Origin of the sequence: Bacillus sp. RC240 (assembly GCF_044907945.1) — a bacterium.
GTDB lineage: Bacteria > Bacillota > Bacilli > Bacillales > Bacillaceae_G > Bacillus_A > Bacillus_A mycoides.
Genome location: NZ_JBIYCT010000009.1, coordinates 57,672 through 115,342 on the forward strand (window position 1 = coordinate 57,672; position 57,671 = coordinate 115,342).

The window sequence follows — 57,671 nt, forward strand, 5'->3', positions numbered from 1 at the left end:
CATATGAATATCTTCAAGAAGTTCCTTCATATCAACGGTCCCCATATTTAGTTTAAACCCTTGTTGCTCGATCTTTGACAAGTCTAATAAATCTTCAATTAATCCTTGCATGCGTTCACTTTCTTTTAAAATAATATGTAAGAAATGTTCGCAGAATTTTTTATTATCCATAGCCCCATCCAAGAGCGTTTCTGAAAAACCTTTAATAGAAGTAATTGGCGTCTTTAGTTCATGAGAAACATTCGCTAAAAAGTCTTTTCTCATTTGTTCTAATTTCTTTAACTCTGTTATGTCATGGAACACAAGAACAATACCTTTCCATTCATGGTTCGTCCCGATAATCGGCGCTCCATATACTTCAAAATGCTTTCGCTCAATTCCAAGCGGCAATAACATTTGTTTACGCACTTTCACTTCTGTCATAAAGATTTCTTCCACAAGCTCAATAATTTCTGTATGGTGAAATGATTCATAATATAAGCGATCTAAATATTCTTCATCTGTTACGTGGAAAGTTTCCTTATAAGAACGGTTTACAAGGTTTATATAACCGCGGCTATCAATTAAAATCATTCCACTTCCCATATTTTCAATTAACGTATGCAGACGATCCTGTTGCATTTCCTGCTCAAGAGTCATCTCTTGTAAATTACGAGCTAAAATATTAATCGCTTTACTCAGCATCCCTGTTTCATCCGAATGACTTTCATAAGCGCGTGCTTTATAATTTCCCTTCGCTAATTCAATGGCAACTTTCGTAACCGATTCAATCGGCCTAATATATTGCCCCGTAATTTTCATACCTAAAAATACGACTACGAGACAAGCGATAACAAATCCTATAATTAATAATCCCCACGTTTTTTGATGTACGTCTTTCAATGGCTCAATTGTACTTTTCACCAAAATATATCCTTGTTTTCCTGCTAGATCTTGAACGAACACCGCATGATAAAATTCATTCTTTTGATCTGTTTCTTGCGTAATCACTTTACTTCGTTGTTTTGCTGCTTCAGAAGAAAGTTCTTTAATCATCTCTTGATTAAATGCAGATGGTTGCCCTCCGCTATATTGAACTTTCTTTTTTTCATCAACAAATATAATAGAAGCTGGTATTTTTTCTTCTAACTTTTCAAATACATAAGGCTTTTTTAAAACAGCATCAAACCCTTGCTCTTCTGCTAATACCGCAACATACTGTGTCTCTTTTATCATTCTCTCTTTAGCATGATCTATATAGTAGTTTTCAAATACAGTTTCTAATAATACACCTAGTCCAACTAAAATAAAAACGATAAGAGAAACAAATGTAAAAAGAAGCCTGGAACGAAACTTATTCATCCACTTTTGGCTCCTCTAATTTATAACCTAAACCACGTATCGTTTTAATGTACGTCGGTTTTTTCGTATTTTGTTCAATTTTATCGCGCAAATGGCTAATATGGACATCAACAATTCTTGTATCACCGGCAAAATCATAATTCCATACAGCACTTAATAATTGGTCACGAGTTAATACACGACTTTTATTTTTCGCAAGATAAACAAGTAACTCAAATTCTTTCGGTGTTAATTCCAGTTTCCTTCCTTGGAAGTACGCTTCATAAAACTCCGGTAAAATTTTAAGCTCTCCAATTTTGATGCTCTCTTCATCTGGCGATTCTGAAACTTGTTCTTCCTGCTGTAATTTCGTACGGCGCAAAATCGCCTTCACACGAGCAACAACTTCCCTTGGACTAAATGGCTTCGTCATATAATCATCAGCCCCAAGCTCAAGACCTAGCACCTTATCAAATTCATCATCTTTTGCTGTTAACATTAAAATCGGCGTCATAATACGCTGCAATCGTAATTCTTTACAAACTTCCATACCATCCATTTTTGGAAGCATTAAATCTAATATAATTAAATCTGGGCGTTCTGTAGTCGCTTTTTGAAGCGCCATTTCTCCATCCATTGCTGTAATAACTTCAAACCCAGCTTGTTGTAAATTAAATTCAATTAAAGTTAAGATAAATTCCTCATCATCAACTACTAAAATACGATTGTTCATTCTTTTCCTCCAAGTTATAGACTTGAAACCTTCTTCATCCTAGTATTTTCCCCGTTATTCTCATCATACTAGAAAACAAGGTCTCCCTCAATATAATTGTCTATTTATGGAGCTCGTTTGTACTAGAGTTTCGGAAAATAAAAGCAATCGTAACTTCATTCCCTCTATCCGGTCGCTATCCAAACTTTATAGATGCATCTATCTTTTTTAAACTCTTTTTCCGTATGAACTATAAACTCTCGATTTTGCGCTAGGAAAAACGAAAGAGCATACGCTATTTTATAATCTGGTGTTTCATATCCATCAAATACTTTCCCGTACATTTCATTCGCGATTGAATCGGCCCATACTTCAGCTTCTCTTATCGTTTCAAAAACAATGTCTTCCCTCTCCCATTTCACAGTTATATCACCCTTTCCAAACAAAAAGTAGCGCTAGCATACCCTTAATAAGAATATGACTAACGCTACTTTTATATCATTCTAACTTTCATTTTTTAAAAATTATCTAATGCTTTTTCCATAATGGAAACAGATTTAAAAGGTGGTGTTACTGTTAATGAACCTTTTACAACAGTTTCTCCTTTTTCATCATGAGCAAATACAAGCATATCAATTGTATGTTCCTCCTCTGAAACAGCCACAACTTCAAAGTGGATTTGTAACGTTTCATAATGGTGAACATGTTTCACGAACGTAAGGTCCTTCCTAGTAATATGACTGCCTGGACCTGGTAAATATTTCGTAACCGCCGTTGTAATCAGTCCCGTTAGCATAATGCTTGGGACAATCGGCTTTTCATACGGAGTTTGGGATGCGTAATCATGCTGAATATATAATGGATTGGCATCATTCGTTAACCCTAAGTACAATAACAAATCTTTATCCTCAATTTTTTCAGTGATAGATAATTTCTCTCCTACTGTAATTTCATCCATTCTACGACCAATTTGAACTTTTTTCTTTAACATGTTACAACCCCCTCCGATTTTTTCACCTTATTATCCTACTAAAAGCGATACCTTATCCGAAATTTACTGTGATGAGGGCAATGTATAGTATAAGTCTATAGTTTCATTATAGGATACACCAAATGATAGCGTTTTCATATTATTTCAAAAAAACATTTCAATATATAGTAGAAAAAGATTCGGGGCCCCGAATCTTTTTCCACTTATATTTAATTATTAAACAAGAACTTTCATAACGTTACGTACAGATTCTACAGAGCGATCTAACGCTTCTTTCTCATCTGCAAGAAGTTCTAATTCAATAATTTTTTCAATTCCGTTACCACCTAGAATTACTGGTACCCCTAAGTAAAGGTCACTATAACCATATTCACCTTCAAGGTACGCAATAGCTGGTAATACACGGCGTTGATCTTTCAAGATCGCTTCTGTCATTTCAACTAAAGAAGCTGCTGGTGCGTAATATGCACTACCGTTTCCTAATAAGCCTACAATCTCACCGCCACCTTTACGTGTACGTTCTACGATTGCTTCTAAACGCTCTTTTGGAATTAATGTTTCTAACGGAATGCCACCTGCATAGGAATAGCGTACAAGAGGTACCATATCGTCACCATGTCCACCAAGAACAAATCCTGTAATGTCTTTCACAGAAAGGTTTAACTCTTGTGAAATAAATGTACGGAAACGAGCTGTATCTAATACACCCGATTGACCGATAACACGCTCTTTCGGGAATCCTGCTTCTTTAAATACAGAATATGTCATTGCATCAACTGGATTTGTTAATACAAGAATAATCGCATTTGGTGAATGTTTTGCAATGTCGCGCGTAATACTTTTCATAATTTTAGAGTTTGTTGCTACTAAGTCATCACGGCTCATACCAGGCTTACGCGCAATACCTGCTGTAATAACGACAACGTCAGAATCAGCAGTATCTGCGTAATCAGATGTACCAATAATGTTAGCATCAAAACCTTGTACTGGGCTCGCTTCTAACATATCTAACGCTTTCCCTTTTGTTGGATTTTCCAGCTGTGGAATGTCCACTAATACAACATCTGCAAGTTCTTTTTGTCCTAATAAGAATGCTGTTGTTGCTCCTGTAAATCCTGCACCGATGACTGAAACTTTCTTGCGTTTGATTGTCATAATTTACCCCCCGCTTTAATTATGCGTTTTTGATTATCGCTACATCCATGTTTTTAATAAGTTCATTAGCGAACTCAGAACATTTCACTTCTGTTGCACCTTCCATTAAGCGTGCGAAATCATAAGTTACTACTTTTGATTCAATTGTTTTCTCAACTGAATCAGTTACTAAATTCGCAGCTTCGTTCCATCCTAAGTGCTCTAATAATAATACACCAGAAAGAAGAACTGAAGATGGGTTTACTTTATCTAAACCTGCATATTTTGGAGCTGTACCATGTGTAGCTTCAAAGATAGCATGTCCAGTCACATAGTTAATGTTTGCACCAGGTGCAATACCAATTCCACCTACTTGTGCAGCAAGTGCATCAGAGATGTAGTCTCCGTTTAAGTTCATTGTTGCAACAACATCAAACTCACGTGGACGAGTTAAAATTTGTTGTAAGAAGATATCTGCAATAGAATCTTTTACGATGATTTTCCCAGCCACTTCTGCGTCTGCCATCGCTTTATTCGCTGCATCTTTTCCATCTTTTTCAACAATGCGATCATATTCAGCCCAAGTAAATACTTTGTCGCCGAATTCTTGTTCCGCTACTTCGTAACCCCAGTTTTTGAAAGCACCTTCTGTAAATTTCATAATGTTTCCTTTATGAACTAATGTAACAGAAGAGCGTTTTTCGTTAATTGCATATTGAATTGCAGCGCGAACAAGACGCTTTGTCCCTTCCTCTGAAATTGGTTTAATACCAATCCCTGATGTTTCTGGGAAGCGGATTTTATTAACACCCATTGCTTCTTTTAAGAAAGCAAGAACTTTTTCTGCTTCTGGAGAACCTTGTGCATATTCAATTCCAGCGTAAATGTCTTCTGTATTTTCACGGAAAATAACCATATCAGTATCTTCCGGACGTTTTACAGGTGAAGGAACACCTTCAAAATAGCGAACTGGACGTAGACATACATATAAATCTAATTCTTGACGAAGCGCAACGTTTAGAGAACGAATACCACCACCAACTGGAGTTGTAAGTGGACCTTTAATTGCGATTAAATATTCACGAATTAAATTTAAAGTCTCTTCTGGTAACCACTCGCCTGTTTGGTTGAATGCTTTTTCCCCTGCAAGCACTTCTTTCCAAACGATTTTCTTCTCACCATCATAAGCTTTTTCAACTGCTGCTTCTATTACGCGAGATGCTGCAGCCCAAATATCAGGACCAATTCCATCTCCTTCGATAAATGGAATAATCGGATTGTTTGGTACATTCATAACACCATTAGTTACAGTAATTTTTTCACCTGTCGTCAATGTGATAACCCCCATGTTTGAAATTTCATATGTATGAAACTGAGGGAATAACCCCTCAGTTCAAACCGTTATTCAAATTTAAATATTCTAATCATTACATCTTCCCAAAAAAATCAGACTTTTGAAAGCGTATTTTCACTATCAAAATAGTGTTTTTCGCTTATCGTTGCGCTAGCGGAACGTACACTTGATGTGTCGGTCCATCATAATCAGCACGCGGACGGATTAAACGGTTGTTTTCATATTGTTCTAGAATATGAGCTAACCAGCCTGACATACGGCTAATTGCAAAGATAGGTGTAAATAAGTCATGGTCAATTCCTAAACAATGGTATACAGAAGCTGAATAGAAATCAACATTTGGTGGAAGACCTTTTTCTTTTGTTACAATGTCTTCAATTTTGATAGACATATTATACCATTTGTCTTCTCCTAAAAGCACGCATAATCTCTTAGACATTTCGCGTAAGTGTTTCGCGCGTGGATCACCATGCTCATATACGCGATGACCAAATCCCATAATTTTCACTTTATTTTGAAGAGCATTATGAATATATGATTCTACATTTTCTTCTTCGCCAATTTCAGTTAACATCTTCATTACATTTTCATTTGCCCCACCGTGAAGAGGACCTTTTAATGCACCGATTGCTGCTGTAATACCAGAATACACATCTGAAAGTGTAGCTACGCAAACACGTGCAGTAAATGTAGAAGCGTTTAACTCATGATCGGCATGAAGTACAAGTGCCTTATCAAAAGCCTCAATTTCAACTTCATTTGGCTCACGATCATTTAACATGTACAAGAAGTTTGCAGCTAATGATAGATCTTTTCTTGGCTCAACAACATCTAAACCTTTGCGAATTCTTGCATAAGCCGCAATTAAAGTTCCGACTTGAGCCTGTAATTTAACCGCTTTCAAATAATTAGACTTTCCATCCATTATTTCAGCGCTATCATCATATAATGATAGCATGGAAATCGCAGTTCGTAAAACCGACATCGGGTGCGCGATTTTTAAATCTACTTGTTTCAAATATGTTAAAATCTCACCTGGTACTTTATAGTATTCAGATACTGTTCCACTAAATTCCGCTAGTTCTTTTTCGTTAGGAAGCTTGCGGTGCCATAATAAGTACACTACTTCTTCGAACGTAGCATTCTCAGCTAAATCATCAATATTATACCCAACATAAGTTAATGTATCATCAATAATAGAGCTCACAGATGATGTTGTTGCTACTACCCCTTCTAAACCTCGAATAACAGTCATGACATTCTCTCCTTTTCCTGAAAATTCTCCCAACCTTGCTCCTTATATCTATTTGCTCCCCTTATAAATTATGAACGCTCGTTCACTCTTTAGGCAAGCAAAATGCACGTTCATGCAAATTTATTGCGATGTTCCCCTCTTATTGTCCATTGCTTAAATGGAAAGCATGAGCGTGAATGTCTCCCCGAATCCTCACGCTCAGAACAACAAGTTAGTGAGGAAAATGAATTCCGAAGAGTTTATGATAAAAACAACATAAAACAATATCATTATAAAATTGTTTTATGTTGTTTTTATTTTATCTGGTGTAAAGTCTCTGCTGTTATGTAACTTTTCAAAGTTTCTAATCCTATTATAAACAATTATCTGACTTTTGTGAACAGAAAGAATTCAAAAATTTTATATTACTATAAAATTCCTTATTTAAACATCTGTATAATACTCATAACTGCATAGGCAATTCCAGCCCCAATTAATGGACCTACAGCGACTCCATTAAATAAAGCTACAGCTATAATTGTCCCAAAAACAAGTGCGGTTGTAATATGTGGGTCCGTCGTCAATAATTGTACGCCGCCTTTCGCTAACAAAGCGACCGCCACACCTGAGGCTAAAGCAATCCATGCATAATACGATTTCGCTGCTTCTCCGAGTTGTTTAAAGCCTATTTCTCCTGTCGCAATTGGTACGAGCACTGCTATTGTAATGACTGTTACACCAAGGTTAATCCCTTTCGTTTGTAGATAAGGAAAGACTTTATCTCCTAAAAACGTAAATTTCAATAAGAATAACACTCCAATAGCTACAGTAAGCGATTGGTTTTTAGCAATAAGTCCTATAATAAGTAGTATGAATAAAAATAACGTTGACTGACTAATCATGTTTTCACTTCCTTTCTGAAAATAATGAACTCGCTTCCAAACAAAAATACCTTTAAACTTATCGTTATACATGCTATATCGATGTATATGCAACAATAACCACTTCATTTTTTTCATATTTTAAAATGACAAACTGAAACTCTAACCATCAAAAATTTAAGCATGTATACATTTTTAGAAACGGCCGTCTCTCCTTTCTTTTCTATTAAGAAACAGGTAAAATAAAAAGAAGAGAAAATGAAGTTTTTACCATATAGTAGAAGCATCAACACCAAGCTTTTCCGGTCACTCATATATTGAAAAAGCAGGAAAAATCCATCATTCCACTATAACATAAAGTGAAACTTTGATCAGTGAATCTCACTAGTTATAAGTTGAACGAATTAGGATAATCCAAATTGGAATGGGAGGTATACATCTTTGAACCGAAACTTACTATATATGATATTACGACTCATATTTGTCATTGTAGCAACGGTAGTTGGGTTCTATGCATTGCTGTACATGTCAGGTCTTATCTACCCTTTTATTATCGCTTTTGCATTCGCTTATTTGATTAATCCTGTCGTCAATTTCCTTAATCAAAAACTACAATTCCCTCGCGCATTAGCGGTACTCGTTAGCTTAATTCTCGTATTCGGAGCTATCGTTGGACTTGTTACATACCTTGTAACTGAAGCAATATCTGCCACAACGTACTTACTACAAATTGTTACAGTTAAGTTTCCAGATATCGTTGCATTCGCCCAACAATTTGCACTTAATCATATTATGCCTCTCTATGATGATTTAATCTCTAAATTTAATCATCTCGGAGAACCACAGCGATACACTATTACACAAAACATTCAAAACTTAGGCACCGAAGCAACGACACAAATGAAAGAACTTTTAACCGCCATTATAAGTGGGTTAACAAATTTCATTAGTGCATTACCAACAACTTTAACTGTCCTTGTCTTCGTCTTATTAGCCACCTTCTTCATTAGTTACGATTGGCACCGTCTTGCTCATAAAGTAAGAAAACTTCTACCTAATCGTTTGCATGGATACGGAAAAACTATTTTTGTCGATTTAAGAAAAGCTTTGTTTGGTTTTGTTAAAGCGCAACTTACACTCGTATCTATGACAACTATCATTGTACTAATCGGCCTTTTAATATTACGCGTGCCATACGCAATTACTATCGCGATTATTACAGGGGTTGTAGATTTACTCCCGTATTTAGGAACTGGAGCCGTATTCGTTCCTTGGGTTATATACGTATTTTTCACAGGCGATACTGCATTCGCCATCGGTCTTCTCATCCTATACATCGTCGTGATTGTCCAAAGACAAATCATGGAGCCAAAAGTACTTTCATCTAATATTGGACTAGATCCATTAGCGACACTCATCGCTCTATTTGTCGGCTTTAAGCTCTTTGGTTTTTTAGGATTAATCATCGGTCCAGTCATATTAGTACTACTTAATACATTACACAAAGCTCATGTATTCCACGACTTATGGAAATTCATTAAGGGTTCACCATCAAAATAATATTTCCTAATTCATACACAATAAAAAATCAACTGTAATCAGTGGGAAATTCCCACTGATTACTCACTGTACTTTTTTGTACTACCTACATCTATAAGAGAATTTCCTAAAAAAGGATAATCCTCTTATTTTTTTGCATAAAAACGCATATTTTAGGACGAAAATACATTTTTATTCTATATATTTTATAATTATTACTTACATTTATTACTTTTTATGTAAACGAATAAATATACAAAACGAGGCAGATGAACCCTTTAATCAGTAATTTTTCTTCTCCTGTCTAACTTCTGCTCACTAGTCGAATCTTACTACAAGCAAAAAACATCATCCTAATGTAACACTTTTCATTCACAAGAACCCTCTGCATCCTATCGTTTAATAACTAACAAAAATCCAACCCGAGCAGGAAGCTAACAATTGACTATAAATAGCAAATAAAAAAATAACGCGTAGATCGCTATAATCTACGCGTTATTTCTGAACAATAATAGTAGTTCTCTTTCTAAATTTCCAATCAATCCACTTCATAACAGCCGGCTTCAATAAAGCCCTCGTTATAGGAACAACAAAGATAAAACCTATTATATCCGTCACATATCCAGGCAGTACTAAAAGAATACCTCCTACGAATATAAAAATACCATCTAGAACCGCATCACCCGGCATTTCTCCTCTATTTAACCTAAATTGAATCTCTCTAAGTACTTTAAACCCTTGTCGTTTCGCCAAATATACACCTACAATACCCGTAAATACAATCATAGCGAACGTAGACCATAAACCTATTACATGACTCGATCCTATTAACACCGTAATCTCAATCGCCGGCACTAAAATAAGTAAGAACAGTAACCACTTCATAGCTCGCACTCCTTCATATTTCATTTAAAAGGTTTGAAATTATCACCCTTGCAAACCCCCTTATAAGCCCCTTAAAACGCTCATACAAGCTTCACAAAGGACAAATAACCCTCTTCCCGCTAAACATTATAATAAACGTTTTTCAAAGCGATTTCAGGTATTTAAAGCTATCTCTATCCTTTTTTGTGTAAAAAAAAGAGAAGGACTCCGATCCTTCTCTCCGTATTACTTCTTATAGCACTTCCGCATGTCCATTATAAACAATTCCGCGTGCTGCATCAACTGTTACTTCTTGGCCATTTTTTAAAGTTGTTGTTACGCCGTTTACACCAACGATAACAGGAATACCGATTGATACACCTACAACAGCTGCATGGCTTGTTAGACCGCCTTCTTCTACAACTAGAGCAGCAGCTTTTTCAATTGCAGGAATCATATCTTTATCAGTGCTTGTCGTAACAAGGATATCACCTTTGTTTACGTTCGCTACAGCTTCAGCAGCTGTTTTCGCTACAACTACTTTACCTTTTGCAGATTTACGACCGATTCCTTGCCCTTTAGCAACTTTTTCACCAACAACGTGGATTTTCATTAAGTTTGTTGTACCAGTTTCAGCAACTGGTACACCAGCAGTGATTACTACAGTATCTCCAAGTCCGATTAGACCCGCATCCATACCTGTTTGAATTGCTGTATCTAACATTTCGTCAGTAGAAGCTGCACGTTTCTCAGACATAAATGCTTGAACACCCCAAACAAGTGCAAGACGACGTCCTACTTGCTCGTCAGATGTCACAGCTACGATTGGAGATTTCGGACGGTATTTAGAGATCATTTTCGCAGTATGTCCACTTTCTGTTGGAGCTACGATTGCAGCTACATCAAGAGCAAGTGCTGTATGCGCAACAGATTGGCTAATTGCATCTGTAATTGTTGGAGTGAACTCTTTAATGCGTTTTTTGAACATATCTTCGTATTGTAATGATTTTTCAACACGTACTGCAATGTTCGCCATCATTGTTACTGATTCTACTGGGTATTGACCCGCTGCAGTTTCACCAGAAAGCATGATTGCATCTGTGCCATCGAAGATTGCGTTTGCTACGTCACTTGCTTCCGCACGAGTTGGACGTGGGTTACGTTGCATAGAATCTAACATTTGTGTTGCAGTAATAACTGGTTTGCCTAATACGTTACATTTTTTGATTAGACGTTTTTGTACTAATGGTACTTCTTCTGGTGGAATTTCTACACCCATATCACCACGAGCAACCATTAAACCGTCAGAAACTTCTAAGATTGAATCGATGTTGTCGATACCTTCTTGGTTTTCGATTTTTGGTATAATTTGGATGTATTGAGCGTTATGCCCTTCTAATAATTCACGAATTTCTAATACGTCAGATGCTTTACGTACGAAAGATGCTGCGATGAAATCAACTTTTTGCTCGATACCGAAAACGATATCTTGCACGTCTTTTTCAGTGATACCAGGAAGCTTAATGCTTACGTTTGGTACGTTAACACCTTTTTTATTTTTTACAGTTCCGCTGTTTAATACTTTTGTACGGATGTTTCCGTCAGCTTTCTCGATTACTTCTAGTTCGATAAGACCGTCATCGATTAGAATACGAGAACCTGGATCAACATCATCATAAAGACCAGCATAAGATACAGAGAACTTCTCTGCAGTTCCTAATACTTGTTCAGTAGAAAGAATTACTTCTGCACCTGTTACAAGCTCAGCTTGTCCGTCTACGAAGTCATGTGTACGGATTTCTGGACCTTTTGTATCAAGTAAGATACCAACTGTTTTACCAGTTTTCTTTGAAGCTTCACGAATATTTTTAATACGAGCTCCATGCTCTTCATGGCTACCATGAGAGAAGTTTAAACGAGCAACGTTCATACCCGCTTCCATTAATTGCTCTAATTTCTCAATACTTTCACTAGCAGGACCTATAGTACATACAATTTTAGTTTTACGCATATTGCACCTCCGAAAATTATGAAACCGTTCCCAAATACAAGGCATTAAGCCAATTAGATAGATAATTCTTTAGATAATTGATACATATCTTTATCGATTGTATGCTTTTGAGCTAACGCTTCGATAATGTCATGATCAACAAGTTTATTATTTTGAATACCAACACAACGTCCGCCATTACCAGCAATTAATAATTCAACTGCTCTTGCGCCAAGACGACTAGCTAATACACGGTCTTGTGCACTTGGTGATCCACCACGTTGTACGTGACCTAATACAGTTACACGAGTATCAAAGCTTGTTGCTTCTTCAATGTGCTTACCGATGTCAATTGCACTTCCAACACCTTCAGCTACAACGATAATACTGTGCTTTTTACCACGTTCACTACCGCGTTTCAGACGAGCGATAACATCTTCCATGTCATACTTTTCTTCTGGAATTAAGATAGTTTCTGCACCATCAGCTAAACCAGCCCATAATGCGATATCTCCAGCGTGACGTCCCATTACTTCGATAACATATGTACGTTCATGAGATGTAGCTGTATCACGGATTTTATCAATTGCATCAATAACAGTATTTAAAGCTGTATCAAAACCAATTGTGAAGTCTGTTCCAGGGATATCATTGTCGATTGTACCTGGTACACCTACACATGGGAATCCTTGCTCAGTTAATTTTTTTGCGCCTTGGTACGAACCATCTCCACCAATAACGACAAGTCCTTCAATACCATGTTTCTTTAATTGCTCGATTCCTTTTAGTCGTACTTCTGGGTCTTTAAACTCAGGACATCTTGCTGTATATAATTTTGTACCACCACGGTGGATAATATCGCCAACAGAACCAAGTTCTAATTTTTCAATATGACCAGAAATTAAACCAGCGTATCCATGGTAAATACCATATACTTCAATATCATGGAAAATCGCTTTACGAACAACTGCACGAATGGCAGCATTCATACCAGGTGAATCTCCACCACTTGTTAATACACCAATACGTTTCATTTGTACTCACCTCATAAAGATTATTTGCCTTATAATAAAATAACACGAAAAAATACAAAAACACAATGGAGAAGATGTGTCTTTTCATAATAAAAACGTGCATTCGCGAAGAGGAACGCACGCTTTTCTTATTTTATCCCAATGGAAGCGTTTGAAAACGAAACTTGCCCAATTTTCATATATTTTTCATAACGTTTTTCGATTAATTCATCTTTCGAAATTCCGCTTAATTGTTCAAAAGTTTTCTTAAGCATTAAATCTATATTTTCTGATTGTTTCAAAACATTACGATGTGCTCCGCCTTTTGCCTCTGGAATAATTTCGTCAATTACACCTAATTCTTTCAAATCTAATGCTGTAATTTTCATCGCTTCTGCAGCTTCTTTTGCTTTACCAGCATCTTTCCAAAGAATCGCCGCCGCACCCTCTGGTGTAATAACAGAATAAGTGGAATTTTCCAGCATATGAATGTAATCTCCTACTCCAAGACCTAACGCACCACCGCTACCACCTTCACCGATAACGATACAAATAACAGGTACAGTTAAACCCGCCATTTCAAATAAATTACGGGCAATTGCCTCACTTTGTCCACGTTCTTCAGCTGCTTTACCAGGATAAGCTCCCTTCGTATCGATGAAACAAATAATGGGACGATTAAACTTTTCCGCTTGTTTCATTAGACGCAGTGCTTTTCGATATCCTTCTGGATGAGGCATCCCAAAATTACGACGAATATTTTCTTTCGTATCTTTTCCGCGTTGGTGCCCAATTACAGTTACGGGCATCCCCTTATATTTCGCAATGCCGCCGACAATCGCTGCATCGTCGCCAAATAGGCGATCTCCATGACATTCAAAAAAATTAGTAAATAAGTGCTCAATATAATCGAGCGTTGTCGGTCGTTCTGCATGACGAGCAATTTGAACACGGTCCCATACTTTCATATTGCCGTATATATCTTCCTCTAGTTTTTCTAGCTTGTCTTCCAAAATACGAATCTCCTCACTGAAGTCCATCTGGCTGTTTTTCGTATAGTCTTTCAGTTCACGAATCTTATTTCTTAGCTCAACAACTGGTTTCTCAAATTCTAGCTCTGCCATACAGCCATTTCCCCCCCTTGATGAACTTCTAAAATCTTACGGAGTGATTCTCTCATATCATCACGATGCACCACCGCATCTAATTGACCGTGCTCTAGTAAAAATTCTGCCGTTTGGAAATCTTCCGGTAGTTTCTCACGCACTGTTTGTTCAATTACGCGTCTACCAGCAAATCCGATAAGTGCACCTGGCTCTGCAAGATTGTAATCACCAAGTGAAGCGAAACTCGCTGAAACCCCGCCCGTCGTTGGGTGAGTCATAACAGAAATAAATAACCCTCCTGCATTACTATGCTTTTTCAAAGCTACGCTTGTTTTTGCCATTTGCATTAAACTTAATATCCCTTCTTGCATACGAGCACCACCCGAAGCAGTAAAGATAATAAATGGAACTTGTAAGTCGTATGCCTTTTCAACCGCACGGGCAATTTTCTCTCCTACAACAGAGCCCATGCTGCCCATTCGAAAACGAGAATCCATTACTGCAACAACAACAAGCATGTCATCAATTGTTCCTTCACCAGTTACAACCGCTTCATTCAATTTAGTCTTCTTACGATCGTTTTCTAGTTTCTCTTCATATCCCGGAAACTCAAGTGGATTTAGTGAAACCATCTCTTTGTCATACTCACGAAATGAACCTTCGTCCAATATACTATCAAGGCGTTCCCATGCATTCATCGGATGATGATATCCACAATTCACGCATACTTTTAAATTTTTAAGAAGCTCTTTCGTATACATGATTTTTTTACATTTCGGACATTTTGTCATAACGCCATCTGGTACATCTTTTCGTACTTGTTCTGAAGGTATTGCAGCGTACTTTTTCTTTTTCACGAATAAATCTCTTAGCACAATTTGACCCCCTTCATTGAGAGCTAAGGTTAGCGTAAGAAGAAAATGGGGCTAACACCAATGTTTGATGTTAGCCTTATCTTCTCAATCTGTCTAATAACCTCTCTCTTTACGTTTAACTTTAACCGCTATGCGGTAGAATGTTTGTCATAACGTGTCATGGTCATTTCGACAAATTTTATACATTACGAGTGAAACTGTATATTCTCTACTAATTCATCGTAAATTTTTAATGCATCATTTTCTTGTTTCACTTCCAAAGTAGCATAAAGCTTTCTATACATTTCGATAGAATCTCCTGAAACTTCACAAGAAAGAGTTGCAACGTAATCATTTACGATCATCCAAATGCGATAGAGTAAATAATTATTGAATTGTTCAATAAGTGTTTTAAAGAACGTTTGATGAAGCACCGGAATTGAGCTTTCATTTTCTTCAAGCACTTGGTGTAATTTACTTAGTACTTCAGAAAACGTTTCTTTCGGTAAATTACATACAAGTCGAATCATATCTTTCTCAAGCAATCGTTTTGTTTGTAATAAATCACGAATTGTTTTCTCATCTTGCAGCAAGAACGGAGCAATTAATTGTACAAGACCGTTATCGTAAAAGTTTCGAATAAACGTTCCCTCACCACGTCTCGTTTCAATTAATCCTACCAGTTCTAACGCACGTAATGCTTCTCTTACAGAGGAACGTCCAACATTTAAGCGTGAACTTAACTCACGCTCAGATGGCAAACGATCCCCTGCTACTAAACAATCCTCTTCCATAATGGAACGGATTTTTTTTACAATTTCGAGATATACTTTTGTATTTGATGATGTCAATGGAAATTCCTCGCTTATTCTTTACCAATCAGCGCTAATTGTTTTGTTTTCTCAGCGACTTCATTTGGATCTACTTGACGGCGAGCTACTCCTGTCTCCATTGCTGCTTTCGCAACGTAAGCCGCTACTTGAGGCGCTACACGCGCGTCAAATGGTGCTGGAATGATATGATCTGCATTCAACTCATCCTCTGATACAAGCTCTGCAATGGCCTGTACAGCTGCCATCTTCATTTCTTCATTAATTTGTGTCGCATGTACATCAAGTGCACCGCGGAAAATCCCTGGGAACGCTAGTACATTATTTACTTGGTTCGGGAAGTCAGAACGACCTGTTCCAACAACAGCTGCGCCCGCTGCTTTTGCCAATTCTGGCATAATTTCTGGAACCGGATTCGCCATTGCAAAAATAATTGCATCGTCATTCATTGTACGAACCATCTCTTCAGTTAATGCACCTGCTGCAGATACACCAATGAATACGTCCGCACCTTGTAAAACGTCAGCTAAAGAACCTTCTATACGACTCTTATTTGTATATTTTGCAACTTCATCTTTCACCGGATTCATACCGACAGGACGACCTTCATAGATTGCACCTTTACGGTCACACATAATAACGTCACGTACACCATAGCGATATAAAAGTTTAATGATTGCAATACCTGCTGCACCTGCACCATTTGCGACAACTTTAATGTCAGACATTTTCTTTCCAACTAACTTCAGCGCGTTCACAAGGCCTGCTACTGTTACGATAGCTGTTCCGTGTTGATCATCATGGAATATTGGAATGTTTGTCTCTTTTTTCAAACGTTCTTCAATAACGAAGCAGTTTGGCGCTGCGATATCTTCTAAGTTTACACCGCCAAAAGTTGGCTCCATTAATTTTACAGTTTCAACAATTTTATCTACATCGTTTGTATTTAAGGCAATCGGGAATGCATCTACACCAGCAAAGCTCTTGAATAATACAGCTTTACCTTCCATTACTGGAAGAGATGCTTCAGGTCCAATGTTACCAAGACCAAGTACAGCCGTTCCATCTGTCACAACTGCTACCATATTTCCCTTCATTGTATATTCATATACCTTACTTTTATCGTCATAAATTTCTTTACAAGGCTCTGCAACCCCTGGAGAATATGCAAGACTTAAATCTTTTGCATTTTCTACTTTTACTTTTGATACAGTTTCTAATTTTCCTTGATGCACTTTATGCATGTGAAGTGCTTCTTCACGAAGTGTTGACAAACTATCCACTCTCCTCAAATTATGCTTGCTGATATCAATTTCTCCAAGTGGTCTGACCACGAACACTACTACTATAATAATCGAAGTGTAGGGAAATTGTCCATTATATTTTCACAACGACATTTTCGTCACCGACAATTTCACGAAGTGCTCCTAGACATTCTTCACTTGGATGAATCGATAAACTTCGAGATAATTGTACCATTTTATGTTCCTTTTCATAATAAATTAGTACTTTCGTAAAACCTGAATAATCAAACAATATTTTTGTAACTTGATTTACAAGCTTTTTTTCATATTGAGACGGCAATTTCACGTAAACAGATGCTTCTTTCATTCCTTCATAAACATCCATTTCTTCTAGCGGATATAGTCCATTCACGATCCATTGCAACTTATGATTTCTTTGCTCGATCGTACCATCAACTAAAACGATTGCACCTTCTTGTAACCTGTCCGAAAAATGTATATACGTTTCTGGAAAAATAACGGCTTCCATTTCATCATTTTGATCACAGAATGTAATAAACGCCATCTTTTGCAACTTTTTCGTACGAATAACTTTCACACTTGTTATATATACGATCGCTCTTTGTACTTTTTTCTTATGTCGCATCGCCTGAGCAAGAGATGGAATTTCTAATTCTTTTCCTAGTTCCGCATACTGCGCTGTCGGATAACTAGATAAATAAAAACCGAGTGCTTCCTTCTCTTTATTTAACTGTTCAATAAAGGATAGCTCTTCTCCTTGTACGTATTTTGATTTCGGAACAGCATCCCCTAAATCAAAATCACGTGCAAGATTTGCATACTCCAACGCTCCTTTAAGACTTCTCCATAACGTCGTCCTCGAAACACCAAAACCGTCAAAACAACCAGACCAGACAAACGCTTCTAAATTTCGCTCTGTTACAAATTTTGATGGCATACGAAGACAAAACTCAAATAAATCTTCGAACATTTTTTCCTCTCGTTCTTCGAGTAATGCCGTCACGGTAGCCATTCCGATATTCCGAATCGAAAGTAAACTATATCGAATCGCATTTCCTTCTATTTGGAAGTTGTAACCACTTCTCTGAAGAGACGGCGGTAAAACGTGAAAACCTTTCCGCTTCGTTTCTCGTACATACTGCACAATCTTATCTTCATTTCCAATTGCACTTGATAATAACGCAGTCATAAATTCCAGCGTATAATTTGCTTTTAAATATGCAAGCTGATATCCGATCATACTGTAAGCTACAGCGTGACTTCGGTTAAAACCGTAATTCGCAAATCTTACAATTAAATCATAAATTTGTTCTGAAGATGTCTCATCGTATCCGTTTTCCAAACAACCTTGAACAAAATGCTTACGTTCTTGATCTAAAATATCACGATTTTTTTTACTCACTGCACGGCGCAGCAAATCTGCTTCTCCAAGCGAAAATCCAGCTAACTTCGATGCGATTTGCATAATTTGTTCTTGGTATACAATTACGCCGTATGTTCTTTCTAAAATCGGCTTTAAATCCGGATGTAAATATTCAATTCGTCTTTTCCCATGCTTCGATTCAATAAAGGTTGGAATTTGTTCCATCGGTCCTGGTCTGTATAACGAGTTAACAGCGACTATGTCTTCAAATTCATTCGGTTTTAACCCACGAAGTACATTTCGCATACCACCTGATTCAAGCTGGAATACACCTGTTGTATCCCCTCTTCCTAACAATTGAAACGTCTTTTCATCTTGCAGAGGTAAATTTCTTATATCAATTTGTTTCCCAGTTTTTTCAACAATAAATTTTATAATATTTTCAAGTAACGTTAAATTACGTAAGCCTAAAAAGTCCATCTTGAGCAATCCAAGTTCTTCTAATGCATCAGCTGGATATTGCGTAACATAAACATCGTTATGCCCTTCTTGAATCGCTACACTTCCCGTTAACGGTTCTTGGCTCATAATAACGCCAGCTGCATGAATAGACGTATGACGCGGTAATCCCTCTACACGTTTTGCAATTTCAAACACACGCTCATGTAACAGATTCCCTTGTATAAACTCACGGAGCGATTGCGATTCCTCATATGCATCTCTTAACGTTATACCAAGCTTTGATGGGATAAGTTTTGAAAATATGTCAATATCTCTTGGCAGGAGCCCCATTACACGAGCAATGTCTCTAATTGCGGCTTTCGCTGCAAGAGTTCCGAACGTTACAATTTGAGCAACACGAAGCTGACCATATTTATCTTTCACATATCGAATCATCTCATCACGTCTTATATCTGGAAAATCAATATCAATATCTGGAAGTGTCACACGTTCAGGGTTTAAAAACCTTTCAAATAATAATTCATATTCAATCGGATCAATATCTGTAATTTCCAATACGTAAGAAACGAGTGAACCAGCTGCCGATCCACGGCCTGGCCCAGTTAAAATATGATTTTCATGTGCATATTTCATAAAGTCCCATACGATGAGGAAATAATCGCTAAATCCCATACGAGAAATAACATTTAATTCATGATCCAAACGTCCTATATGCGCTTCTTTCGGCGTACCATAGCGTTTCTGCAAGCCTTCTTCACAAACACGGCGCAAATACGTATCATTCGTCTCGTTAGATGGAACAGGAAATTTCGGTAATTGATTTACATGGAAAGGAATTTCTACTTGGCAACGTTCCGCGATTGTTATTGTATTTTGAACCGCTTCCTCAGCATGAGAAAATAGTGCTCCCATTTCATCCGATGACTTTAAATAATACTGATCCGTTTTCATTCTCGGTCTATCTGGATCAGTCATTTTCGTTCCGCCTTCAACAGATAATAAACATTCATGAACAAGTGCGTCACTTTGATTAATATAGCGAACATCATTTGTTGCAACGACTGGAACGTTTACCTTATTAATAAATTCAGGCAGTTTTTCTTGTAAAAGCAGTTCATCTTGAATTGCATGATGCTGCAAACTTATATAAAAATTGCTGAACATATTTTGATACGTATGAGCTACTTCTTCAGCCTGACTCTCTTTGTCTTCTAATAATAGCTGTTCAATCTCTCCGTCTTTCCCTGGTGAAATTGCAATTAACCCTTTCGCATAATGAGCAAGCCACTTCTTCGGGATACCTTCTTTTGACTTCGTCATAATGCTGCTAGAGATCTTTAATAAATTTTGATAGCCTATTTCATTCTCAGCAAGTAAGACAAGTGGATAAGACCTTTCTTCTTCTTCACTAAAAATAGAAGCTGTTAAGCCGATAATAGGCTGTATACCATTTTTCTTGCATGCTTTATAAAACGGAATAACTCCATACATAACATTTTCATCTGTAATGGCCAGCGATGAAAATCCAAGCTCTTTCGCCCGAATGACAAGCTCATCAATTTTACAAGCACTTTTTAATAAACTAAAAACGGTTTGACATTGTAAATGCACAAACTTCACTGTTGTACCCTCTCTTTACCTATGTGACTACTTTTATTATAGGTGATGAGGAAAGCGGAAATCAAAACATACTTCTCATACTTTGTCCATATATATGAAGAAGAAAGGGGAATGACGATGGATGTAAGAGAACATACTTTTTTCTCTCTGCTTATTATTAGTTATTTTATTGCCTTTGGAGTTATACTTGGTGGTTCATTAATAGGCGGATTTGGTGCATTTCTCATCGGAAAACCAACTCTAACTTATATTAATCAATTCGCCCAAAATTTAAGGATTTGGGCACTCGTTGCAGCAATTGGCGGAACGTTCGATACCTTTTATAGCTTTGAAAGAAGCTTCTTTGGCGGAGATATGAAAGATATCGTAAAACAAATTCTCCTTATTTTTTTTGCAACTGGCGGTATGCAAACTGGTCTTATTATTATTAAATGGCTTACACAGGAACATGTATGAGAGTACCCAGTGCCAATACAGCCAAAAGGTGGTATTTAGTTTTAGCTGGCGCTGCTGTTGGAGGAGTTTTGAGCTGGTTTGTTTTTTTGTACATATACGGTGTTTTTCAAGAAGAACAAACTAGTAAAATAGCAGAACAAAAAGAAATTATCGAAAAACAAGAAGCAAAACTCCACGTCCTTCTCGAAGACCAAGAGAAATTGAACACAGAAAATAAACGGCTCTTAACAATTCAAGAAATCAAAATAAAAATTATAAATCGAAAAAAATATGATTTAGACAATCTTACACTTGAAAACATGACCACTTCTATCCATAATGATCTCCAGCATCTTTTAACGAAAAACATTCAAAGCATCGCAAAAAATAAAGACCTGCTCAAAAAAGTCATCGAAAATAAAACGTACAAACATTACGATCGTATATACCGCTTTAAAGTAGACACAGTCTCTTTTGATACCGTACTTGAAATTAGTATTGATATAGAGAAAGAAAAATAAAAAAAGGAGGGCTTCAGTGCCTCTCCTTCTCTTTCGTTCAACATACAATTTTTATCTACACAGCTCACGTAAATCAGCAAACAGGCGATCTGCTTCTTCCCAAGAAGATGCTTTTGCACCAGAAGCCATCGGATGTCCTCCGCCATTATATTGCATTGCTAACTTATTAATAACTGGTCCTTTTGAACGAAGACGAACACGAATAACATCATCTTCCTCTAAAAATAGAACCCACGCCTTTAATCCATCAATATTACCAAGTGCCCCGACAACACCAGATGCTTCAGTAGAAAGTACATCAAACTCTTCTAGTACCTCTTTCGTTAATTTAATGTACGCTGCACCTTCTTCTACCATTGTAAAGTTTTGTAAAATATAACCGTTTAAACGAGCAATTTTTTCTTTCGTTTTATACATTTCATTGTATAAATCTGTGAATTTTACATCCATGTCAACGAGTTCACTTACGTAACGAAGTGTTTTCGCTGTTGTATTTGGGAATAAGAAACGACCTGTATCTCCAACAATACCCGCTAAAATAAGGCGAGCTGCTTCCTTTGAAATCGTTAATCCTTTATCTTTTCCATAACTGTAAAATTCATAAATCATTTCACTTGTAGAACTTGCTGTCGTATCCACCCATGTAATATCTCCGTACGGGTCTTCATTCGGATGATGATCAATTTTAATTAACATCTTTCCTTTTGCATAACGCTGATCACAAACACGCTCTTGATTTGCTGTATCACAAACGAAAACAAGTGCATCTTCATATACACTATCTTCAATATCATCCATTACTCGTAAAAATGCTAAAGAAGGCTCGTTGTACCCAACCATATAAATATTTTTCTCTGGAAACGATTCTTGCAGAATTGTACCAAGTCCGCACTGAGAACCTAACGCATCCGGATCCGGACGTACATGACGATGAATAATAATTGTATCAAACTCTTTAATTGCTCCTAAAATTTGCTCATGCATATGTATAATCTCCTTTTTATTCAACTTCTTCATTTTATCCCGCATTAACGTGTAGTAAGACTCCCACCTCAAAAGTATTAAAAACAATGGGGCAAAATTAATTTGGAGCCTGAATGCACGTAAAAGCCCGATTGGTGAGGGCTAATAATTAGTACTTGGGATCTCCCCACACTAATTAAAGTTTTACTTTATCCCCCATTATAACGGAAAACATTTCATACATGCGAACAATTGCTTTATAATAAAAATTAGAAAGTTTAGATTTTTCTTTTTTTCTAAATTGTTATTTTTATACCAATCGATGGGAGCGTGTATTATGCCAATATTCGTCTTTTGTATTATCATCTCATTTGTGTTGTACCTCTTCTACAAAACAAAGTTCTTTCGTACAAACCGTCCAATGGAGAAAGGTTGGCTCTCTGGAAAATCCGCTATGGCACTCGGCTTATTCGTCCTCTTCTTTGGGATAAACCAATTCTTTTTAGAACTTTCAACTGCACGCATTATCGTTGGTGTTTTGTTTATTTTACTTGGCAGCGCGAGTACATTTAATGGATTCCGCCAATATAAACATTTTCTACCATTAGCAGTCAAGGAAGCCGAATCTTATAAAACAACGTAAAAAAGCATCAACATTGTGATGCTTTTTTACGTCCCTTCACTTTCAAAATCATATATGCAACAAACGCAGATGGTATATTAAAGGGATTACCTTGCACGTGAAAATGTAATTGTTCTTCTTCAAAAGACATCTGTTTGTATAGTTCTTGCTGAGATAATCCTGTTCGTTTCTTTTTTTCATTTAATCCTTGTAAGTATAAGTATTGAATTGGTATCATCACAAGGAAATAAAAGAGTGCGATACCACCAAAAAAGAGTAATTCTGATGACATATTGCATCCCCCTTCCGACATCCATTATCTTACAATCTAATTATATCATAGTATACACTCTAAACGGATTAATATTCTGTTTTTTCTAATTATAAAATCATCTCTCCTTATATATATATTTCCCGCTAAAACTCTTCCACATCTTTAGCAACAGCTTCCAAACCCAATAAAACAAAAAAGATGGAACAAACCAAAGCGATTTGTTCCATCTTTTTATTTATCGATCAATTGCACCATAAGTAATGCTTTCCCGACAACATTACCTTCATGATGCACTTCTACATCAATCTTACCAAATTTACGCCCAATTTCTAATACTTTCGGATGAACTGATACAACATTATCAATTTGAACTGGCTTTACGAAATAAATGGTTAAGTTTTCAACAATTAAATCGCTCTTCTTCTGCGCACGAATGACACGGTTTGTTGCTTCTGTCACAATTGTTGTGAATACACCGTAAGATAACGTCCCGATTGAATTCGTCATTTGTGGCGTCACTGAAAATTGATACAAATGCTCATTTTTCGCTTCTTTCGGCGTCATAAATTGGTTCGTTACAATGTCATCAATTGTTTCCCCAACTTGCGGTTGACGTTGAATCATTTGCAACGCCTGAAGTACATCTTGGCGACTAATGATCCCTTGCAATTTATTCCCTTCTTCCACAACAGGAAGTAACTCAATACCTTCCCACACCATCATACGTGCTGCAGCTGCGACAGACATTTTTCCATTTACCGTAATTGGATGCTTTGTCATCACTTTATCAATTGGTGTTTCTTTCACGACACCAATCATATCTTTTGAAGTTACAATACCTAACACCTTTTTATTTTCATCAACAATTGGATAACGTCCATGCATCGTTTCTTCATTATACGCATGCCATTGCTGTACTGTATCATTTGGCTTTAAATATAACGTTTCTTCAATTGGCGTTAAAATATCTTCAACGAGTACAATTTCTTTCTTGATAAGTTGATCATAAATTGCACGGTTAATTAACGTTGCGACCGTAAATGTATCATAACTACTTGAAATAATTGGAAGTTTTAATTCGTCTGCTAATTTCTTCACATGATCTTCCGTATCAAATCCGCCCGTAATTAACACTGCCGCCCCTGCTTCTAGTGCTAATTGATGTGCGTTCGTACGGTTACCGATGATAAGTAAATTCCCTGCTTCTGTATAGCGCATCATCGCTTCTAATTTCATAGCCCCGATTACGAATTTATTTAATGTTTTATGTAGTCCTTCTCTGCCTCCAAGTACTTGACCATCGACAATGTTAACGACTTCTGCATATGTCAGTTTTTCGATATTCTCTTTCTTCTTTTGTTCAATTCGAATTGTTCCGACACGTTCAATTGTACTAACATACCCTTTATTTTCTGCGTCTTTAATTGCACGGTAAGCTGTCCCTTCACTTACACTCAAATCTTTCGCAATTTGCCTCACAGAAATTTTATGCCCTACCGGCAGGCTATTAATATGTTCTAAAATTTGATTATGTTTGGTAGCCAAATGGTTTCACCATACTTTCTTTTCCCTAAATTCTTCATGTGTTGTATTTTCAGTATACTATATTTTCAAAACTGTTACACTCTCTCTTTATATACCTGTACCATTTTTTTTATAACAAAATACCCCTTACATTCCACCAGTCATTCTATTACAACAATGTAATGCTGTTGTCATCTCGTTCGATAGTTTGTCCACCCGATTCCATATACAATTAAGACAAGAAATGAAACAAAGGAGCGAATACATGATGAAAAAATTTTTAGAGGTTGTAGGTGCTGTATTTTTAGCTTTCGTAGATGGAAAAAAAGTTGCAATGGAGTTGAATGAAACACCCGAACAGCCACGTACAAAACGAGAAGAATCAGCTAAACAAATACAAACTTTAAAAACTGTACTATACACATAAAAAACCCTTCACTTGTCATTTCAAATGAAGGGTTTCTTTTTTATAGTGTAATACTTTCTCCAGCTTCTAATACTTTCCCTGTACAATTTTGTAGCTTTTCTACAAATTGATATGGATCTTGTTCAATAACTGGGAACGTATTGTAATGCATCGGTACAACTGTTTTCGCCTCTATCCATTTTGCTGCTAACACAGCATCTTCTGGCCCCATTGTGAAATTATCGCCAATTGGTAAAAATGCTAAATCAATATTATTCAGTTCCCCAATTAACTTCATATCAGAGAATAAAGCAGTATCTCCTGCATGATATACCGTTTTCTCCTCTGCTGTAAACAAAATACCAGCTGGCATACCTGTATAAGTAATCGTCTTATTTTCTTCATCAATATAACTAGAGCCGTGGAATGCTTGAGTAAATTTCACCTTTCCAAAGTCAAATTCATGTGAACCACCAATATGCATTGGATGTGTATTTACACCTTGCCATCCTAAAAATGTCGCTAATTCAAACGGTGCCACAACGACCGCATTATTGTTCTTTGCTAACGCTACTGTATCCCCAACATGATCACCGTGTCCGTGCGATAAAATAATCGCATCAACTTTTACATCTTCAGCCTTTAAATCTGTTTTCGGATTTCCCGTTAAAAATGGGTCAATTAAAATAACTTTTCCATTCGTTTCAATCTTTACAACTGAATGCCCGTGATACGATACTTTCATCATTACATTCCTCCCCTATTCACATTCTCACTTTTTATTCTACATGATTTCTCAATTCCCTGTCTTTTCTAACATCGATTTACTTGTCATAACGCTTTCCTCCGATGTAAAGTTATATTTGTAATTAAATATCTCGGGGGTGCCAATCGATGAATGCTAGATTAGAAAATTTAATGCAATGGCTAAAAGAAAAAAACGTAGAAGCTGCGTTCTTAACTTCTACACCGAACGTTTTCTACATGACAAACTTCCACTGTGAACCACATGAAAGACTACTTGGTATGTTCGTATTCCAAGAAAAAGAGCCTATTTTAATTTGTCCTAAAATGGAAGAAGGCCAAGCGCGTAACGCTGGCTGGGCACATGAGATTATCGGATTTACTGATACGGACAGACCATGGGATATGATTGCAAAAGCAATTAAAGATCGTGGTATTGATGCAAATGCAGTTGCAATTGAAAAAGAACATTTAAACGTAGAACGTTACGAAGAATTAACAAAGTTATTCCCAAATGCAGCTTTCAAATCAGCTGAAGAGAAAGTTCGCGAACTTCGCTTAATTAAAGACGAAAAAGAACTTTCTATTTTGCGTGAAGCGGCTAAAATGGCAGATTATGCTGTTGAAGTTGGTGTAAATGCAATTAAAGAAAATCGTAGTGAGCTAGAAGTATTAGCAATTATTGAGCATGAATTAAAAACAAAAGGCATCCATAAAATGTCATTCGATACGATGGTATTAGCAGGTGCAAACTCTGCTCTTCCACACGGTATTCCAGGTGCAAACAAAATGAAACGCGGCGATTTCGTACTATTTGATTTAGGTGTAATCATTGAAGGTTATTGCTCTGACATTACGCGTACAGTAGCATTTGGTGATATTTCTGAAGAACAAACTCGCATTTACAACACTGTACTTGCTGGACAACTACAAGCAGTTGAAGCATGTAAACCAGGCGTTACATTTGGTACAATTGACAACGCCGCTCGCTCTGTTATCGCAGATGCAGGTTATGGAGACTTCTTCCCACACCGACTTGGTCACGGACTTGGAATTAGCGTACACGAATATCCAGATGTAAAAGAAGGCAATGAGTCTCTATTAAAAGAAGGTATGGTCTTCACAATCGAGCCAGGTATTTACGTACCAAACGTAGGCGGCGTTCGTATTGAAGATGATATTTACATCACAAAAGACGGATCAGAAATCTTAACGAAATTCCCGAAAGAATTACAATTTGTGAAATAATAAAAAAGGTAGCGTGATCGCTACCTTTTTATTAAAGAAGGCCCTTTAAAAAGTGCCTTCTTCTATCTCACTAATATTTATTTGAAATTTCACGATCCAAACTGAGAAAAGGTGGACAAGAAGCGCAAACGCCATACATGCTCCGCTTAAAAAAGTTAGTATAGGATGCGAATACACGTGCCCTAATCCATAGGATATCGCCACGAAAAACATTGTTATGTAAATATAAATTGCTCCATGTATTTGCCTCATATAAACCTCCTTTTCCCATATTATAACATAAATTTTCTGATTATTCACATTAATTAATTGTAATCAATATTTCTCAACTGTTACACCTCTAACAGCCGCTTTAATATATGGCGCTCCTTGTAAACCTTGTAAATCCTCTGTTTTGCCTGTTACAACTACACCATATATTTGTAAGTCTTTCGGTTCGATGTTTTTTATTTCATTATAGTTTGTCCTAAAATACTCTTGAAATTCCCCTTTATTTTCACTTAAAGATTTCATAGATCCAAGAAACCCCATTGAGTTCCCTTCAATATCCTTGTACTCGTCTTCCTTCTTATCAGCATAACTACCCTCAAAACCAAAAATGTTCATTGATACCTCTGCATTTAACACCGCTCCGGTTTCAGGATCTGCTAGTCCTGTATACGTCTCTGATTTCGTTTCATCATATGTATCTACCCAAAGCCACACAGGTCGTATTCCTTCAGGAAGCATTTTCACTACTTCTTCCGCTGTATATGCCTTATCAAAAGATAGCGCTACCTCTGCAACTTTATTCTGCAATTCACTAATTCTCTCTAAATCATTCACATAGTTTAAATACTTTACAAAAGGTAAATAAAACCGCATTTCTCTTTGCATTGTCTGTCTATTGTAATCTTGTCTTGTCTCAAATTCTGATTGTTTATTTATCTTTTCTTCACCTAAACCTGTATTTCCATTATAATTTATTTGACTATAACCAAAGATCGAATACTCATAAATTTCATCGATCCATTTAACTGGTTGTCCTTGAATGTTTTTATAGGAACTGTACATCATTGTACCGCTAGCTATTCCCATACTTAGTTTTGTATGTCCATTAAAAATAATATTAGGGCCTTGAACACTGTGATATAAATATACTCTCTGATCCATTTCTCGCTTATTCTTTTCATTAAAATAAATTAACAAACTCATACTACCTATAATCAAGACTAATGTCACAACTACTGAAAGTACTAGGTTTCTCCAAAACTGTTTCCTTTTCGCTCTCTTCATCAAAGTCTTCATCTGCTTATCATCCATATTCAAATCAAAGTCCTTCCGACTCATCATTTCTCCTCCTATACAATTTTTTAAATTGATTTCTTGCACGGTACAAACTTGTTTTCACTGTTTCTTCTTTCATACTTAATAAAATGGCAATTTCCTTATAAGATAGTTCATATTCATATTTCAACAGTAAAATATGACGATAATCCTCCGTCATCGTCTCCAGTATTTCTTGTACTTCTCCTTGCAGTTCACTTGTTAAAAGCACTTCATCTAATGACTTTTGACCAATAAGAACGACCGATTCAATCGCAATTGGATTTAGTCTTTTTTCTTTTCGGTGTAAATCTCGGTGCTGATTGATCGCAACTCTAAATAGCCACGGCGTTAAATGCTCTAACGGTATTTCCTCCATCAGCAATAAAGCCTTATACAACGTATCTTGCACAATATCTTCCGCTTCTTTTCTATCTGCTCCAATCTTAATTAAGTATCCAAACACAGCTTTTGATTTCTCTATTAATAATGTTTCAAACGTATCATGGCTCATTCTGCTCTCCTTTCTATATACTCAACGTTTGAGAGCGTAAAATGTATACAGCTTTTCTTTAAAATTTTTTTCAAAATAAAAAGCACATCTATTTTGATGCGCTTCTCTCCAACATACTATTCTATTATTTCATTACTTCCTTCACAACATCTTGAATCATAACAACTTCTGTTTTCATATCAACAGACGATGTTTCTTCATCAATACATTCATACCAAAACGCTAAGTGCTTTTTATCAATTTCATGATGAGAATTTTCGACAAGAGCCCCGCCTTCTCCTTGCACAGAATACCAATATAAGTACTCTTCTCCATCTCTTATTTCCCGGAAAATTGTCTCTACATACATCTTTTCGTCGTTTAATGTCAAAAGCACTTCTTTCATATTATCATTAAGAAGCTGCATCCATTCATCTACGCGATGACTTTTACCTGGCTTAACTTTGAATCTTGTTAATTCTACGTTCATCTTTTATTCCCCCATTTTCTTGCGGACAAACAAAACATATTCTACTGGATTATGGAAGCTTAATTTACTAGCTAATTTTTGCGAGGGAATGTTATCTACATTACAATCCCAGCATGGTGTAATATGATTTTGTATACACTGTTCAATGAAACTTGTTGCGACAGCTTGAGCTAACCCTTTCCCTTGATGTGCTTCATGTGTTGCAATATCAATTTCAGCAAAACCATTCCCTCTAAATATTGAGACGCATTCGGCTACAATCATCCCATCTTGTTCTATACAAAAACCAAAGCCGTTATTTAAAAACACTTCTTTTGATCCCCAATATTCTTTGTAATAATCCTCTGTAAATTCATTACTTCGTTCTATATCACTTTTATCAATACGTTTAATTTCATATGTATTTTTGTTTAATTCTATTTTTCTATCTTCAAAAACTTCTCTTTGAAATTGAAATGTCATTCGTGGGATTTTCCGAAATGCATTACTAAAGCACTCTTCAATCATCATTTCCCACTCGTCACTCGAAGTGAACAGTGTAAATCGTTTCTCTGTTTTTTCAATGGCTGTTTTTATATACGAAAATAAATCTTCATTATAACTTTGGTCTCGAGTGTCACCAAACAAATAATAAATACCATTAGTGGTGACGATTAGTCCTGCTGTTAACTTCTCGTTTGCAAAAACTTCACCATCTATCATTTGATCACATACCGCATAAGCAAAGGTTGTTGTCCTTGTATGACCTTCTAAAATCGGAAGGGTTTTTCTATACTCGGCTACAGATAATTTTTTCATAATTGCTCCACTTTAATCGTATCAGCCTCTATATTTTCAAAACAAAGATTTACCGTTCTCTTGAATGCTCTCGTTCTATGGATCGTGCATGCTGGAATTAAGATAGAATCATTTGGCTTTAAAACCGCCGTCTCTCCATCTTCAAAATCGATCAATAGTTCTCCCTCTAGCACAATAAATAATTCATCCGAATTAGAATGATAGTGCCAATCATATTCACCAGTAAATACAGCAATTCGTAAGCAATGATTATTTGCATTTGAAACGACGAAGTTTTTATGTTGATCTTGAATATCCTTTGTTAATTCTAATAGATTTACTGTTTCCATAGTTCTCCCCACCCAATCCTCTCTATCGACTTTTATTTTCCGTTTAATTCCAAATTATCATAAAAATATACATCTCAACAAGCAATATTTCACGTAAAGTTTTGTTTACTTTTTGTAAAGTTTTATTTACTTATTACCTAAAAATGGATATAATAACTGTAACAAATTTACAAAAAGGAGACTTTGTATATTTGATACAAAATAAAGTAAAACAATTCCGCGTCGTTAGAGACATCACCCAAGAGCAATTAGCTTCCTCTGTTCAAATCACTAGACAATCCCTCATCGCTATCGAGAAGAATAAATACAACCCAAGTTTAGAATTAGCATTGAAATTATGTGAGTTTTTCGGCTGTAAAGTGGAGGATTTATTTCAATTAGATAAAACTGGGGAGGAAAAAGAATGAAAAATACTTTTAATCAAGAGTTCATTTCGCATCTTACCATTTTATTGTTAGGCTCAACTTTTCTTTATTTCGATAATAATGATGAAGAAAAGATTAGTTCTGTCCTTCTATTCGCTGGCGTATACATACTCTTAGCCTTAATACTATTCGTAGTGAAACGAATATTCTTTAAGAAAAAAAAGAACGATTCCGAGAAATATCCATTACCTGAAATGGATGAAAGAATCGAGAAGATGAGTTTAAAACTTATGGCACAAATTTTCGGTCTCTCTCATTTAATCGGTTCTGCAATACTATTTATTTTATATATCACTGACAAAAATTCGATGATACGAGTTGAGTATGCCTTGTATTACTTGTTCGGCATTCTTTTCTTCACAATGATGTTCGGCTTGAAAATTGTGAAGAAATTAGATAATTAGTTTAAACAAAAAGACCCTTCCTACAAAGGAAAGGTCTTTATTTTATTTCTATTATGATAAAGCAGGAGCTTTTTCAAGAAGCTCTTTTGCATCAGCGTATTGTAAGCTGTGCGCTTCTGCAACTGCTTCGAATGTTACGTAGCCATCTAATGTGTTAATACCTTTTAATAATGCAGTGTTGCCTAGGCAAGCTTCTTTGTAGCCTTTGTTAGCAATTTGTACTGCATATGGTACTGTTACGTTTGTTAATGCAAGAGTTGATGTACGTGGAACCGCACCTGGCATATTTGCAACTGCATAATGAACAACACCATATTTTTCGTAAGTTGGGTTGTCGTGAGTTGTAATACGGTCAGTTGTTTCGAAAATACCACCTTGGTCAATCGCGATATCTACAACGACAGAACCTGGTTCCATCGATTGAATCATTTCTTCTGTTACAAGTTTTGGCGCTTTTGCACCTGGGATTAATACTGCACCGATTACAAGATCAGATTCTCTTACAGCTTCTGCAATGTTATACGGGTTAGACATTAAAGTTTTTACTTGGTTTCCGAAAATGTCATCTAATTGACGAAGACGTTCTGCACTTAAGTCGATGATTGTTACATCTGCACCTAAACCTACTGCAATCTTCGCTGCGTTTGTACCAGCTTGACCACCGCCGATAATTGTTACTTTGCCGCGTTTCACCCCTGGAACGCCTGCAAGTAAAATACCTTTACCGCCTTTGTTTTTCTCAAGGAACTGTGCACCGATTTGCGCAGACATACGACCAGCTACTTCACTCATAGGTGCAAGTAATGGTAAAGAACGATTGTCTAATTGTACTGTTTCGTATGCAATTGATACCACTTTGTTATCAATTAATGCTTTCGTTAATTCTGGCTCTGGAGCTAAGTGTAAGTATGTGAATAAAATTAAACCTTCGCGGAAATAACCGTATTCACTTTCAACTGGCTCTTTTACCTTCATAACCATATCTTGATTCCATGCTTCTTCAGCAGTTTCAACAAGTTTCGCACCAGCTTGCACGTATTCTTCATCTGTAAAGCCTGATCCTACACCTGATCCTTTTTGAACAAAAACTTCATGACCATTTTGTACTAAATGTACAGCTCCCGCTGGCGTCATTGCCACGCGGTTTTCATTGTTTTTAATTTCTGTTGGAATACCGATACGCATTATTAGTTCCCCCTTGAGTTATGAAATGACCCCTGAATCATTTTTTAAAGCGCTTTCTATGCTCTTATATTCTAACATAATATCTCAATATTTGACAAAAAATAATACGAGTTTTCCGATAGATTTAATCTTACATGAAAGGACAGTATTATCCGTACCTCTCAGTATAAAGGATAAACTGTCCAATTATTCGAAACTTCACTTTATTTAATTCTATCGATGTCTATGAATAACATCAACAGCGCCTGTTACTTCAATAATCGTGCCAGTAATCATATCAGAATCGTCCTCACATAAAAACGAAATGGTTCTTGCGATATCTTCCCCTGTTCCAGATCTACCAATTGGTGTGTTACTACCTTTCAGATTTCGTGCTTCTTCAATCGTTGCCTCTTTCATTTCACCAATTATATCACCAGGACATACCATATTCGCAGTAATACCGTATTCAGCTTCTTCGTATGCGACTGTTTTCGTTAAAGAAACAAGTCCGACTTTCGCAGCTGCAAAGGCTGAACGATAAATCCATCCAGGCGCGCTATCTGCCCCTTGAAATCCATAGTTAATAATACGGCCAAATTGCTGGTTTCTCATAATCGGTACGACAAGCTTTAATAAATGAAACACCGCTGTTAAATTACCCTGGATCATTTCATTCCATTCGTCTTCTTCGTAATCGACTAATTTTTTCCTTTCAAATACGTAAGGACCAGCATTATTAATTAAGAAGTCAATTTTGCCAAAACGACTCATCGCTTCTTCTACTATTTTATGTAAATCTTCCTTTTTCGTGACATCAGCTTGCACGAACTGTAGACGTTCTTCCATATTTTTATATGTTTCTTTCATTGTTTCCATAGCACTTGTATCGCTATGATATGTTACTGTTACTGAATATCCTTTATCCAATAACTTTTCTGTTACTTGCTTTCCTAAACCTTTCGTACCGGCTGTAATGAGCGCGTGTCTCACAAACATGCCTCCTTTTAAATTGCTATACTCCATATGTAACAAGTTCTCGCTTCAATTACAACTAAAATGAATTAAGGAAAAGTTTTCAAAATTCTGTAACGTTTCCGACAAGCACATTACCAAAATTTGTTTTATAATAAAGTTGTAAACGGTAATAAAAATGATTGGGAGGAATTTACTATGAATAATACATATACAAATATTTTAATTGCGGTGGACGGTTCTAAAGAAGCAGAAAAAGCCTTTAAAAAAGCAATTCAAGTTGCAAAACGAAACAACGCAACATTAACAATTGCTCATATCGTTGATGTAAAAGCATACTCAGCAGTAGAGGCTTATAGCCGCGCAATTGCTGAACGTGCAAATCTATTTGCAGAAGACTTATTAGAAGACTACAAAAAAACTGCGCTTGAAGCTGGTCTTGAAAAAGTAGAAACTGTATTAGAATTTGGTAATCCTAAATCTAAAATTTCAAAAGAAATCGCTCCAAACAATAAAGTGGATTTAATTATGTGTGGTGCAACTGGTTTAAATGCTGTAGAACGTTTCCTAATTGGTAGCGTCTCTGAACATATTATTCGCTATGCGAAATGCGATGTCCTTGTTGTTCGTGGTGATGAGGAGCAAGGTGATCTTTAATTTATAATTAAAACACCAAGTCCATATGGACTTGGTGTTTTTCATTTCACAAACTTCACTATAAATACAAGACAAGCTACAACAACAACGGTACCTGCCAACACATACGGCGGAAGGAATTTCAAAGACCATAGCGCCATCATTATCGTCGCAACAGTTAAGTACGTTTGCTTTGCATCTTCTGTCATTTTTTTACGAAGTAAGAAAACATACACATAACCGATTGGCGGCGTAATGAAGCAAAGAACATATATAATTTTTGATTTTAAATACCACTTTTGTTCGCCAAGTTTCTTTATGTCTTCTTCTATTCTCTTACTCTCTTGTTCTCTCACTTCTTCTTCAATCGGATCTTCCTCTACTCCTCGCCTTTCTTTCATATAAGGAAGAAAATGCATAAAAAAATAACATGCAAATACAATTGCCCAAAATTCAATATCCAATCTTTCTAGTGGAATATGCTCACTAAAAAATGCAGCAGCAATCACTAAAGAAAAACAATACGTTGTCATCCAAAATGAACGTTTTCTCTTTTTCCGTTCTATTTCTTTTTTATCTTTTACTTCTTGTACTTTCTTTTTTCTAGAAAGCCATACAGAAATACAGCAATCTACTACAAATAAAGTAAAGATAAATATTGCTATATGTATTGTTTCCACATTCTCAAATGAAAATATTTTTGGGAATGCAGCGTGTAATACAATTAGCGTATACAAAATTAACCCTACAAAATAAATACGTCTCATTTTCCATTCCTTTCTTATTTCCTAACATTACATTAACATACATTTTTTAGAAATAGACGGACAAAATATATGTGTTTAGAAAAGGAGGATGCTACATGGATGATTATGAACGTATTATTTTAGATGTGAATGATACAGAACTCGAAATGTTAAATACGATTCGCGAGCATTTTAAAGAAAAACATGGTGTTGAACTAAGCCACGGTGCATTGCTTCGAGATTTGATGGATATTGAATACATTCGAATTACGGAAGATCGACACAAGTATGATTAATCGATGAAAATTTAAGCCTAGAGCATATTGTTCTAGGCTTAATTAAATCCATACGGAAATGTTATAATTAGGAAAAAACATGGGGGATATCAAAATATGCAATCTGAAAATATATCAAAACATTTTCACACATTACATGTACAAAGAAACCAGTTCCTTCCTAAGCTTTATTCACTTTCATATGAACAACTATGGTATAGGAAAGAGGACGGAAAATGGTCTATTGGTGAACACTTTTATCACTTATATTTAATCACAAGGATGCTAAAAGTAGCGATTAAATTCTCTTTCACTCTTATCCCTTATGCCAAGCTAAGAAAAAACATCCCATTTGCAACTGAAATACATGACATTTATGCCGAATATAAAGAAAAACACGGAAAAGGAATGAAAGCTCCTTGGATTTTAATCCCTTCAAAAAAAGTCTATTACTCTATGAATGTAAACGAATTAGAAGAATTACTTTCACGTGAAACAGATGAAATAAAAAAACTAGTTCAAAATATAGAAGAAGATATTGCAGGACATATCGTATTTTTAGATCCAATTGCTCACTATCCTAACCTTATTCAATCTATCCAACTATTAGCGATTCATGAGAAGCATCATTTTAGCATTATGAAGAACAACTATAAAATGCTCGACTCCCTTCTAAAAATATAAAAGACTGCTCATATTACTTATCAGCAGTCTCCTATATCTATTTAAGCTCTTGATGCTTCCCACCCATACCACCTGGCTCATTGCTATCTTGGTGTACAGTTATTTTATTTGTTTTAGCATCTTTCGAAACTCTATATGTATACGATTCATTTGGTTCATCTTTAAACTGTACATTCATACCGTAAGAACCGATTTTACTATAAAAGGCCGGTTTTATGTATGAAATATCACTTTCTTTATATCCTTTCTCTTGCAAGTGCCACATCGTTGCGATAATCGCTTCTTCTCGCTTTTCTTGTTCACCAACAAACATATATTTGTCCAAAAGAAATACTTTCACGTTTGCAATTAAGCTAATTAACAGTAAAATGATAAATACTATTTTTTTCATAAATTTCCCCTAAATTTTGTTTTTTCACTATACTATAACTTACACACTAGTAAAAAAGAAAGTACGCCAGACTTTCACAGACTGGCGTACTTTCCAACTCAATTCCTAATAACTTCTTTAGTTAACCCCTTCGCCTTCTCCAAAGCCTTTTCAATCTGCTCAAATCCTGTCCCGCCAGCACTGTTACGACGCTTTACAGCTGCATAAGGTGAAAGAACTTCATATAAATCTTCTTCAAATAACGGACTCATTTCTTTATACGTTTCAAGTGGTACATCTAATAAATAGATTCCTTTTTGCGTACAATGAAGAACTAGTTTCCCAACAATTTCATGAGCTTGACGGAACGGCAGTCCCTTGCTTGCTAAATAATCAGCAATTTCTGTTGCATTAGAGAAGTCTTGCGTCACAGCTTGCCCCATTTTTTCTTTGTTTACAGTCATCGTTTCAAGCATGCCTGCCATAATATGAAGGCATCCTTCTACTGTTTTCACTGTATCAAACATTCCTTCTTTATCTTCTTGTAAGTCTTTATTGTAAGCGAGCGGCAATCCTTTCATTACTGTAAGTAAACTGAATAAATTACCGTATACTCTGCCCGTTTTACCACGAATAAGTTCCGCCATATCCGGATTTTTCTTTTGCGGCATAATACTGCTTCCTGTTGCGTATTGATCGCTCATTTCAATAAATTGAAACTCTTGGCTACTCCATAAAATAAGTTCTTCGCAAAAGCGTGATAAGTGCATCATGAGCATAGATGAGTTACTTAAAAACTCCAGTATGAAATCACGATCACTTACCGCATCTAAACTATTTTCATAGATTCCATTAAATCCAAGAAGCTCCGCACTATATTCTCGGTCAATCGGGAATGTTGTACCAGCTAGTGCTCCTGCTCCTAATGGTGAAATGTTAATACGCTTTAACGAATCTTCATAACGATTCACATCGCGATCTAACATCCAAAAGTAAGCAAGAATATGATGCGCAAATGAAATCGGCTGTGCACGTTGCAAGTGCGTATAGCCGGGCATAATTGTTTCAATGTTATTTTCCGCTTGATGAACAAGAACATTTTGCAATTGTTTTGTAGCTTTTATAATATCTTCTACTTTTTCTTTTAAATACAAGTGCATATCTGTCGCTACTTGATCGTTACGGCTTCGGCCTGTATGAAGTTTCCCTCCTACTTCACCGATTCTTTCAATTAACATCTTTTCAATATTTAAATGAATATCCTCAGCTTCTACCGAGAAATCCAATTTATTTTCTTTCGCTTCCTCTAGTAAATACTGAAGCCCTATCTTTATTTTCTCTGCTTCTTCTTTCGTAACGATGCCTTGCTTTGCTAACATCGTTACGTGTGCGATACTCCCTTTTATATCTTGGCTAACCAATTGCTTATCAAAGGAAATAGAAGCTCCGAATTCTTCTACCCATGCTTCCGCTTCTTCTGTAAAACGTCCGCCCCAAAGTTTGCTCACGCTTCCACCTTCTTTTGATTCACTTGGCTGTATACTTTTGTAGGTAAACCGAATAATGAAATGAAACCAACTGCTGCATCATGATTAAATTCATCCTGGGCAGTATACGTTGCTAATTTTTCATCGTATAAAGAGTACTCAGATTTACGCCCTTCTACAATCGCATGACCTTTAAATAATTTCACACGCACTGTACCTGTTACATTTTTTTGCGTTTCTTGTAAGAAAGCATTGAGCGCTTGTTTTAAAGGTGAGAACCATAAACCGTTATAAATTAATTCTGTTAGTTTTTGCTCAATCATCGGTTTGAAATGAGCGACCTCTTTCACAAGTGTTAAATCTTCAAGTTCTTTATGCGCTGTTATTAATGTCATCGCTGCTGGGCATTCATATACTTCACGAGATTTAATACCGACAAGGCGATTTTCTACATGGTCGATACGTCCCACGCCATGTTTGCCAGCAAGTGCATTTAACGTTTTAATTAGTTCTGAAAGTGGGTATGCAGTGCCGTTTAAAGTCGTCGGTACTCCTGCTTCAAATCCGATTTCTACAAACTCTGGTTTATTCGGTGTATCTTCTAATGCCAACGTCATCTCGTATGCGTCTTCTGGCGGCGCTGCCCATGGATCTTCTAAAATTCCACATTCGTTGCTGCGTCCCCATAAGTTTTGATCGATTGAAAACGGGCTATCTAAATTAATTGGAATCGGTATATCATTTTCTTTTGCATATGCAATTTCTTCTTCACGTGACCATTTCCATTCACGTACGGGCGCAATAACTTCTAAATATGGATTCAACGCTTGAATAGAAACTTCAAAACGAACTTGGTCATTCCCTTTCCCTGTACATCCATGTGCAACTGCACTTGCGCCTTCCTGCTCTGCAATTTCTACTAATTTTTTTGCAATAAGCGGACGAGATAATGCAGAGACAAGAGGATATTTCCCTTCGTATAACGTGTGAGCTTGCATCGCTATCAATGCATATTCATTCGCATATTCTTCTTGAACATCAATCATATATGATTTAATTGCACCTACTGAAAGTGCTTTTTCTTTTACAAACGCTAAGTCTTTACCTTCCCCTAGATCTAAGCAAAGCGCGATAATATCATAATTCTTTTCTTGTAACCATTTAATCGCAACGGAAGTATCAAGACCTCCGGAATATGCTAACACAACTTTTTTCTTCTCCATTTTGCATCCCCCTAAAGAATAAATATTCATTTTCTCTTATAATAATCCAAACTTTAACACCTTTCATAAAATGAATCAAGGGGAATCCATAAATTTTTTTCAAACAATTTCGTCGAATTTCTTTCTTTTTTTATGTAAAATAGAGGCAGGAAAATGGAGGGGTTTCTATGAAAAAGTATTTTATATACAATGAACATCTAGGGATTGAATTGCCGAACATACAAGAAAAATGGGAAGACATCTCTGAACAAGCGCAGCATTCTATTTTATTAAAATGGGAGCAAGTTCGCGGAAAAATACCTGATCGTATACAAGAGCTTGAACGTCATATTAATCAAAAACAACATTGCTTAAATAACGAAGAGAATTTCGAAATTTCCTGTAGGCTTAATTCAGAAATTGCCGATCTTGCTTCAATTATTAATGATCTTTGGCTTTGGTATCGTCTAACCCAAAACGTATCTGAGGGAAAAGCACACCAATGAAAAAAGCATGCCCCTCAATTACTTTGGGTCATGCTTTTTTGTCGTAACACGATTTACAATATATTTCTTGTGCTGTTTTCGCCAAACACACATCAAACGGACCAACTAATATACTTCTTTCTTTTGGCAACTTTACAAAAGCAACTAGCTCTTCTTCATATTGAATCTTTTTCTGACATGAAACACATTTTAATTCTTTTCTTTTAAACATGTCTTTTAGCATATCTCCATTCTCCCCCTCATCTATCTATATTAATATACTCTCATAATAGTTAGAGCTTGTAAAAAAATGACACATCACAAAGTAAGGGATTCATATACTATGTACAAAAGGAGGCCTCAAAATTATGCGTGCTTTCATTATTATCACTCTAACATTTTTAAGTGTGATTAGCTGGGATGCATTTTTTAAAGATAAAAGTGACGAAAACAATACTACTAAATGAAAACTCTTCTTTTCTTACTTATTGGACAAACTTCTAAAAACTGCCCAATCCTGCAAAATCACTTAGGCTTTTCTACAAAAATATTTAAACATAACATTTTTTGTAGATTCCCTCCGGTTATTGTCGGTTTCCATCCGCATGCATTTTTTGAAAGTATGATATAATAATATAAATCTTGAAGGAAGGGATTTTGATATCATGATCGCTCGAAGGAGCATGTGGCATCGTATTGACGAATCATACACGTAGCGTATTTTTCAGCTCAGATACTTTAGTCTAGCGAAAAAAATACGAGAGTGGGGAAATTATGATTGCCCGAAGGATAATTTGGCAAAAAAAAGACTCTTCTTACACATAGCGTTTTGTTTAGGACTTAATTGTTACTAGCTAAACAAAACAAAGAAGAGCAGGATTGCTAAATGAAGAATCCTACTCCACGTTTTGTTTAGTCGTTTTAAGACTTAAACTAAAACGAAGGTAGGGAGAATTGATGGACGAGAGGATTATTCGTTATTTCTTCAGCGACATATAGCGTAGTTAGTTTTTTTCGTAAACTAACTGAAAGCTACATGTGAGCTCGTAGTTAGTTTACAACACAACAAGGACTACTAACTACGGAAAGAAGGAATAACGATGAGGAACATCCAAAGTCGACAAATTATTAAAGAAGTTTTTATGGTTTTAATCGGTTCATTTATTTTAGCAGCAGCGCTATATCACATTCACTTCCAAAACCACTTAACAGAAGGTGGCTTTGTAGGTATTGCACTATTTATCCAAAATTTTTATGATATTTCACCATCCATTTCAACTGTAGTAATGGATATCCCTATTATTTTACTATGTGCTTCATTTTTAGGTAGAAAAATGGTTGGCTACTCATTCCTAGGTTCGATTTCATTCGGAGTATTTTATTCTCTTATGGAAAATTATTCTCCATTTACGGTCGATTTATCAAATAATTTATTTATAGCTGCAGTAGTTGGCGGTGCGTTAGCTGGTATTGGACTCGGTTTTATATTGCGATTTGGCGGTGCAACCGGCGGAGACGATATTTTAACAATTATATTAAGTAAACGAACTCGTTTTACAATTGGGCAAATTTTCTTCGTCTTTGACGCGATTGTTCTTGCGCTTTCATTATATTATTTAAATTGGACAGAAATTGCTTTTACTATTCTTTCGATTGCCGTACAGGCAAAAACATTGGATTTAATTTATTATCCAAAAGCAGAAAAGAAACCAGTATCTATTCCAATGTCCAAAAAGCATGCAACAAATTAAAAAAGCGAAAGGCCTCGGCCTCTCGCTTTTTTTATGCTCTTTTTTCCTTCTCGACTATGTGGCGCACTTGATAAAATCTATTTGCAAATTCAGTAACGCTTCTTGTTAAACGATAGTTCACTGTAGACCCAATTGCCATTCCAATGACCGGAATACCTTGGAATAATTTACGACGAAGAGCATAAATCGAAAATGTTTTCAAAATTTGTTTTAACACAACTTCAGTAGAAGCTGGCTGTAATACCGCTTCGTCTCCTTCATAGAAGAATGAGTCTTCTTGCTCTAGCTCTTGCAGTAAATTGTACCATGCGTATTGCTGAAGCCTTCCTGGTAGTAATGATGCATGAAACACCTTTAACGCAAGCATCATTTCATACGGCTTGTTCACATCATGTCCAAATGATGTTGCAATAAGTTGAACAGCTTTCACATTTAACGCGATCATAACCGGAAAATCAGCTGTTAATAATAATAACCCCCCAGCACCCGTTGCTCCGCCTTGTACGAATGAATATAGGCGATGTCTTGCTGTTTGCTGCTCTGCTATGTATGTTAATTGATCAATAGATAACGCCTTCAAATCTTCAAGTTGCTCAATTGATTCATCAAATAATCTCGATGTTCCTAAAATGCGATTACGTGCATCTAACTGTGATTGTGAACTTTGAATAAGTGCATGCAAATGAAAGAGCCATCCATCTGCTTTCGTAAAGAAATCTTTTCGTTTTTTCTCAGGCAACTTCGCAATTGTAGTATGTACCCATTTATCAAACATTTTTTGAAAATCGGTCGCTTCTTGCTCAACTAATTGCGATTCCCATTCTTTTATATTGTCTAAAATGGCTTGTTCTCGCTTCGATCGCATCGCAACAACCACCTCGTTCGATTTTTTTCTATTGTAACATATTTCCGCTTGTTCTTTGCAAATATGCTTGTCTATCTTTATTCACATACCATTTTTTAGTGACATAAAATATTAGCAAAAAGGATGAGATGAATCACATGAATCTATCCAATATAAAAAAAGAATATAATGCAGTATTCAGCTTAGGACAAAACTGCTGGCCTGCTTGGGCTTTATATCAATTCGAATTATCACCATTTTTTGGTGTTATCGATTTTATGCTAAGCCCTTCATTAGAAAAAGTGAATTTATTATTACAAAATCGATTTGACCGTTTTTTACAGTTCGAAAACTTATCCTTCATCTCATTTTGGGATGATGATGCGAAATTAAGACTACGTGACAGCCTATATGAAATCGACTCCTGTCACGACTTTAAAACAGATGTAAACACACCAACATCCTGGCCTTCTTATACAGAAATTAAGTTAAACTATGAGCATCGAATTAATCGTTTTCTAACTACAATCGAAACGGCAGAATCCACATTGTTTATTCGGACGGGAGGAACATACGAAGAAGCACGTTCCTTGGAACAAATTTTATCTCAAATAGTTAAACATACATTCTCTGTCCTATTACTCATTCCTGAAGATGTACCAACTATCGCCCAAGAAGATTGGGGATTACAAAACATTTGTGTTATAAAATGCCCTATTATGGATGTATATCAGTACAATGAAGCATTTTGGAATGACTTATTTGATGGAATCACGATTCGGCCAAACGCTTAAATACACGTCACCTTTTATCACACCCTGCCTTATAATCATCCTTATACAAAATAAATAAGGAGTGATTATATATGTATCCACGTGCAAAAGCTTTTGGCATTGCTATACATCACGGTCGCCTTCTCGTACAAGAATATCATACAGGCGATGAAACATATTACCGACCTCTTGGCGGATCAATTGAACTTGGTGAAAAATCAGCACATACTGTTATTCGCGAATTTCAAGAAGAGCTTCACACAGAAGTGGAAATCACCAATTATTTAGGCTGCTTAGAAAATATCTTTCATCTTGATGGAGAAATTGGTCATGAAATCATTCAGCTATATTCTTTACGCTTATTAGACACATCACTATATGAAATGGAAAAAATGAATATACAAGATGAGCAAACCGTATCGTATGCGAAATGGATTCCCATTACAGCTTTCATTCAGAAGGAAAAAGTGCTATATCCAGATGGAATTTTAAACTATATCCAAAAGAAAAAAGACGAAATCCTATAGGATCTCGTCTTTTTTTATATAGTATATTAACCAATATCTCCAAGACGTAATACGTCACGAGCAATCATAACTTCTTCGTCAGTTGGAATTACGATAATTTTTACTGGAGAGTGTGGGAAGCTAATGAATGCTTCTTCACCGAATACGTTATTGCGTTTTACGTCGAAGTATACGCCCATGTACTCAAGGCCTTCTAATACGCGCTCACGAATAATTGCACTGTTTTCACCTACACCAGCTGTAAAGATGATAGCGTCAACGCCTTTCATACGAGCTGTGTAAGAACCGATGTATTTATGGATACGGCTCACGAACACGTCAAGTGCTACTTTCGCACGGTGGTCGCCTTCTTCTTCTTTCGCAATGATGTCACGTAGGTCACTAGAGTAACCAGTAAGACCTAACATACCACTCTTCTTGTTTAATACGCTAACTACTTCTTCTACAGTTTGGCCTGTTTTTTCCATGATGTATGGAATTAACGCAGGGTCAATGTTACCAGAACGTGTACCCATTGTTACACCAGCAAGTGGAGTGAAGCCCATAGAAGTATCGATAGACTTACCGCCTTCTACTGCTGCGATACTTGCACCGTTACCTAAGTGACAAGAAAGTAGGCTTAAGCTTTCAATTGGACGACCTAATAATTCAGCCGCACGCTCAGTTACATATTTATGAGAAGTTCCGTGGAAACCGTATTTACGGATGCCAAATTTCTCATAGTACTCATATGGTAAGCTGTATAGGAATGCAGATTCCGGCATTGTTTGGTGGAATGCTGTATCGAATACTGCTACTGCTGGTACGTTTGGTAGTACTTCTTGGAATGCTTTAATACCAACAAGGTTTGCTGGGTTGTGAAGTGGTGCTAAATCGCTTAATTCTTCGATATCAGCTAATACTTCAGCATCAATTAAAACAGAATCAGCAAATTTTTCGCCGCCGTGTACAACACGGTGACCGATACCGCCAATCTCATCAAGAGATTTTACGATTCCGTTTTCAGTTAATTTCTTAAGAAGCATGTTAACTGCTACTGCATGATCTGGGATGTTTGTAATTTCTTTTTGTTTTTCGCCATTTACAGTAATTGTGAAGATACTATCTTCTAAACCGATACGTTCTACTAAACCTTTTGTTAATACTGTTTCACTTGGCATTTCAAATAATTGGAACTTTAACGAAGAGCTTCCTGCGTTAATCGCGATGATTTTTGACATCTAGTCTTTCGCCCCTTTTTCTCTTGGTAGTTGTGTGGATCATTCCACAAACCGCTCGATTTTATCTAATTAAATTCACTCATTATGAAAACGTTTCATCATTAGTAAATTTTATACTCACGATTTTAATTTAAACATCGTCCGACATATATTTCAAGTGAAAAAATTGTAACACCAAGAAAAAAAATATATTACAGATTTCAAAAAAATTCAGTTAAATCTTGTATATATTAAAAAACATTACATATTCTATAAAACTGTACTACATTAATTACTAACCCTGTTACATATATATCGTATTATTTATGTGTTGCAAACCAAGTATTCAATTGATCCATAATGTTCTCCATAGCCTTCATGTTAGAGAATTTAGGTAATTCCACTAGTAGTGCCTGTTTCGGCATTGTTACACCTTGGCCTTTCTTTTGGAGAACAAATATACTTTTTGCATTTTTCTCGTTTTTAAACATGGAAACAGGAAGCTGTAATAATCCTTGAATAAAGCATGTCTCTTTAATGAATGCATGTAGCTTTGGCGCTTGATCACTTTCAAAAATGAAGTTTGGTACTAAGAAGAATAAATACCCGCCTTCTTTCGTATGTTTCACACTTTGTTCAATAAATAAGTGATGTGCATATGACATTCCTTCATTTGCTTTTAATGTATATTCACTTGCAACAATTTCATTTGGATAATAACCAATTGGTAAATCTGAAACGACTGCATCAACTGGATCAATATAAAGTGGTGCTAGTCCATCTTGGTGGAAGAATTCGATTGCATGCTTTTGTAAATTTGCATTTACTAAAGCAAGTTTAATTAACACCTCATCCACTTCTACACCAAATCCACTCATTGTTAGTTCTTCTTTGGCGCTATTAAACAATGTAGTCATTAAGTTACCAGTTCCAATTGCAGGGTCTAAAACAGTAATTTCTTTTTGACCTTGCATAAATTTATGGAATAAGTAGCTCATGAACATTCCAACTGCATCTGGCGTCATTTCGTGATTCGCTTGTACGCCCTCTTTCATTCCTTTTAAAATGGCTAGCTGAAATGCTTTACGAATTTCTTCCCCTTTATATGTTTCTTCATTAAACGTACTATATTCACGAGTCAACCTTTCAATTGTTGATTCGGATAATTCCTCTTGTAAAATCGCTCCTTCAAACAAGTTATCACCTGTTTCTACAAGCGCCTCTAAATATGTTACATCTAATTCTTTACGTAAAACTACCGTAGAAGAATCAAAAATAGAAAATAATGTTTCTACTGCCTGACTCACGTACATTCCTCCTTCTCTCTTTTACACATAACTTATATCATACCATAATCTAAATTTTTCCCAAAAGAAAAAGCGACCTCTTGCAAAGAGCTCCCCTTCAAGTTGTTTATGATGTAACGTCTTTTCTCATATATTGGTTCGGTTAACAATACATGAGAAAAGACGACCTCTTCTAAAGTAAAACTTTAATGAGAGGTCGTCTTCATTTACATTACTTCGCAGATTTAGCTGCTTCTAATGCTGCTTCATAGTTTGGATGGCTTGTACCTTCGCCTACGTATTCTGCGTAAACTACTTTGTCATTGCTATCTACTACGAATACTGCACGAGCAAGTAAACGAAGTTCTTTCATTACTAAGCCGTAAGCTTCACCGAATGAAAGGTCACGGTGATCAGAAAGTGTTACAACATTTTCTAAACCGTTTGCTGCACACCAGCGTTTTTGAGCGAATGGTAAATCAGCGCTAATTGTTAATACTTTCGCGTTTTCAATACCTGCTGCATCTTCGTTAAAACGACGAGTTTGTGCATCACATACACCTGTGTCGATTGAAGGTACAACACTAATTAATTTCACTTCACCTTTGTATGTTTCTAAACTTACTGGAGATAAGTCATTTGCTAATACTTGGAAGTTAGGCGCTTGATCGCCAACTTTAACTTCTGTTCCAACTAAAGTCATTGGGTTACCTTTAAAAGTTACATTTGCCACTTAAAAATCCTCCCTTATTTTAAACAAAATATGTACAATGTAAATGATAGTTTGTCCCTATCGATAATGCAAATAAAATCGCTTTATTTACAAAAAAATTAAAGAAGCTAATCCACTGATCAGCTTCTTTATTCGTTAAATTTGAAATTCAGGATCATCTTCTTTTCGTTTATCCATCATTTCTTTCACTTTATCAACAGCTTGTGGCGCTAATTCAATTATTTTATCGATGACGTGTGTTTGCTTATCTAAGTGTAATACTTTCACACCTTCTCCATTTATAACAAGAAAGGCAACAGGATTAATAGAAACTCCTCCACCACTTCCCCCGCCAAATGGATGACGGCCTGAATGTTCTACTTTACCAAATTCACTTCCACCAGCAGCAAATCCAAAACTGACTTTCGAAACTGTAAGAATTACACTTCCATCTGCCGCTTTAATTGGGTCACCAACAATTGTATTTACATCAGTCATTTGTTTTAAATGCTGCATTGCGGTTGTCATTAAACCTTGAATTGGATGTTCCATTCTATATCCCCCCTATGCTTGAACAGATTTTTCTGTCATACCAGATTTTTGCTTTCTCATAAACATGAGTAATTTTATCGCTGTTTTTACAGTACGGAATATACGAAAAGATGCTGTTAACTCGCATCTTGATGCAAATCCCTTTCCTTGAAAAACAGGAGTAATTTCAAATTCTGGTACGTCGACAATATGCATATATTGTCCTACAACTCCAGCAGCCATTCCTTTTGTCCCCCATGCATATCCAGTGACAATTCCAGTACTAGCCGCGTCGCCTGCTCCAATTTGCGTATGCCATTTCCAACCATTGATTTTCACTCTTTTGAGAAAATCTTTAACAATAGTATGAACGTCTTGAAGCTTTTTTATCAGTTCCCCTATACTATCGAGTTGTGCCATAATTTTATTATCTATTCCGCCGTCCTCTTCAGCTTTTTTAATTTTTTGTCCTGTCTTCTTCTGCTGTTTTTCAATTCTTTCCAATACATCAAACGTATATCGAATCATCCATATTTTCACTTGAAATAAACATTGTTTTTCCATTTCTGAATATAAAAACGTCACCTTAAGCGATATTTTCGATAATAGTATAAGCAAAATAAAAAGTAGAAGAATTATCATTCCAATTACGAGCCACTTCATTCGTACCATCCTTTCACTCCATACCCATTATCGACAAGTTTATTCATCATTAAACAGACTTTGATAAAATTGAATATAAAAATTTTTCTAAAAATAAAAAGGAATTTTGACAATTTATATCGAAATATACTATTTGAACATATCATCCAGAAACATACTCTGACGATATGTAGCACTAAGAATAGAAAATTTAACTGCAGTGGAGGGATACATAATGGCAAATCGTCGCAATTTATTTTTCTTTTATGGTGATGACAAAGTAACGCTCGTTGAAAAAATGAAACCAGTATATCGTATTTTAGAGGAGAATGGATTTACCATATTAGATCATCCAAAAAATGCAAACGCTATCGTCAGCGTTGGAGATGATGGGACTTTCTTACAAGCCGTTCGTAAAACCGGCTTTAGAGAAGATTGCTTATACGCAGGTATTTCTACGAAAGATGAAATTTCTTTCTACTGCGATTTCCACATCGATCACGTTGATACAGCCCTTCAAGAAATTACAAAAAACGAAATTGAAGTGCGAAAATATCCAACAATTAAAGTAGATGTAGATCACGGTACATCTTTCCATTGTTTAAATGAATTCACATTACGCTCTAGTATCATTAAAACATTTGTCGTAGATGTACACGTCGACAATTTACATTTCGAAACCTTTAGAGGTGATGGATTAGTTATCTCCACACCAACAGGAAGTACCGCTTACAATAAATCATTACATGGTGCAGTTGTCGATCCACTTATCCCATGTTTCCAAGTAAGCGAACTAGCATCTTTAAATAACAACACATACCGTACACTCGGGTCACCATTCCTTTTAAATCACGAGCGTACGTTAACTTTAACACTTAAACCAGATGGAAATGATTATCCTGTTATCGGCATGGATAACGAAGCACTTAGCATTAAACAAGTGGAAAAAGCCGTTGTTCGTTTAAGCGATAAACAAATTAAAACTGTTAAATTAAAAAACAACTCTTTCTGGGAAAAAGTACAGAGAACATTTTTATAGTAATCAAAAAACCCTCGAATTATGGGATTTCCATAATTCGAGGGTTTTTTATTTATCAAATGCAACTTGATGCTGTTTCACAAAACATTTTGGAACAGGACAACAGTATATGAAATTATATCAACGATTTTTCGAATGTATCTATCACAAGTCAAAATATATCAACGATTTTACCCAAAATATCAATTTACGACATCATCAGCCTACCTAAAAAGAGGAAGCATCACCAACATGTATTTTCGGAGCCGCTCCCTCAAATTTTTAGACGTCTTTTCTATAAACAATCTTCCCATCAATGACGGTCATTTCTGCCTGTACTTCTTTTATTTCTTCCGCCTCAATTTCAAAAATATTGCGGTCTAATATCGTAAAGTCTGCTTCATATCCTTTTGTAATTTGTCCTCGCTTTCCTTCTTTTCCAATTGCATACGCACTTCCTGTTGTAAATAAAGAAACAGCCTCATATACCGTTAATCTTTCTTCTGGGATATAACATACACCATCAATAAAACTTCTACGTGTAACAGCACTATATATACCTAAAAACGGATTCACTTGTTCAATTGGAGCATCAGAGCCTCCATTACAGTGTAATCCTGCATCCAGTAACGTCTTCCAAGCATACGCATAACGAAGACGGCGTTCTCCTAGTTTTTCAATCACTGATGGAAAATCCGATGAAACAAAGACTGGTTGAATATCAATAATAGCTGGCAATTGTTTCATTCTTTCAATCAACTCTTCACGAGCTAGCTGACAATGAATAATACGGTCACGTAATCCTTCTGCTGGTGGATGTAATTCAAGCGCATCAATGACATATTCAAGCGATAAATCACCAATTGTATGAATCGCAACTGGCATATGTAAATCTCGTGCTTTTTTCACTAAACCTGCAAGCTCTTCACGTGAGAAAATGGCAACTCCATTTGTTTCCTTCGCATCTTCATACGGTTCACTTAATAAAGCTGTTCTTCCGCCAAAAGAGCCGTCAGAAAAAATTTTCATCGCACCAAATTCAATATAGTGCTCATTTTCATATTCTTTTCGTTCATTCGCTACTTCATGGTGAACGAGTAAATGCGCTTTAAACCGCATTTCTTTTATAACGTGTGAAAACGCATTGTACGTTTTTTGAAAGCCGCCATAATAATTTAAGTCTTCCGTATGTCCGCCAACGAGTCCGTATTGCCAGCAGTCTGAAATCGCTGTTTGCAGAGCACTTTGCAAATACACTCCATCTATTTCGGGCTGAACATGTTTAATTAACTCTTGTCCTTGCTCATATAAAAGTCCTGTTAAATTATTTGACGCATCACGGCCAATTTTCCCGCCCTTTGGATCTTGCGTCGCTTCTGTTATGTTCGCTTCTTGCAATATGTATGAATTCACCCATGTCACGTGACGACAAACACGCTTTAATAAAATCGGATGTTCTTTAGAGATTTCATCTAAATCACGTACATGAACTTGTTTTGTATCTGTAAAATTATTTTCATTCCATCCTTCTCCGATAATCCAAGATCCTTTTGGCGCTTCTTCTACGCGCTTCTGAACAAAAGTAAGTACTTCGCTATAAGATTTGCAATTTGATAGATCTAGACGAAGCAACCTCTCCCCATGCCCAATAAGATGCATATGGCTATCAACCAGCCCTGGAATCATCGTTTTCCCTTTTAAGTCATATAACTTCACTTCTGAATATCGGTTTTCTAACTCTTCTTTATTCCCTATATCAACAATGACGCCATTTTCAACGTAAGTAGCTTCTACTTTTTCATTCTCTTCTCGCATAGTGTAAATGGTGCCGCCATACCAAATTTCTCCCATATACTCATCCCCCTTTTCCCTTTAGTCTACGAAATTCATTCGTATAAAAAAAGCACCATTTCGATTAAAAATGGTACTTTTCCAAAAATTAATTTTGTTCAGTAGGATTCGTTGTAATTTGCCATTCAATGCTAAATTTATCTTTTACTTGTCCGTAAGCTGGGCTCCAGAAAGTTTCTTGAAGTGGCATAATAACTTCTCCACCTTCTTGTAACTTATCGAATACTTCTTTCGCTTTTTCTGCATTACTAATTCGAACTGCAATTGTCACTTGAGATCCAATCGTATGCCCCTGACCTGGGAATGTATCAGAAATCATAAGTTCCGTATTACCAATTTTCAAATGAGCATGTGCAACGCGCTCTTTCGCTTCAGCTGGAATTGGGTATTCTGGATTTTCAGGCATCTCACCAAAAGTTTGTATTACTTCTACTTTTGCGTCTAACGCCTCTTTATAAAGCTGTACAGCCTCTTGCCCACCACCATCTAAAACTAAGTACGGATTAATACCTAAAATCATACGGACACCTCTTTTTTTAATTTACAAAATCGAACTTGTGTTCGTTTTTATAATATCATCGTTTTACATTTCATTCAACTATTTACTTCCCTATTTTCAAAATTATTTTGAAGGAAGCTCCATTTCTTGTTTTCTAAGTTCAATACGGCGAATTTTTCCGGAAATCGTTTTTGGTAGTTCATCTACAAATTCAATTTTGCGAGGGTATTTATATGGTGCAGTCAATTCTTTGACGTGTTGTTGGAGCACTGGAATTAATGTTTCTTCGTTCTTGTCTATATTCTCTCTTAATACGATAAATGCCTTCACGACACTTCCGCGAATTTCATCAGGGCTTGCAACAACCGCACATTCTCTTACGTAAGGATGTTTTACAAGCGCATCTTCTACTTCAAACGGGCCGATTGTATAGCCAGAGCTAATAATAATATCATCACCGCGCCCTTCAAACCAGAAATAGCCTTCTTCATCTTTTTTCGCTTTATCACCCGTAATATAATAATCACCACGGAATTGCATCGCTGTGCGCTCATCGTCTTTATAATATTGTTTAAAGAGTGCTGGTGTTTCAATGTGAACTGCAATATCACCAACTTCTCCTACCTGTACAGGAGTTCCTTCTTCATTTACGATATCAACATGGTTGCCTGGCGTCGGTTTTCCCATTGATCCTGGTCTAATGTCCATCCCTTTCATTATCCCAACGAGTAATGTGTTTTCCGTTTGCCCATAACCGTCTCTTACTGTAATATCGAAATACCTTTGGAACGTTTCAATGACTTCCCTGTTTAACGGCTCACCTGCCGATACAGCGCTATGTAACGCTTCTAAATTGTACTCACTTAAGTTTTCTACCTTTGCCATTAATCTATACTCAGTCGGTGTACAACAAAGTACATTCACCTTATTATCACCTAATAAATTTAAATACGTTTTTGGTTCAAACTTACCATTGTATACAAATCCTGTTGCACCTGAACCGAGAGTCGCTACAAACGGGCTCCAAATCCATTTTTGCCAACCTGGACTAGCCGTTGCCCATACAACATCTTCTTCTTCGATTCCGAGCCAGTTCGGGGCGCTTGTACGTAAATGAGCGTATGCCCAGGCATGCGTATGAACAACTCCTTTTGGATTCCCTGTCGTCCCTGACGTATAAGATAAAAAGACCATATCTTCTTTATCCGTCTTCGCCATTTCTAACGTATCACTTTCCGTTTCTAATGCTGTTTTTAAATTCGTCCATCCATCTACTGATCGCTCGCTCAGGACGAATTTTTGAAGAGATTCCACCGCTTCTACGCCGTCAAATTGTCCAATATACGGTTCGTAACTTACGATAGCCTTTACTTCTCCGTGCCCAATACGATACTCGATATCTTTTTTACGCAACATTTCTGAGCTTGGAATAACGACAAATCCTGCTTTAATCGCAGCAATATACGTCATGTAAGCTTCAATTAAGCGCGGCATCATAATAAGGAGCTTGTCCCCTTTTTGTAAGCCACTTTTTATAAAAGCGTTTCCAATTCTATTCGCACCTTGCATTAATTCAAAATATGTAATCTCTCGTCTATTCCCTTTATCATCTTGCCAAATTAAAGCAAGCTTCTCTTTATCACTCGTATATTTCTCTATTTCCGAAACTAAATTATAAGACGGCGGCGCTAACAATTCCTCTCTCTTCATATAACATCCTCCTTTATTTCTATGCCTCCCTTATATAATAAAGAATTTTCAGTAAATTTTGAACCCTCTTCTTTTGACAATTTTTTTATATTTATGTCGAATTGATGTATGAATGTATAGCGACGATGTTTTTAACATAACGATTCATCGGCAAATAACGACGAAAACGACAAAAAGAAAGAGCGGGAGAACCCGCTCTTTCTAAGCCATCGTATATGGGATTATTTTTGGTAACCGCCTAATTGTTGCTCAGCTAGTGAAACTAGACGTTTAGTAATTTCGCCACCAACAGATCCGTTAGCGCGAGATGTTGCATCAGCTCCAAGTTGAACACCAAACTCTTGAGCGATTTCGTATTTCATTTGATCTAATGCTGCTTGAGCACCAGATACTGCTAATTTATTTGTGCTTGCCATGTTGTATCACCTCCTTGTGAGTATAGAGTGTGATAAACAACATGACTTCATGCACATTTGAATGTGGTAATTTATGGGTTTAGAAAAGTTCTTCGAATTTTTCTTCTTCAGCCACTACTTCTACTGTTTGTAATACCATTGTTTCTTTGTTCGCTACAGCCTCTTCAATTAACGGCGCGAAATCGTACTTCGCTTCAAAACGATTTGCTTTCTCACGCTTCGGTTTCGTCGATGGACTTGCTGGTGTAAATACTGTACAGCAGTCTTCATATGGACGAATTGAAATATCATACGTTCCAATTTCTTTTGCAATTTTAATAATTTCTAATTTATCCATCGTAATAAGCGGGCGAATAACAGGATAGTTTGTCACTTCGTTAATCGTATGCATACTATCTAACGTTTGGCTCGCTACTTGTCCAAGACTTTCACCAGTCGTAATTGCAAGTGCATTACGCTCCTCTGCAATACGCTCTGTAATACGCATCATCATACGACGCATAACTGTCATAGAATAGCTAGATGGAATTTCTTTATTAATCGTTTTTTGCACTTCAGTAAATGGAACAAGGTGAAGTGTTACACGTTTACAGTATTTCGTTAACTCTTGTGCTAAATCGATTACTTTTTGTTTCGCGCGCTCGCTTGTGAAAGGTGGACTATGGAAGTGAACTGCTTCCACAGATACGCCGCGTTTCATCGTTAAGTAAGTTGCTACCGGGCTATCGATACCACCAGAAAGAAGTACCATTACTTTTCCGCCAACACCAACTGGTAAACCGCCAGCTCCCATGTGCTCACCACACATAATATAGCTGTAACCACTGCGAATTTCTATACGTACATTCACATCTGGATTATGAACATCTACTGTGATATCCTCTGTATTTTCTAAAATGTGCCCACCGATTTCTGGAAGTAACTCCATCGTCTTCATTGGGAAGCGCTTATCAGAGCGGTGCACTGTAATTTTAAATGTTTTCACATCACCTTTTACTTGTAAGAAAGCTGCTAATGCACCTTTTTTAATATCTTCTAATTCTGATGGTACTTTCATTGCTAAGTTAAACTTATGAATACCAAATACATCTTTCAATCTTTCAGAAATTGCTTCATGGTCTTCACCATTTAACTGAATGTACATACGATCATGTGTTGCATCAATTTTAATGTTTGGGAATTTTTTTAATTTGAATTTCACATTATCTTTTAACGTACTTACAAACTTAGAACGGTTCTTTCCTTTTGTCGTCATTTCTCCATAACGAACTAAAATATATTCATATGTCATCATATTTCTTTACCTCATCACTTCATATAATTTTGGCATCGTCTCTTTAACAATACCTTCAAATTGTTTTACTTCTTCCATCGTGTTGTCTGGTGCTAGACTAATGCGAATCGCACTTGTAGCTGCGGCGTGCGGTACTCCCATTGCCACTAGTACTCTGCTCACTTCATTTGCTTTTGAAGAACAAGCAGACTTCGTCGATACATATACACCATGCTCTTCTAAAGCATGAACGACTACTTCTGGTTTTAAACCGACAAATGATACATTTAAAATGTGCGGTGCCGCATATTCAAGTGATGTATTAATCGTTACAGTTTCCATCTCTTTAAAGAAACGGACCAGCTCTGTTTGTAAATTTTGCAAATGAACTATCTTTTCTTTCACTTGTTCCATCGTCATACGAAGTGCTTTCACCATCGCTACAATACCAGGTAAATTTTCTGTACCTGAACGATACTTGAGCTCTTGTTGACCACCTGATAAGATTGGATCTAATCTTACACCATCACGTACGTAAAGAAGACCTGTCCCCTTTACGCTATGAAATTTATGTCCAGATATTGAACAAAGGTCAATATGAGAAGCGTATAAATCAAGTGGTACTTTTCCTATCCCTTGTACATGGTCCACGTGGAATCTTATTTTCGGATAGTTCGTTAATAATGTTCCAATTTCAGCAACGGGCTGAATCGCTCCAGTCTCGTTGTTCACGTGAATAATTGACACAAGAATCGTATCTTCACGAAGTGCTCGTTTTAGATCTTCTACCGATACAACACCGTGCTCGTTAACCGGTAAATACGTTACATCAAAACCGAGATCTTCTAATTGTTTATATGCTTCAAACACAGACGCGTGTTCAATATTTGTTGTAATGATATGTTTGCCGCGCGAACGATTCCTCATCGCTATCCCTTTAATCGCAAGGTTATTCCCTTCCGTTCCACCTGATGTGAAAATAATTTCAGAAGGTTTAACGTGAAGGAGCTGTGCCGCAATCGTTCTCGATTGTGTTAATAGACGCTCTGCCTCTCCTCCAAGCGAGTGGATAGAAGAAGGATTACCAAAATATTTCCCTGCAACCGTTACGTACGATTGAAGCGCTTCTGGATATGGCTTCGTCGTCGCACTATTATCAAAATAGATCATCGTTCTTCCCCTTTCAGCGCTATCACATCATATAATCATATCACAAATACGTGTAATTACGCTAAGACTACTCAAAGGTTCCGTTTTTATATAAAAGTGTACATTTCCCCCGGCCATTTGCAGGCATACTGAGTGGTGAAGATTAATAATCAGTGGTGGATGAAACCCCATCACTTATGGTTTCACTTTATTTTGAAACGAACAACCTTACTGTATTCCGCTATTCATTATAGCAACATCGACTTCAAAATTACACAAAAAAACAAACCCTTTATTAAAGGGTTTGTTCATTGTCTACATATTCAGCTATTTTTTGAACAACACCAGGTTCAAGTTGCTCTAATATAGAAGCCGCTTGTTCTAAAGCTGCATCGTATTGATATTCACGGAATAATTTCTCCGCATAATTTAAGCTTTCTGCAAGATTCTCATCATGACTGCGGTATCGGTTACCGTATTGAATTAGTTTTTCAACTAAATAAGCTTGTCCAATTAATTCTTCTGTCATTTCAGATACACCATTCACAACTGTGTATGCTTCTTCTAAACTGCTATTTACAGTATTCATATTTAACGGCTTTACTTCTAATTGCTCATATACAGCCTGCATCGCCATTTGCCCTTTTTGTAAATCTTCCATAATACTCTCTGGAAGACCTGGTAAATTCGACTTTTGCATAAAACGTTTCGTCTCAAAAATTGTATTTCGCATTTCTTGTAACTTCTCACGTGCTTCAAATTCTTCTTTGCGCATCGTTTGCAGCATTTCTTTATATTCTGCATGAAGTACTTTTAAAGTTTCACATTGCTCATAAACCTCTTCTAGTTCCTCACGAATAATAGAGAATGCAATATCTTGTTCAGCAACGCGTATTTGTAACACTTCAAAACGTTTCATTAAAATATGCATTTGCTTTTCAATTACTTTTTGTGACTCAATATCTTTGTCTTGTAATTGATAACTTTGTTTTACAAGTTGTGTTTCTATTTTCGTTTCGATTGTTTCTGTACGAATTTCTTCTAAATCTTCATAAACAGACAGTGTTTTTTGCTCCACATAATGTTTCGCATGCACTTCTTGTTCAAGTTGATCATAAAAACTGTCTAAACGAGTTTTTAAGTTCTCTACTTTTTCTGCTGCTTCTGTTATATGAAGTTCCTGTATATCCATTAAACATGTGTGTAGTTGTGTCGTCATATCGCGGACTTCTTTAGGGATTTCCAAATACTCTAATACATAGCCTTGTCTTATCATATCATCATGACCTTGTAATAAATCTTCCAGCTGAACTGGTAATGTCGCTTGACACTCTACCAATAAATCCGGAATTTGATGAATAACGATTTCTAAACTTGCTAAACCTTCTTCTAAACTAATAACAATTTCTCTCGCTTTTAAATAATCACCATTATCTGTTGCCTCTTCAAAAGTTTTGAACTTCTCGGATTCAACATCTAACATCTCTTCAATTTTTTGCTCAGCTGCTCCATACATGTGTCGATGAGCAAGAACGCTCTTTTTCATACTACGATATGTATCACGTAACCCTTCAATTTCCGCGCTATTTTTCTCATGGCTTTCTAACAGTTGCTGTAATTCATTTAAAATGTCTGTAATACGATTATCAGCGTCATCTAAACCACTTATGGATTCTTTCATCGCATGCTTTGCTTTGCGGAAGGAGAATTGCGAGGCGAATTTTCGCGCTTGCCCTAAATCTTTTTCAGCTTTCGGAAGAGTTGTTGATACAATTTCATCCCACTCTTCACGCCATTTACCAAACAGCTCTTCTGTTTGACCTGTCATATTTAAATCTTTTACCCGCTTTAGTTCATCTGCCACAGGTTTATCTTTTATCTCTTGTTTCCACTGCTCCAGTGCTTCAATATCTTTATATGAACGATTTCTTATCACAAGCTCTATCATGAGCA

The 57,671-nt window shown here is 36.4% G+C and carries 62 protein-coding genes (2 of these 62 cut by a window edge); 16 read left to right on the plus strand and 46 right to left on the minus strand.

What is annotated here, in order from left to right; genetic code table 11:
* The 8 genes from phoR to ABH955_RS23120 all read right to left on the minus strand — a co-directional run.
* A protein-coding gene (phoR, locus tag ABH955_RS23085) for a sensory box histidine kinase PhoR (protein WP_002167588.1) crosses the window boundary here: on the minus strand, nt 1-1,341 show its 5' portion. The gene continues 423 nt to the left of window position 1, outside the view; the window shows 1,341 of its 1,764 coding nt (coding positions 1-1,341); its start codon is at nt 1,339-1,341; the stop codon falls past the left edge of the window.
* Nucleotides 1,334-2,053 carry a two-component system response regulator PhoP gene (gene phoP / locus ABH955_RS23090; RefSeq protein WP_002129355.1) on the minus strand — a complete coding sequence of 240 codons (720 nt, stop codon included), beginning with the start codon at nt 2,051-2,053 and terminating at the stop codon, nt 1,334-1,336. Before phoP ends, phoR begins: the two co-directional genes overlap by 8 nt.
* A 164-nt stretch (nt 2,054-2,217) precedes the next feature.
* A complete protein-coding gene (locus ABH955_RS23095; protein ID WP_404454246.1) occupies nt 2,218-2,454 on the minus strand; it encodes a hypothetical protein in 237 nt (78 codons plus the stop codon).
* A 95-nt stretch (nt 2,455-2,549) separates the two neighbouring features.
* Entirely contained in the window at nt 2,550-3,023 is a 474-nt protein-coding gene (locus tag ABH955_RS23100; RefSeq protein WP_002015489.1) for a MaoC/PaaZ C-terminal domain-containing protein, read from the minus strand.
* Nucleotides 3,024-3,239: 216 nt separating this feature from the next.
* A complete protein-coding gene (mdh, locus tag ABH955_RS23105; RefSeq protein ID WP_002131240.1) occupies nt 3,240-4,178 on the minus strand; it encodes a malate dehydrogenase in 939 nt (312 codons plus the stop codon).
* A gap of 19 nt (nt 4,179-4,197) precedes the next feature.
* A complete protein-coding gene (gene icd / locus ABH955_RS23110) occupies nt 4,198-5,490 on the minus strand; it encodes an NADP-dependent isocitrate dehydrogenase (RefSeq protein WP_002088934.1) in 1,293 nt (430 codons plus the stop codon).
* Between the two features lie 160 nt (nt 5,491-5,650).
* Nucleotides 5,651-6,799: a citrate synthase gene (gene citZ, locus ABH955_RS23115; RefSeq protein WP_404491717.1), complete on the minus strand. Its 1,149-nt coding sequence runs from the start codon at nt 6,797-6,799 to the stop codon at nt 5,651-5,653.
* A gap of 386 nt (nt 6,800-7,185) precedes the next feature.
* Entirely contained in the window at nt 7,186-7,647 is a 462-nt protein-coding gene (locus tag ABH955_RS23120; protein WP_000625507.1) for a DUF441 domain-containing protein, read from the minus strand.
* 420 nt (nt 7,648-8,067) lie between these two features.
* Between ABH955_RS23120 and ytvI the strand changes: the two genes are divergently transcribed.
* A complete protein-coding gene (ytvI, locus tag ABH955_RS23125; protein ID WP_002129361.1) occupies nt 8,068-9,186 on the plus strand; it encodes a sporulation integral membrane protein YtvI in 1,119 nt (372 codons plus the stop codon).
* A 474-nt stretch (nt 9,187-9,660) separates the two neighbouring features.
* On the opposite strand, the gene ABH955_RS23130 is transcribed toward ytvI, so the two are convergent.
* The 8 genes from ABH955_RS23130 to dnaE form a co-directional block, all read right to left on the minus strand.
* Nucleotides 9,661-10,050, minus strand: coding sequence for an FxsA family protein (locus ABH955_RS23130; RefSeq protein ID WP_002088939.1), 390 nt, complete (start codon nt 10,048-10,050; stop codon nt 9,661-9,663).
* A 232-nt stretch (nt 10,051-10,282) separates the two neighbouring features.
* Nucleotides 10,283-12,040, minus strand: coding sequence for a pyruvate kinase (gene pyk, locus ABH955_RS23135; RefSeq protein WP_002088940.1), 1,758 nt, complete (start codon nt 12,038-12,040; stop codon nt 10,283-10,285).
* A 53-nt stretch (nt 12,041-12,093) separates the two neighbouring features.
* Nucleotides 12,094-13,053 (minus strand): 6-phosphofructokinase, encoded by a 960-nt coding sequence (gene pfkA, locus ABH955_RS23140; protein ID WP_002034288.1) that lies wholly within the window; start codon nt 13,051-13,053, stop codon nt 12,094-12,096.
* 128 nt (nt 13,054-13,181) lie between these two features.
* Complete coding sequence (gene accA / locus ABH955_RS23145; protein WP_000818787.1) at nt 13,182-14,156, minus strand: acetyl-CoA carboxylase carboxyl transferase subunit alpha; 975 nt, start codon at nt 14,154-14,156, stop codon at nt 13,182-13,184.
* Complete coding sequence (accD, locus tag ABH955_RS23150) at nt 14,144-15,013, minus strand: acetyl-CoA carboxylase, carboxyltransferase subunit beta (protein ID WP_002015500.1); 870 nt, start codon at nt 15,011-15,013, stop codon at nt 14,144-14,146. Before accD ends, accA begins: the two co-directional genes overlap by 13 nt.
* Before the next feature lie 185 nt (nt 15,014-15,198).
* Nucleotides 15,199-15,843 carry a FadR/GntR family transcriptional regulator gene (locus ABH955_RS23155; protein ID WP_002129364.1) on the minus strand — a complete coding sequence of 215 codons (645 nt, stop codon included), beginning with the start codon at nt 15,841-15,843 and terminating at the stop codon, nt 15,199-15,201.
* A 14-nt stretch (nt 15,844-15,857) separates the two neighbouring features.
* Nucleotides 15,858-17,066, minus strand: coding sequence for an NADP-dependent malic enzyme (gene ystJ / locus ABH955_RS23160; protein WP_161793975.1), 1,209 nt, complete (start codon nt 17,064-17,066; stop codon nt 15,858-15,860).
* 133 nt (nt 17,067-17,199) lie between these two features.
* Nucleotides 17,200-20,532, minus strand: coding sequence for a DNA polymerase III subunit alpha (gene dnaE, locus ABH955_RS23165; protein ID WP_033707218.1), 3,333 nt, complete (start codon nt 20,530-20,532; stop codon nt 17,200-17,202).
* A gap of 42 nt (nt 20,533-20,574) precedes the next feature.
* Between dnaE and ABH955_RS23170 the strand changes: the two genes are divergently transcribed.
* Together ABH955_RS23170 and ytrI are read left to right on the plus strand one after the other, a co-directional pair.
* Nucleotides 20,575-20,988, plus strand: a complete 414-nt coding sequence (locus ABH955_RS23170) for a YtrH family sporulation protein (RefSeq protein ID WP_002015507.1) — start codon at nt 20,575-20,577, stop codon at nt 20,986-20,988.
* Nucleotides 20,985-21,488 (plus strand): sporulation membrane protein YtrI, encoded by a 504-nt coding sequence (ytrI, locus tag ABH955_RS23175; RefSeq protein ID WP_002088948.1) that lies wholly within the window; start codon nt 20,985-20,987, stop codon nt 21,486-21,488. Before ABH955_RS23170 ends, ytrI begins: the two co-directional genes overlap by 4 nt.
* A 51-nt stretch (nt 21,489-21,539) precedes the next feature.
* Here the strand turns inward: ytrI and ABH955_RS23180 are convergent, their stop codons facing one another.
* A complete protein-coding gene (locus tag ABH955_RS23180; protein WP_404491719.1) occupies nt 21,540-22,472 on the minus strand; it encodes a DHH family phosphoesterase in 933 nt (310 codons plus the stop codon).
* Nucleotides 22,473-22,788: 316 nt separating this feature from the next.
* Here ABH955_RS23180 and ABH955_RS23185 point away from each other — a divergent pair, with 316 nt between their 5' ends.
* Entirely contained in the window at nt 22,789-23,094 is a 306-nt protein-coding gene (locus tag ABH955_RS23185) for a YtpI family protein (protein ID WP_002138595.1), read from the plus strand.
* Between the two features lie 7 nt (nt 23,095-23,101).
* Here ABH955_RS23185 and ABH955_RS23190 read toward each other — a convergent pair whose 3' ends face one another.
* Complete coding sequence (locus tag ABH955_RS23190; RefSeq protein WP_002015513.1) at nt 23,102-23,365, minus strand: DUF3949 domain-containing protein; 264 nt, start codon at nt 23,363-23,365, stop codon at nt 23,102-23,104.
* A gap of 213 nt (nt 23,366-23,578) precedes the next feature.
* A complete protein-coding gene (locus ABH955_RS23195) occupies nt 23,579-24,892 on the minus strand; it encodes a CBS domain-containing protein (RefSeq protein ID WP_002088951.1) in 1,314 nt (437 codons plus the stop codon).
* A gap of 244 nt (nt 24,893-25,136) precedes the next feature.
* Between ABH955_RS23195 and ABH955_RS23200 the strand changes: the two genes are divergently transcribed.
* A complete protein-coding gene (locus ABH955_RS23200; RefSeq protein ID WP_404443586.1) occupies nt 25,137-25,298 on the plus strand; it encodes a hypothetical protein in 162 nt (53 codons plus the stop codon).
* A gap of 40 nt (nt 25,299-25,338) precedes the next feature.
* Here the strand turns inward: ABH955_RS23200 and ABH955_RS23205 are convergent, their stop codons facing one another.
* On the minus strand, nt 25,339-26,022 hold the full coding sequence (locus ABH955_RS23205) for a metal-dependent hydrolase (RefSeq protein ID WP_113935787.1): 684 nt from the start codon (nt 26,020-26,022) through the stop codon (nt 25,339-25,341).
* A 149-nt stretch (nt 26,023-26,171) separates the two neighbouring features.
* On the opposite strand from ABH955_RS23205, the gene pepQ reads away from it, so the two are divergent.
* Entirely contained in the window at nt 26,172-27,269 is a 1,098-nt protein-coding gene (gene pepQ, locus ABH955_RS23210) for a Xaa-Pro dipeptidase (RefSeq protein WP_404443589.1), read from the plus strand.
* A gap of 45 nt (nt 27,270-27,314) precedes the next feature.
* On the opposite strand, the gene ABH955_RS23215 is transcribed toward pepQ, so the two are convergent.
* The 6 genes from ABH955_RS23215 to ABH955_RS23240 form a co-directional block, all read right to left on the minus strand.
* The gene (locus tag ABH955_RS23215; RefSeq protein ID WP_002088956.1) at nt 27,315-27,521 is read right to left on the minus strand and encodes a hypothetical protein; all 207 of its coding nucleotides are present in this window, start codon (nt 27,519-27,521) and stop codon (nt 27,315-27,317) included.
* A gap of 63 nt (nt 27,522-27,584) precedes the next feature.
* Nucleotides 27,585-28,598 carry an anti-sigma factor gene (locus ABH955_RS23220; protein WP_404491721.1) on the minus strand — a complete coding sequence of 338 codons (1,014 nt, stop codon included), beginning with the start codon at nt 28,596-28,598 and terminating at the stop codon, nt 27,585-27,587.
* Nucleotides 28,579-29,088: an RNA polymerase sigma factor gene (locus ABH955_RS23225; protein WP_002067489.1), complete on the minus strand. Its 510-nt coding sequence runs from the start codon at nt 29,086-29,088 to the stop codon at nt 28,579-28,581. Before ABH955_RS23225 ends, ABH955_RS23220 begins: the two co-directional genes overlap by 20 nt.
* A 124-nt stretch (nt 29,089-29,212) precedes the next feature.
* Nucleotides 29,213-29,557, minus strand: coding sequence for a DUF6176 family protein (locus tag ABH955_RS23230; RefSeq protein ID WP_404491723.1), 345 nt, complete (start codon nt 29,555-29,557; stop codon nt 29,213-29,215).
* 3 nt (nt 29,558-29,560) lie between these two features.
* The gene (locus ABH955_RS23235) at nt 29,561-30,355 is read right to left on the minus strand and encodes a GNAT family N-acetyltransferase (protein WP_404454252.1); all 795 of its coding nucleotides are present in this window, start codon (nt 30,353-30,355) and stop codon (nt 29,561-29,563) included.
* Nucleotides 30,352-30,684, minus strand: a complete 333-nt coding sequence (locus ABH955_RS23240; protein WP_404454255.1) for a cupin domain-containing protein — start codon at nt 30,682-30,684, stop codon at nt 30,352-30,354. Before ABH955_RS23240 ends, ABH955_RS23235 begins: the two co-directional genes overlap by 4 nt.
* 143 nt (nt 30,685-30,827) lie before the next feature.
* Here ABH955_RS23240 and ABH955_RS23245 point away from each other — a divergent pair, with 143 nt between their 5' ends.
* On the plus strand, nt 30,828-31,091 hold the full coding sequence (locus ABH955_RS23245; protein WP_404454258.1) for a helix-turn-helix transcriptional regulator: 264 nt from the start codon (nt 30,828-30,830) through the stop codon (nt 31,089-31,091).
* Nucleotides 31,088-31,513, plus strand: a complete 426-nt coding sequence (locus ABH955_RS23250) for a hypothetical protein (RefSeq protein ID WP_002138610.1) — start codon at nt 31,088-31,090, stop codon at nt 31,511-31,513. The genes ABH955_RS23245 and ABH955_RS23250 overlap by 4 nt, the downstream gene beginning before the upstream one ends.
* Before the next feature lie 51 nt (nt 31,514-31,564).
* Here the strand turns inward: ABH955_RS23250 and ald are convergent, their stop codons facing one another.
* Together ald and ABH955_RS23260 are read right to left on the minus strand one after the other, a co-directional pair.
* A complete protein-coding gene (gene ald / locus ABH955_RS23255) occupies nt 31,565-32,698 on the minus strand; it encodes an alanine dehydrogenase (RefSeq protein ID WP_098635277.1) in 1,134 nt (377 codons plus the stop codon).
* Between the two features lie 213 nt (nt 32,699-32,911).
* Nucleotides 32,912-33,703: an SDR family oxidoreductase gene (locus tag ABH955_RS23260; protein WP_002015530.1), complete on the minus strand. Its 792-nt coding sequence runs from the start codon at nt 33,701-33,703 to the stop codon at nt 32,912-32,914.
* Between the two features lie 147 nt (nt 33,704-33,850).
* On the opposite strand from ABH955_RS23260, the gene ABH955_RS23265 reads away from it, so the two are divergent.
* Complete coding sequence (locus tag ABH955_RS23265; protein WP_002164984.1) at nt 33,851-34,309, plus strand: universal stress protein; 459 nt, start codon at nt 33,851-33,853, stop codon at nt 34,307-34,309.
* Nucleotides 34,310-34,350: 41 nt separating this feature from the next.
* Here the strand turns inward: ABH955_RS23265 and ABH955_RS23270 are convergent, their stop codons facing one another.
* Nucleotides 34,351-35,055, minus strand: coding sequence for a hypothetical protein (locus tag ABH955_RS23270; RefSeq protein ID WP_404443614.1), 705 nt, complete (start codon nt 35,053-35,055; stop codon nt 34,351-34,353).
* A 95-nt stretch (nt 35,056-35,150) separates the two neighbouring features.
* Here ABH955_RS23270 and ABH955_RS23275 point away from each other — a divergent pair, with 95 nt between their 5' ends.
* Together ABH955_RS23275 and ABH955_RS23280 are read left to right on the plus strand one after the other, a co-directional pair.
* The gene (locus ABH955_RS23275) at nt 35,151-35,330 is read left to right on the plus strand and encodes a ProA domain protein (protein WP_113935729.1); all 180 of its coding nucleotides are present in this window, start codon (nt 35,151-35,153) and stop codon (nt 35,328-35,330) included.
* Between the two features lie 96 nt (nt 35,331-35,426).
* Nucleotides 35,427-35,993, plus strand: coding sequence for a DinB family protein (locus tag ABH955_RS23280; protein WP_404443617.1), 567 nt, complete (start codon nt 35,427-35,429; stop codon nt 35,991-35,993).
* Nucleotides 35,994-36,030: 37 nt separating this feature from the next.
* Here the strand turns inward: ABH955_RS23280 and ABH955_RS23285 are convergent, their stop codons facing one another.
* From ABH955_RS23285 to ABH955_RS23295, 3 genes are all read right to left on the minus strand, one after another.
* The gene (locus tag ABH955_RS23285; RefSeq protein ID WP_002067555.1) at nt 36,031-36,384 is read right to left on the minus strand and encodes a DUF3139 domain-containing protein; all 354 of its coding nucleotides are present in this window, start codon (nt 36,382-36,384) and stop codon (nt 36,031-36,033) included.
* Between the two features lie 98 nt (nt 36,385-36,482).
* On the minus strand, nt 36,483-37,871 hold the full coding sequence (argH, locus tag ABH955_RS23290) for an argininosuccinate lyase (protein WP_404491724.1): 1,389 nt from the start codon (nt 37,869-37,871) through the stop codon (nt 36,483-36,485).
* Nucleotides 37,868-39,073, minus strand: a complete 1,206-nt coding sequence (locus ABH955_RS23295) for an argininosuccinate synthase (protein ID WP_002088976.1) — start codon at nt 39,071-39,073, stop codon at nt 37,868-37,870. The genes argH and ABH955_RS23295 overlap by 4 nt, the downstream gene beginning before the upstream one ends.
* Nucleotides 39,074-39,240: 167 nt before the next feature.
* Here ABH955_RS23295 and ABH955_RS23300 point away from each other — a divergent pair, with 167 nt between their 5' ends.
* Nucleotides 39,241-39,558 (plus strand): radical SAM protein, encoded by a 318-nt coding sequence (locus tag ABH955_RS23300; RefSeq protein ID WP_113935732.1) that lies wholly within the window; start codon nt 39,241-39,243, stop codon nt 39,556-39,558.
* A 28-nt stretch (nt 39,559-39,586) separates the two neighbouring features.
* Here ABH955_RS23300 and ABH955_RS23305 read toward each other — a convergent pair whose 3' ends face one another.
* Nucleotides 39,587-39,781, minus strand: a complete 195-nt coding sequence (locus ABH955_RS23305; protein WP_002067549.1) for a hypothetical protein — start codon at nt 39,779-39,781, stop codon at nt 39,587-39,589.
* A gap of 856 nt (nt 39,782-40,637) precedes the next feature.
* On the opposite strand from ABH955_RS23305, the gene ABH955_RS23310 reads away from it, so the two are divergent.
* The gene (locus ABH955_RS23310) at nt 40,638-41,288 is read left to right on the plus strand and encodes a YitT family protein (RefSeq protein WP_404443624.1); all 651 of its coding nucleotides are present in this window, start codon (nt 40,638-40,640) and stop codon (nt 41,286-41,288) included.
* Nucleotides 41,289-41,319: 31 nt separating this feature from the next.
* Here the strand turns inward: ABH955_RS23310 and ABH955_RS23315 are convergent, their stop codons facing one another.
* Complete coding sequence (locus tag ABH955_RS23315; RefSeq protein ID WP_098586020.1) at nt 41,320-42,153, minus strand: EcsC family protein; 834 nt, start codon at nt 42,151-42,153, stop codon at nt 41,320-41,322.
* A 137-nt stretch (nt 42,154-42,290) separates the two neighbouring features.
* Between ABH955_RS23315 and ABH955_RS23320 the strand changes: the two genes are divergently transcribed.
* Both ABH955_RS23320 and ABH955_RS23325 read left to right on the plus strand, forming a co-directional pair.
* Nucleotides 42,291-42,926, plus strand: a complete 636-nt coding sequence (locus tag ABH955_RS23320; RefSeq protein WP_002138623.1) for a DUF1796 family putative cysteine peptidase — start codon at nt 42,291-42,293, stop codon at nt 42,924-42,926.
* Between the two features lie 71 nt (nt 42,927-42,997).
* Complete coding sequence (locus tag ABH955_RS23325) at nt 42,998-43,432, plus strand: NUDIX hydrolase (protein ID WP_002138624.1); 435 nt, start codon at nt 42,998-43,000, stop codon at nt 43,430-43,432.
* Between the two features lie 26 nt (nt 43,433-43,458).
* Here the strand turns inward: ABH955_RS23325 and ackA are convergent, their stop codons facing one another.
* The 5 genes from ackA to ABH955_RS23350 all read right to left on the minus strand — a co-directional run bounded on the left by ackA (nt 43,459) and on the right by ABH955_RS23350 (nt 47,832).
* The gene (gene ackA, locus ABH955_RS23330) at nt 43,459-44,652 is read right to left on the minus strand and encodes an acetate kinase (RefSeq protein WP_002015546.1); all 1,194 of its coding nucleotides are present in this window, start codon (nt 44,650-44,652) and stop codon (nt 43,459-43,461) included.
* Between the two features lie 299 nt (nt 44,653-44,951).
* The gene (locus ABH955_RS23335) at nt 44,952-45,938 is read right to left on the minus strand and encodes a class I SAM-dependent methyltransferase (RefSeq protein ID WP_404491726.1); all 987 of its coding nucleotides are present in this window, start codon (nt 45,936-45,938) and stop codon (nt 44,952-44,954) included.
* A gap of 211 nt (nt 45,939-46,149) precedes the next feature.
* Nucleotides 46,150-46,650, minus strand: a complete 501-nt coding sequence (gene tpx, locus ABH955_RS23340) for a thiol peroxidase (RefSeq protein ID WP_002015549.1) — start codon at nt 46,648-46,650, stop codon at nt 46,150-46,152.
* Nucleotides 46,651-46,785: 135 nt separating this feature from the next.
* Nucleotides 46,786-47,181, minus strand: coding sequence for a GerW family sporulation protein (gene ytfJ, locus ABH955_RS23345; protein WP_048544422.1), 396 nt, complete (start codon nt 47,179-47,181; stop codon nt 46,786-46,788).
* Between the two features lie 12 nt (nt 47,182-47,193).
* On the minus strand, nt 47,194-47,832 hold the full coding sequence (locus ABH955_RS23350) for a DUF2953 domain-containing protein (protein ID WP_002129404.1): 639 nt from the start codon (nt 47,830-47,832) through the stop codon (nt 47,194-47,196).
* Nucleotides 47,833-48,037: 205 nt separating this feature from the next.
* Here ABH955_RS23350 and ABH955_RS23355 point away from each other — a divergent pair, with 205 nt between their 5' ends.
* Nucleotides 48,038-48,841: an NAD kinase gene (locus tag ABH955_RS23355; RefSeq protein ID WP_002015552.1), complete on the plus strand. Its 804-nt coding sequence runs from the start codon at nt 48,038-48,040 to the stop codon at nt 48,839-48,841.
* A gap of 261 nt (nt 48,842-49,102) precedes the next feature.
* Here ABH955_RS23355 and ABH955_RS23360 read toward each other — a convergent pair whose 3' ends face one another.
* The 7 genes from ABH955_RS23360 to ezrA all read right to left on the minus strand — a co-directional run.
* A complete protein-coding gene (locus tag ABH955_RS23360; protein ID WP_404491728.1) occupies nt 49,103-50,671 on the minus strand; it encodes an amidohydrolase in 1,569 nt (522 codons plus the stop codon).
* An 88-nt stretch (nt 50,672-50,759) separates the two neighbouring features.
* Nucleotides 50,760-51,191 carry a VOC family protein gene (locus ABH955_RS23365; RefSeq protein WP_404454270.1) on the minus strand — a complete coding sequence of 144 codons (432 nt, stop codon included), beginning with the start codon at nt 51,189-51,191 and terminating at the stop codon, nt 50,760-50,762.
* Between the two features lie 102 nt (nt 51,192-51,293).
* Nucleotides 51,294-52,880 carry an acyl-CoA synthetase MbcS gene (gene mbcS / locus ABH955_RS23370; RefSeq protein WP_404443643.1) on the minus strand — a complete coding sequence of 529 codons (1,587 nt, stop codon included), beginning with the start codon at nt 52,878-52,880 and terminating at the stop codon, nt 51,294-51,296.
* Nucleotides 52,881-53,101: 221 nt separating this feature from the next.
* The gene (locus tag ABH955_RS23375; RefSeq protein WP_000168891.1) at nt 53,102-53,296 is read right to left on the minus strand and encodes an alpha/beta-type small acid-soluble spore protein; all 195 of its coding nucleotides are present in this window, start codon (nt 53,294-53,296) and stop codon (nt 53,102-53,104) included.
* Nucleotides 53,297-53,375: 79 nt separating this feature from the next.
* Entirely contained in the window at nt 53,376-54,590 is a 1,215-nt protein-coding gene (gene thiI, locus ABH955_RS23380; protein ID WP_002067574.1) for a tRNA uracil 4-sulfurtransferase ThiI, read from the minus strand.
* Between the two features lie 6 nt (nt 54,591-54,596).
* On the minus strand, nt 54,597-55,739 hold the full coding sequence (locus ABH955_RS23385; RefSeq protein ID WP_002167571.1) for a cysteine desulfurase family protein: 1,143 nt from the start codon (nt 55,737-55,739) through the stop codon (nt 54,597-54,599).
* Nucleotides 55,740-56,013: 274 nt separating this feature from the next.
* Nucleotides 56,014-57,671, minus strand: the 3' portion of a protein-coding gene (gene ezrA / locus ABH955_RS23390) for a septation ring formation regulator EzrA (protein WP_002129414.1). The gene runs 52 nt beyond the window's last position; only the last 1,658 of its 1,710 coding nucleotides appear in the window; its start codon lies off the right edge, out of view; the stop codon is at nt 56,014-56,016.

What these genes read in the sequence shown, in the direction of transcription:
- phoP (WP_002129355.1), bottom strand. Translation starts at nt 2,053, where the DNA reads ATGAACAATCGTATTTTAGTAGTTGATGATGAGGAATTTATCTTAACT.
- ABH955_RS23100 (WP_002015489.1), bottom strand. Translation starts at nt 3,023, where the DNA reads ATGTTAAAGAAAAAAGTTCAAATTGGTCGTAGAATGGATGAAATTACA.
- mdh (WP_002131240.1), bottom strand. Translation starts at nt 4,178, where the DNA reads ATGACAATCAAACGCAAGAAAGTTTCAGTCATCGGTGCAGGATTTACA.
- ABH955_RS23120 (WP_000625507.1), bottom strand. Translation starts at nt 7,647, where the DNA reads ATGATTAGTCAGTCAACGTTATTTTTATTCATACTACTTATTATAGGA.
- ABH955_RS23130 (WP_002088939.1), bottom strand. Translation starts at nt 10,050, where the DNA reads ATGAAGTGGTTACTGTTCTTACTTATTTTAGTGCCGGCGATTGAGATT.
- pyk (WP_002088940.1), bottom strand. Translation starts at nt 12,040, where the DNA reads ATGCGTAAAACTAAAATTGTATGTACTATAGGTCCTGCTAGTGAAAGT.
- pfkA (WP_002034288.1), bottom strand. Translation starts at nt 13,053, where the DNA reads ATGAAACGTATTGGTGTATTAACAAGTGGTGGAGATTCACCTGGTATG.
- accA (WP_000818787.1), bottom strand. Translation starts at nt 14,156, where the DNA reads ATGGCAGAGCTAGAATTTGAGAAACCAGTTGTTGAGCTAAGAAATAAG.
- ystJ (WP_161793975.1), bottom strand. Translation starts at nt 17,066, where the DNA reads ATGCATAAAGTGCATCAAGGAAAATTAGAAACTGTATCAAAAGTAAAA.
- ytrI (WP_002088948.1), top strand. Translation starts at nt 20,985, where the DNA reads ATGAGAGTACCCAGTGCCAATACAGCCAAAAGGTGGTATTTAGTTTTA.
- ABH955_RS23180 (WP_404491719.1), bottom strand. Translation starts at nt 22,472, where the DNA reads ATGCATGAGCAAATTTTAGGAGCAATTAAAGAGTTTGATACAATTATT.
- ABH955_RS23185 (WP_002138595.1), top strand. Translation starts at nt 22,789, where the DNA reads ATGCCAATATTCGTCTTTTGTATTATCATCTCATTTGTGTTGTACCTC.
- ABH955_RS23190 (WP_002015513.1), bottom strand. Translation starts at nt 23,365, where the DNA reads ATGTCATCAGAATTACTCTTTTTTGGTGGTATCGCACTCTTTTATTTC.
- ABH955_RS23200 (WP_404443586.1), top strand. Translation starts at nt 25,137, where the DNA reads ATGATGAAAAAATTTTTAGAGGTTGTAGGTGCTGTATTTTTAGCTTTC.
- ABH955_RS23205 (WP_113935787.1), bottom strand. Translation starts at nt 26,022, where the DNA reads ATGAAAGTATCGTATCACGGGCATTCAGTTGTAAAGATTGAAACGAAT.
- pepQ (WP_404443589.1), top strand. Translation starts at nt 26,172, where the DNA reads ATGAATGCTAGATTAGAAAATTTAATGCAATGGCTAAAAGAAAAAAAC.
- ABH955_RS23215 (WP_002088956.1), bottom strand. Translation starts at nt 27,521, where the DNA reads ATGAGGCAAATACATGGAGCAATTTATATTTACATAACAATGTTTTTC.
- ABH955_RS23220 (WP_404491721.1), bottom strand. Translation starts at nt 28,598, where the DNA reads ATGAGTCGGAAGGACTTTGATTTGAATATGGATGATAAGCAGATGAAG.
- ABH955_RS23225 (WP_002067489.1), bottom strand. Translation starts at nt 29,088, where the DNA reads ATGAGCCATGATACGTTTGAAACATTATTAATAGAGAAATCAAAAGCT.
- ABH955_RS23230 (WP_404491723.1), bottom strand. Translation starts at nt 29,557, where the DNA reads ATGAACGTAGAATTAACAAGATTCAAAGTTAAGCCAGGTAAAAGTCAT.
- ABH955_RS23235 (WP_404454252.1), bottom strand. Translation starts at nt 30,355, where the DNA reads ATGAAAAAATTATCTGTAGCCGAGTATAGAAAAACCCTTCCGATTTTA.
- ABH955_RS23240 (WP_404454255.1), bottom strand. Translation starts at nt 30,684, where the DNA reads ATGGAAACAGTAAATCTATTAGAATTAACAAAGGATATTCAAGATCAA.
- ABH955_RS23245 (WP_404454258.1), top strand. Translation starts at nt 30,828, where the DNA reads ATGGATATAATAACTGTAACAAATTTACAAAAAGGAGACTTTGTATAT.
- ABH955_RS23250 (WP_002138610.1), top strand. Translation starts at nt 31,088, where the DNA reads ATGAAAAATACTTTTAATCAAGAGTTCATTTCGCATCTTACCATTTTA.
- ald (WP_098635277.1), bottom strand. Translation starts at nt 32,698, where the DNA reads ATGCGTATCGGTATTCCAACAGAAATTAAAAACAATGAAAACCGCGTG.
- ABH955_RS23260 (WP_002015530.1), bottom strand. Translation starts at nt 33,703, where the DNA reads ATGGAGTATAGCAATTTAAAAGGAGGCATGTTTGTGAGACACGCGCTC.
- ABH955_RS23265 (WP_002164984.1), top strand. Translation starts at nt 33,851, where the DNA reads ATGAATAATACATATACAAATATTTTAATTGCGGTGGACGGTTCTAAA.
- ABH955_RS23270 (WP_404443614.1), bottom strand. Translation starts at nt 35,055, where the DNA reads ATGAGACGTATTTATTTTGTAGGGTTAATTTTGTATACGCTAATTGTA.
- ABH955_RS23275 (WP_113935729.1), top strand. Translation starts at nt 35,151, where the DNA reads ATGGATGATTATGAACGTATTATTTTAGATGTGAATGATACAGAACTC.
- ABH955_RS23280 (WP_404443617.1), top strand. Translation starts at nt 35,427, where the DNA reads ATGCAATCTGAAAATATATCAAAACATTTTCACACATTACATGTACAA.
- ABH955_RS23285 (WP_002067555.1), bottom strand. Translation starts at nt 36,384, where the DNA reads ATGAAAAAAATAGTATTTATCATTTTACTGTTAATTAGCTTAATTGCA.
- ABH955_RS23295 (WP_002088976.1), bottom strand. Translation starts at nt 39,073, where the DNA reads ATGGAGAAGAAAAAAGTTGTGTTAGCATATTCCGGAGGTCTTGATACT.
- ABH955_RS23300 (WP_113935732.1), top strand. Translation starts at nt 39,241, where the DNA reads ATGAAAAAGTATTTTATATACAATGAACATCTAGGGATTGAATTGCCG.
- ABH955_RS23305 (WP_002067549.1), bottom strand. Translation starts at nt 39,781, where the DNA reads ATGCTAAAAGACATGTTTAAAAGAAAAGAATTAAAATGTGTTTCATGT.
- ABH955_RS23310 (WP_404443624.1), top strand. Translation starts at nt 40,638, where the DNA reads ATGAGGAACATCCAAAGTCGACAAATTATTAAAGAAGTTTTTATGGTT.
- ABH955_RS23315 (WP_098586020.1), bottom strand. Translation starts at nt 42,153, where the DNA reads ATGCGATCGAAGCGAGAACAAGCCATTTTAGACAATATAAAAGAATGG.
- ABH955_RS23320 (WP_002138623.1), top strand. Translation starts at nt 42,291, where the DNA reads ATGAATCTATCCAATATAAAAAAAGAATATAATGCAGTATTCAGCTTA.
- ABH955_RS23325 (WP_002138624.1), top strand. Translation starts at nt 42,998, where the DNA reads ATGTATCCACGTGCAAAAGCTTTTGGCATTGCTATACATCACGGTCGC.
- ackA (WP_002015546.1), bottom strand. Translation starts at nt 44,652, where the DNA reads ATGTCAAAAATCATCGCGATTAACGCAGGAAGCTCTTCGTTAAAGTTC.
- ytfJ (WP_048544422.1), bottom strand. Translation starts at nt 47,181, where the DNA reads ATGGAACATCCAATTCAAGGTTTAATGACAACCGCAATGCAGCATTTA.
- ABH955_RS23350 (WP_002129404.1), bottom strand. Translation starts at nt 47,832, where the DNA reads ATGGTACGAATGAAGTGGCTCGTAATTGGAATGATAATTCTTCTACTT.
- ABH955_RS23355 (WP_002015552.1), top strand. Translation starts at nt 48,038, where the DNA reads ATGGCAAATCGTCGCAATTTATTTTTCTTTTATGGTGATGACAAAGTA.
- ABH955_RS23360 (WP_404491728.1), bottom strand. Translation starts at nt 50,671, where the DNA reads ATGGGAGAAATTTGGTATGGCGGCACCATTTACACTATGCGAGAAGAG.
- ABH955_RS23365 (WP_404454270.1), bottom strand. Translation starts at nt 51,191, where the DNA reads ATGATTTTAGGTATTAATCCGTACTTAGTTTTAGATGGTGGTGGGCAA.
- mbcS (WP_404443643.1), bottom strand. Translation starts at nt 52,880, where the DNA reads ATGAAGAGAGAGGAATTGTTAGCGCCGCCGTCTTATAATTTAGTTTCG.
- ABH955_RS23375 (WP_000168891.1), bottom strand. Translation starts at nt 53,296, where the DNA reads ATGGCAAGCACAAATAAATTAGCAGTATCTGGTGCTCAAGCAGCATTA.
- thiI (WP_002067574.1), bottom strand. Translation starts at nt 54,590, where the DNA reads ATGATGACATATGAATATATTTTAGTTCGTTATGGAGAAATGACGACA.
- ABH955_RS23385 (WP_002167571.1), bottom strand. Translation starts at nt 55,739, where the DNA reads ATGATCTATTTTGATAATAGTGCGACGACGAAGCCATATCCAGAAGCG.